Origin of the sequence: Psychrobacter sp. SHUES1 (assembly GCF_001652315.1) — a bacterium.
GTDB lineage: Bacteria > Pseudomonadota > Gammaproteobacteria > Pseudomonadales > Moraxellaceae > Psychrobacter > Psychrobacter faecalis.
On record NZ_LXWA01000033.1, the window covers coordinates 1 to 45,779 of the forward strand.

Sequence of the window (45,779 nt, forward strand, 5' to 3'; positions counted from 1 at the left end):
GCTGATTACTTTATTGCTGATAAGGGCTATGACTCAGAGGCTATCAGAGATAAAGCTCGAAGCCATAATATGATACCTGTCATCCCTAAAAGGAAGAATGCCAAACAGCCTAATCCAGAGTTTGATAGCTATTTGTACAAGCTGCGTCATCTTGTTGAAAATATGTTTGCAAGGCTTAAGCACTTTCGTAGTATCGCTACTCGCTATGAGAAGTTAGCTCGTAATTTTAAGTCAATGCTCTATCTGGCGTGTACTATCGTTCATTGTAAGATGAATTGAAGACGCGCCCTAGGGTCGGTTGCTAAGTTTGTATTCATTTGCTTGGCAGATGCCCTATTCTGAGCAACTGACGTGCTGTTAACTCCTAATGGTACCTGAGAATTTTTTGAGAGTAAGTAATTGAAGGCAAATACGGCAAGCAAGAAGACAGCGCAAAAGATAGCCATGACACTGAGAAACTTGGCATAATTAAGCGACCTACTCTTTTTAGGTTTCTTTGTAGATTTAGCCGTGTCAGCGTAAAATGGAGAGGTTGATTGGTGAGCTGTGACTGTTTCGTTAGAATGAATGATATCTAAGGATTGATGGTTCTCGCTCTGCTTATGTAGCTTATGTACCATAGTCGCATCCGCTGCAGAATTTTCTAACGCTTTTTGCTTATCTTGCTGCTGCATGTAGCGCTCATAGGGCCGACGCATACGCTTTCGACCCTCGATATTCAAGATAACATCATTACTGTTAAGGCTACTGCTAGGCAGCTTATTAGCGATATCAGGATTTCCGTCATTACTTGAGGGGTTCATAAGTCAGTACCGTATCCATATATATGATGAGCGGTATATATCCGCGTCTTTATATGATGATACGTAACCTATGACACGATGCAATGATTTTTGGAATGAGCGTAAGAATTAACAGATAAACGGTATCAAAACACAAGCTCGTTGCTCAAAATCATTATTATCACAGCTTAATCGTTGGTCTCACGATACAAGGTACTTTGTGACTCTTCTCTAAAGTCCTCGTATGTAATGGCTGGCTCAGATGCCGATTCATTTTCTGAATCATCGATAGCGGCGGCTGGTTTACGATTAACGTCTTTGTTGTCGGTATTTACCACCTGAGGCTGAGTATTTACAGGCTGTTGCTTGCTGGCATCATTCGAAGTATTTGTTGCATTTGCGGTATTATTATCGCTGTTATTACTACTGTTTGTCGTGCCAGCGTTATCAGACGCTGCCACCTTAGATTTAGGTTCAGGTTCAGGCGCTGTGGTTGACGTTGATAAGACCCCCGTAAAGATAAGGGCTAGTACCACCGCAGCAATGAATAATGAGCCCACTATCATGCCAATAATGAGCGGTTTTTTGCTACTTGCCAGCTTTTTATTTTTTGAGAGGGTAAATGCGGTTGGACTTTGTACTACCAAACCGTCGTTATCTATGTTCTCATTAGTACTTTTAGAATCATGATCTTGAATGTTTTCATCGTTTTTAGAATGGTTTTTAGAAATGTGCTTGGCATCATCTAAAGAGTCTGTACTGGAAAAGGAGGCTTTTTCTTTTACCATAGCATCATGAGGTAGGTCAGCTTCATTGCTTGCTGTACCACTTACCTCTAGACGCTCATCTTCATCAAAGAAATTCAAATGAACGCCGGTACTTTTACTGCTCGTTCGCTGTAGGCTGCTCTCTGGTTGCCAATCCTCTTGCTGGCTGGCGAACAATTCTAGCTCTGCTGCGCTCAAAGGCTCGTATGAGGACAGTTTATCAGCGTTTTTTAGCGGTGCGAGCCTGCCGTTGCCGCTAATACTACTGGCTTGTTCGCCATCTTCATTGTCATTGCTGTCCACATTTTCGACACGCGTGATAAAGCGCTCATAGATATCGTTTTTACGCGAGCGTCTACGCGGCTTAGCATTAGCGATTTTAGCCAAATTTGCCTCTAGATCAGTGCTTTTCTTGCTTTTTTTGTCGCTCATGAAGAGATACCAGAACAGTGAATGCCACAAAAATTAGATGATTGCTAAAATTAAGGTATAAATGTTTTTTTACGTTTTATCTATATAACTAATTTACATCAATTGTTTGCTAAATTGTAACACTATCGTTGCCACACAATATAGTGTGTCACTCCCTATCCTTCAAGTATAATTTTAGCTGGGTCGCTGCTATTTACATAAAATAGCTAACATATCTGATTAAATGAGCGTCATAAACAGGTGAGTATCATCATATGGATCTAAAACAGCTCAATGCCTTTATCGCTATCGCTGATCTTAAAAGCTTTAGCGCCGCTACTAGCAAGACGGGGTTGTCACAGCCGACGCTTAGCCGGTTGCTCAAGCAACTTGAAACCGATATGGGCGTAGAATTAATCGACCGCTATCATAGACCGCTCCACCTGACCGAAGCGGGCGCGTTTTTTTACGATAAAATCAGCACCATTCTGACAGAGATTGATACCGTCACCAGTATGACCCAGCGCTTATCGGCGCCAAGTGCGGCTTTAAATATTGGCTTTGTACCATCGGTGCTGTACGGGCTATTACCTGAGGTTATCGCCAAGCTAAAGCAGTCTCATCCTGATATTGAGGTCAATCTCAAGGACATCAGTTCCTATCAGCAAATTCACGCCTTAAAAAGCGGTGATATTGATATTGGCTTTGGGCGTTTTGCGCATCAAGATCCGTGGATTCAGCAAATACTATTGCGGCATGAGCGTTATCTGGTAGCACTGCCTAAAGCACATCCGCTCGCCGATAGCGATGAGCAGCGTCTGATTGACTTGGCAAATAACCGCTTGATTTTATACCATCAAACCCATCTGCCTATTTCGACGACCGCGATACCTATTAAGTCTTCTAACGATCAGCCTTCTTTTGAGCCAGTCACTGAACCTTTGCTGCATTTATTTGCCCAATATGGTATCTCGCCATTTATGACCACCACCGTCAGTGATTTACAAGTGGCGCTCGGTTTGGTTGCCGCGGGCGAAGGCATTACTTTAGTCCCTGCCAGCCTAAAAACGGTGCGTACTGAGCAAATCGTCTATCGTCGCCTATTGCATGAAAATGCTACCTCTCCTATCTACCTGCATACCCTTAAAGACTTTATCCATCCAAAAATCCCCGACTTACTTAGCGCGATTTATCAAGTCTATGAGCGCCGCGGTATCACTTATCGCAAGCAAAGTTTTACCTCGCAAGGGTAAAGAGTATTAAAGTACGTCGAAGCGCTTTAAATCGTGCGAAATGGCAGCTATCGGCAGCATATTGTGGTATAAAGAACCGGCAAAAAAATTGGCGCTAACCCTTGATATTCATAAACTATTATGCTAACCATCAAGAATAGGTATGCAAACTATTAGTAATAATAATTAAAATAATCCTTATCTTGCTCAGCAGCAGTATGCTAAAGTCGATACAAGACGAATCGTTTTATATTTATATTTTAACTGCTATATAAATTGTATAAACCGTTTCTCTCATGATCACTGGCAAACTGACACAGGTAAGTGATGTTTTGCCGTTTTAACCATTTCGAGGTATTCATGACCACACAACCACTCAACACTCCAAGCGCCACCGACGATGGCGCAACTGGGCACGCTGTTCCCCAGCAAGAAGGATTTAGCTGGCGGATTTTTGGCCCCGGTATATTAATGGCGACTGCTGCTATCGGTGGCTCGCATCTGATTTCATCGACGCAGGCGGGCGCGCTATATGGCTGGCAGCTGGCGATTATGATTATTTTAGCCAACGTCTTTAAGTATCCGTTTTTTCGCTTCGGCACCGATTATGTTTATGATACGGGCGAGAGTTTAATCGCAGGCTATGCCAAACGCTCAAGGGCCTATCTTTGGATTTACTTTATTCTCTCCATCCTATCAGCGGTGATTAGTACGGGTGCGGTGTCCCTAATTGCAGCGGTTATCTTAGGCTTTATGCTGCCCGCCTCACTGCAGCTCTCAACCATGAGCTTGTCGATGATTATCGTAGCAGTATCATGGTTCTTCTTGATTGCTGGTCACTATAAGCTGCTCGATGGCGTGACCAAGTGGATTATGATTGCCCTGACCACAGCAACGGTCGCCGCGGTGGTCATTGCCGCTGGCAAGCCAACTGTTATGGTGACAGATTTTGTCGCCGCATCTCCTTGGAATCTTGCGACCTTGGGCTTTATTGTCGCGTTGATGGGCTGGATGCCAGCGCCACTTGAGTTTGCAGCGATTACCTCGATGTGGACGTCAGCCAAAAGAAAAACCGACAATACCACTCACCGCCAAGGTTTGTTAGACTTTAACGTTGGCTATGCAGTGTCGGCTATTTTAGCGCTGTTTTTCTTAGCGTTAGGCGTGTTCGTACAGTATGGCTCGGGTCAAGAGATTGAACTGGTCGGCGGCGCTTATATCAATCAGCTGATTAACATGTATACCGCCACCATTGGTGAATGGTCACGCCTACTGGTCGCCTTCGTCGCCTTTATGTGCATGTTTGGCACCACAATTACCTGCGCTGATGGTTATGGGCGTGCCAATGCTGAATGCTGGCGTTTGATTAAAGGTCAAAGTGAGATTAATAAAAAACAAATCGCTTTTTGGACCACTTATGCGATTGGTGGCGGATTGGTGATTATCACTTTCTTTACCGGACAATTAGGGGCGATGCTCAAGTTTGCCATGATATCGGCGTTTGTCTCGGCGCCTATTTTTGGTTGGCTTAATTACTCATTGGTTAAAAACCATAAAAAACTATCAATGGGTATGAATGCCTTATCGATTGCAGGGTTGATATTCTTGACAGGTTTTGCACTTTTGTTCCTTGCCAACCTTGCAGGATTTGTTGGTTAAGCAATATTTACCATTAAGATTCTATGATAGAAGTAAAAAAAGCCCTTTTAGCCCTGCTATGAGGGCTTTTTATTGTTAAGTAATTATTTTTTTAAGAGTTGACTGACAAAAAATCCAGCTATTTGTAACTAAATGTAAATTAATTAATATGGTAAAGATGACGACTTTAGTAATATGAATAACTATTATGATAAAGGTTTAAAAAATGGATATTACTATTCTATAATTGAATATATTTAATATAAGTAATAACTATTTAAAGTAAGTTTAATATAAGCTTGCGAAACACCGCTTTGCAGTCATGGATAATTGGGTATAATCAAGCACAACAATTTTATCCTTCATCACACGATAAGATTACCCTCCACGTAAGGACGACGATATGACCTCTTCAGCTGGCGCTCGCTTTCGCAGTGCAATAAAACAAAAAAACGATAACAACCAACCATTACAAATTGTCGGCGCGATCAACGCTTATACGGCGATGATGGCGACCCAAGTCGGTCATCAAGCGCTATATCTCTCAGGTGCGGGCGTGGCCAATGCCTCATTTGGTCTGCCTGATTTGGGCATGACCAGCCTTGATAACGTCTTAGAAGACGCACGCCGTATTACCGATGCAGTGGATACGCCGCTATTGGTTGATATCGATACTGGTTTTGGCGGCGCTTTTAATATCGCTCAAACCATCAAAAAAATGGAAAAAGCCGGCGTTGCAGCCGTTCATATCGAAGACCAAGTGGCGCAAAAACGCTGTGGCCATCGTCCAAACAAAGAAATCGTGAGTATCTCTGAGATGGTTGATCGCCTAAAAGCGGCGCTTGATGCCAAAACTGACTCTGACTTTGTAGTAATGGCGCGTACTGACGCCCTATCTGTTGAAGGGCTTGATGCAGCGGTTGAGCGTGCCGTTGCTTTTCAAGAAGCGGGTGCTGACATGATTTTTGCCGAAGCACTGACCGATATCGAGATGTACCGTAAGTTTACTGACGTACTTGATATTCCAGTCCTTGCCAATATGACTGAGTTTGGTCAAACCGACCTTTATACCACTGAGCAGTTATATGGCGTTGGGGTTGATATGGTACTGTATCCCTTATCAGCGTTTCGTGCGATGAATAAAGCGGCATTAAACGTTTATCAGCATCTGCTTGATGATGGCACGCAAGAAAAAGTCGTCGATACCATGCAAACCCGTATGGAGCTTTATGACTTCTTAAACTATCATGAGTTTGAGCAAACGCTAGATAAGTTGTTTGCCAATAGTAAATAAGCATTAAGTCAACCATAAGCAAAATCATCTACCTTTGGTTTTGCTTATTCACTTTTAGTCATCTTTATTTTTTAACTCAAAAAGAGCTACCAACAAAAGGAATTTAACATGGCAGCACAGAACCAATCAACAAAAGTATTGTCAGGCGCAGGTCTACGTGGTCAGGTCGCGGGCAAGACGGCACTATCGACGGTCGGTAAATCAGGCTCAGGTCTAACCTATCGTGGTTATGATGTGTCAGAGTTGGCCGATAAATGCGTCTTTGAAGAAGTGGCTTATTTGCTACTTTATGGCAACTTGCCAACCCAAAGTGAGCTTGATGCTTATCAGACTAAATTGAAAGGTTTACGCGGCTTACCTCAAGCATTAAAAGATGTGCTTGAGCGTATTCCTGCGGACGCCCATCCGATGGATGTATTGCGTACCGGCTGCTCAATGCTTGGTAACCTTGAGATGGAAACTGACTTCTCACAACAGAACGATAAAACCGACCGCATGCTGGCGGTATTCCCATCAATCATCAATTACTGGTACCGCTTTACCCACGACAATGTGCGTATCGAAACCGAAACCGATGATGATACGATTGGCGGTCACTTCTTACATCTGCTTAAAGGTGAAAAACCAAACGAGCTTCATACCAAGGTGATGAACGTCTCACTTATTCTTTATGCTGAGCATGAGTTTAACGCCTCAACCTTTACCGCGCGTGTTTGTGCCTCTACCCTATCTGATATCCACTCTTGTATCACTGGCGCGATTGGCTCGTTACGTGGTCACTTACATGGCGGCGCCAATGAAGCTGCGATGGATATGATTGAAGGCTTTACATCAGCCGACGAAGCTGAAGAAGAGATGATGGCAATGCTGGCGCGTAAAGACAAAATCATGGGCTTTGGTCATGCCATCTATAGCGAATCAGACCCACGTAACGTCGTTATTAAAGGCTGGGCGGAAAAGCTCGCTGCTGACGTTGGTGATGAGGTGCTATACCCAGTATCAGTACGCTGTGAAGAAGTGATGTGGCGCGAGAAAAAACTCTTCTGTAACGCCGATTTCTTCCATGCCTCTGCCTATCACTTTATGGGTATTCCAACCAAACTATTTACGCCAATATTTGTCTGCTCGCGCCTAACCGGCTGGACGGCCCACGTTTTTGAACAGCGTGCCAATAACCGTATCATTCGCCCAAGTGCGGAATATACTGGTGAAGAGCTGCGCCCAGTACCAGAGATGAGTGCGCGTTAACTCGTCTTGAAATAATAATTTTTCTTAAAACAATATGTTTGTAGGGTGTGCTTCATCTTCATTTTTAGTAAAACAGCTGAAGACACGCCCTACAACTCCCTACCTTCAATGTTTAAAAAATTAACGCTTAAAAGTTTTTTTAGCAAAGTCTGATTTTATTTTGACGCTTTTACTAAAAAAACTTACCCCTTTTTAGCCTCATTGCAACCAGCCAACAGCCAAAGGTGACTTATGGACAATGCCCTCGTACAACCGATGAATGAACAATTTAAAAAGCCATTAGCCGATACCGATTTGTATTACTTTGACGCCCGTGAAGCGATTGAAAATATCGAAGCTGGCGCCTATGACAAACTACCGTTCTGCTCAAAAGTATTGTGTGAAAACTTGGTACGCCGCTGCCCACCAGAAGACTTAACCGCAGCGCTTAAGCAGCATATTGAAGGCAAGCAAGACCTCGATTTTCCGTGGTACCCTGCCCGTGTCGTTTGCCATGATATTTTAGGTCAGACTGCGTTTGTCGACTTGGCAGGTCTACGTGATGCCATCGCTGAGCAAGGCGGTGACCCATCAAAAGTAAACCCTATCGTACCGACTCAGCTTATTGTCGACCATTCACTAGCCGTTGAGCATGCAGGCTTTGAAGAAAACGCTTTTGAGAAAAACCGCGCCATCGAAGAGCGCCGTAACGATGACCGTTTTCACTTTATCAACTGGTGTCAGTATGCCTTTGATAACGTCAACGTCGTACCGCCTGGTAACGGCATCATGCATCAAATCAACCTAGAAAAAATGTCGCCAGTGGTGCAAGTGGTACAAAACAAAGCCGGTGAACAAGTGGCGTTTGCCGATACCTTGGTCGGTACCGATAGCCACACGCCGATGGTTGATGCTTTAGGTGTGATTTCAATCGGTGTTGGCGGGCTTGAAGCCGAAAGCGTCATGCTAGGTAATCCATCTTATATGCGCCTGCCAGATTATGTTGGTGTTAAGTTAACGGGCAAATTGCAAAAAGGCATTACTGGTACGGACTTAGTATTGGCAATGACCGAGTTCTTGCGTGATGCAGGCGTAGTCTCTACTTATATCGAATTCTTCGGTGAAGGGGCACGCCAATTAAGCGTTGGTGATCGTGCGTCTATCTCAAACATGACCCCAGAATATGGCGCAACCGCCGCGATGTTCTATATCGATGAGCAAACCATCGATTATTTGCGTCTAACGGGCCGTAGTGAAGAACAAATCAAACTGGTTGAGCAGTATGCTAAGCAAACCGGTCTGTGGGCTGACGGTATGGAAAATGCCATTTATCCACGCGTTCTTGAGTTTGATTTATCAAAAGTCGTTCGTAACATGGCAGGTCCTTCGCGTCCGCATGCGCGCGTTTCAACCACAGACTTGGTTGCGAAAGGCATTGCTCACGGTGAAGGTGACAAATTACCTGAACCAAAAGATGGCTTAATGCCAGATGGCGCCGTGATTATCGCCGCGATTACCAGCTGTACCAATACGTCTAACCCGCGCAATATGGTTGCTGCTGGTCTGGTTGCGCGTAATGCTAATAAAAAAGGCTTATTGCGTAAGCCTTGGGTGAAATCATCTTTAGCACCCGGCTCAAAAACGGTCAAAATGTACCTAGAAGAAGCTGGCCTGATGCCAGAGCTACAAGAGATTGGCTTTGACGTGGTTGGCTTTGCTTGTACTACCTGTAACGGTATGAGTGGCGCGCTAGATCCTGATATCCAACAAGAAATCATCGACCGTGACCTATTTACCACCGCGGTACTATCTGGCAACCGTAACTTTGATGGTCGTATCCACCCGTATGCTAAGCAAGCGTTTTTAGCGTCACCGCCATTAGTGATTGCCTACGCTATCGCCGGTAACATTCGCTTTGATATCGAAAAAGACTCATTAGGTAAAGACACGGATGGCAATGACGTGTATTTAAAAGACATCTGGTTTGATGACAATGAAGTTGATGCTATCGTCGCGGCAGCCGTGAAGCCTGAGCAATTTAATGCCGTGTATATCCCAATGTTTGATGAAGCCAAAAAAGACACCGGCAAAGCGCTAAGCCCACTTTATGACTGGCGCGAGATGACCACTTATATCCGTCGTCCGCCGTATTGGGAAGGCAAAATGGCGGCAATGAATAAGCTAAAAGGTATGCGTCCACTGGCGGTACTTGGTGACAATATCACTACTGACCATTTATCACCGTCTAACGCGATTTTGGGCGATTCGGCCGCTGGCGAGTACCTTGATACCATGGGTCTGCCTGCGGAAGACTATAACTCTTATGCCACCCATCGCGGCGACCATTTAACTGCCCAGCGTGCGACCTTTGCCAACCCTAAATTGCTCAATGAGATGGTACGTGACGAGAAAGGTGAAGTCATCCAAGGCTCATTAGCCCGAGTCGAGCCAGAAGGTCAGGTCATGCGCATGTGGGAAGCGATTGAAACCTATATGAACCGCGAGCAACCGCTGATCATCATCGCCGGTGACGGCTATGGTCAAGGCTCAAGCCGTGACTGGGCTGCCAAAGGTGTACGTCTGGCTGGCGTTGAAGTCGTGGTTGCAGAAGATTTTGAGCGTATCCATCGTCAAAACTTGGTCGGAATGGGCGCGCTCCCTTTGCAGTTTAAAGAAGGGGTCAATCGCAATACCCTAAATATCGATGGTACTGAAATATTCGATATCGAAGGTGAAGTGTCCGCTCGTGGTGAGATGACGCTCGTGATTCACCGTAAAGACGGTAGCGTCGATAAAGCACCCGTTATCTGCCGTTTAGATACCGCTGATGAGGTGAAAATGTATAATGCTGGCGGTATGCTTCAAAGATTTGCCAAAGAGTTTATCGATGGTACGTTAGATATTGCGTAATCCGCATGAATTTTGAGTAATCAAAGAGCCGATGTTGTATAAATTATACGGCATCGGTTTTTTAATCTTTAGATATGAAAAATAATGAGCCTAGTGCTTTATAACGAGCATTAAAGTATTAATTTAACGTCCCGATAAAAGTTCTCATGTGGGCCAAACATTAACAAGGTAAGGACAAGTTGACCATCATCGATTTGATAAGCCAATAATGTTAACTGCTTTAGCATTTTAAACTTATAAATTCGTACTGATGATAAGTCACCTACCTTTTGCACACCTATATCAGGATGGTCAATGATGGCACGTACAGCATCATCTAAATCAGCTTTCTGATTATTGTGCAATTTTTTAACGGCTTTTTTAAAACTATGCGATTGAATAATACTTAAAGACTGAGTCATTGTTTATCCAAAGTAAACTATCCAAATTCGTAGGGTTCAACCATACCAGCATCAACTTCTGCTTGCGCAATCAAAAGCTGACGAACAAATTCGTAAGACAGATCAGGGTTGTCTTCCATAATTTGTCCAATGGTAGCCCAATGCTCTATTTGCTTTGGCGGGGTACGATGTTGTGCTTTAGATATCGCATAGGCTTTATCAACCAGCGCCTTGTTAAGACGTATGCTTGCAGTGGACATAACTTTCTCCATATTCAAAATATTAATCCTTGTGGTATTTTACCACAAAAATAGTGTATTAACGACTCTCATCCTCATAAACAGATATAAGGAATAAGAAATGACCCAATCAACTTTAGAAAACACACCAAAATTTGCCCCACAAGTCTCAGTTCCTGCTACCTATATGCGCGGCGGTACTTCAAAAGGTACTTTCTTTAAACTATCTGATTTACCAGAGCGCTGCCAAGTGGCTGGCAAGGCGCGTGATAACTTTTTATTACGAGTTATTGGCAGCCCCGACCCTTATGGTAAGCAAATTGACGGCTTGGGTAATGGTAGCTCTAGCACTTCAAAGACGGTGATTTTGTCTAGAGCATCACGCGCAGATCACGATGTGAATTACCTGTTTGGACAAGTCAATATCGCCAAACCTATGATTGATTGGGCGGGAAATTGCGGTAATTTAACCGCAGCAGTTGGTGCTTGTGCGCTTAATATGGGCTTAGTTGATGCTGATAAAGTTACTAATAGTATTGATGACAGTAGTGAGAGTGGCATTTGCGAAGTACGCATTTGGCAAGAAAATATCAGTAAAACCATTATCGCTCATGTGCCTGTTTACTTAGATGCGCAAGGCAAGGTACAAGTGCAAGAAACCGGCGATTTTGAATTAGACGGTGTGACCTTTCCTGCTGCCGAAGTAAAGATTGAATTTATCGACCCGGTAGATTCATCAAGCGATATGTTCCCCACGGGCAACCTAATCGATGATTTTGATGTGTCTGGCTGTGGTCTAAATACCGCTAGCGTCAAGGCCACCTTTATCAGTGCCGGTATCCCAACCATCTTTATGAAAAGCGCTGATTTGGGCTTTACCGGTACTGAGCTGCAAGGCGACATCAATAGTAGTAGCGAAACCTTAGCTAAGTTAGAGGCAATCCGTGCCAAAGGTGGCGTTGCGATGGGGTTATTTAAAGACGTCAGTGAAGCACAAAGTAGTCAACATATTCCAAAGATTGCTTGGGTTGCCCCTGCACAAAGTTATAGCGCCTCAAGTGGCAAAGCCGTTGATGCCGCAGATATCGACTTAGTCGTACGCGCGATGAGTATGGGACAATTACATCATGCGATGATGGGTACGGCAGCGGTGGCGATTGCCGCAGCAGCAACGACGCAAGGTACATTGGTCAATGAAGCAGCTGGTGGTAGAGAATTAGGTGAAGTGCGCTTTGGGCATCCATCAGGAACGCTACTCGTCGGCGGTAAAACCGAACGCGTGAACGGACGCTGGCAAGCCAAAAAAGTCTCCATGAGCCGCTCTGCTCGCCGTATTATGGTTGGTGAAGTTTTTGTACCAGCGGATGCTTTTTAATAACGACAATTTTTAGGAAACGAACTTAAAAGAAAATTAAAGGTAACAAGGTTTAAGATACTGCTTAAAGTCTTTATACTGGTGGTCGCTTATTATTATGAATAATAAGCAGTTAATACATGCCAATATCAAATTAAATAGCGCCTTAACCCTATGAGTACTCCGCCACGCCGTGTTCCTTTAGACATCAAGCCGCCCACCAAAAAAAAGGAACGGGGGGCTTTGCTGTGGTCGATTTTAAAAAGGCTCGGAGAGTTTGCAAGACCCTATCGCGGGCTTTTTATTTTAACCTTAATATTGACAGTGCTTGGGTCGTTTACCGCGCAGGTGAATGCCTTTGTCTTGCAATATACCATCGATACTTTGACCAATATTGTTGGTTTACCTGACCCATGGGTAGAAGGTATAAAATTACTGACGCTCATTAGCGTGATTTTATTGGTGAAAGAAGTCCTTAACGTCATCATTACCTTTGGTCAGCGCTATTTTGGTGAGCGTATCCGTATTAACCTATCGCGTGATTTGTCACAAAAGGTAGTTGACCGTATTTTGTCTTACAAAATGGCGTTTTATACCAGCGACGAGAACGCCAGCGGTAAGCTGCAAACCCGCATTGATTTGGGGGTCAGCAGTCTCACGCAATTGGTACAAAACTTCTTTATTGACATGCTGCCGCTGTTTGCCAGTGCTATCGTGTCATTAATCATTATGTTTAACGCCAATTTTTGGGTCGGTATGGTCGGTTTGATTATTGTGCCGATTTACTTTTTTGTCAGTCAGCGCCAAGCCAACCGTCTGCAAGGGTTTCGTAAACAAATGCGCCAATATCGCGAGACCAAAAGCGGCTTGGTGATTTCGATTATTGACTCTATCACGGTGATTAAATCCTTTGTGCGCGAGCCGATTGAGTCCGGTAAGCATTGGGACATCCAAAAGGATATGACCGCCAATCAGCTACGTATTCGCAGTATTGCGTTTATGTATAACGCTGGCAAAACCTTTATCGAGCAAATCGGCGTGGTGGCAATTATTGTCCTAACCTCATATTTTGTGCTCAACGGACAGATGACCATTGGCGCCATTATGTTCCATATCCTACTGTTTCAAAACGTCGCGGCTCCCATTCGCGAATTGCACCGCATTTACGACCAAATTAATAATGCCCTCACCTATGCCGAAGGCTTTTTTGATATCTTGGACGACGACCAAGCAATTGAGAACGAAGGTAAAGTCAAATGTACCGATTTAAAAGGTCATATCGAGCTAAAAGATGTCAATTTCTCCTACCCCAATGGCAAGCAGGCGCTGCATGATGTGAGTTTTAATATTCATCCCAATCGTATCACCGCTTTGGTCGGATTAAGTGGCGCAGGTAAAAGCACGATTATTAATTTATTGGTCAAATTCTATGATCCAAGCAGCGGCACTATTTGCCTCGATGGGCGTAATTTAGAGGACTACAGCACCCATGACTTGCGTGAGCAAATCGGCTTAGTGCTACAAAAGAACCATATTTTCTCAGGGACGATCGCCGACAACATTCGTTACGGGGCGATGGATGCCACCGATGAGGAGATTATCGACGCCGCCAAACAAGCCTCTATTCATGAGCAAGTCGTTGGTATGCCTGAAGGCTATGACAGTGAAGCCAAACTACTCTCCGGCGGTCAGCAGCAGCGTATCGCGCTGGCAAGGATGTTTTTAAAAAACCCACCGATCGTATTTTTGGATGAACCAACGGCCAGCCTTGACGCTATTGCCACCCAGCAAATTAAGCACAGCTTGGATTTAATCAAAAAAGACCGTACGGTGATCATTGTCTCGCACAATATCTCACAAATTATTGACGCCGATGACTTGGTGGTGATTGAAAATGGCCGTGTGATGGAGACTGGCACGCATGAGGAGCTTTATGCCAATCACGGTAAATACTATGAGATATTCAATGCCATGTCCGATAGTTTGAATTTAGATAAAATCAGTCAAACCTTAAATAGTTAATGCGGGGCGAAATCGTTATAATGCTCAGTCTTTAAGACATTAAAAAACCCTTTAAATCGTTAAAAGCTAGCCGACTATGACCTGTGAATTTTCTATAAAAACCTTTGATGAGCTGACTACCGTTGATGTTTACCATATTTTAAAAGCGCGCTCACAAGTATTTGTGGTCGAGCAAAATTGCCCGTATCAAGATATGGACGAGGTCGATTTTGATTGTCTGCATCTGGTCGCTCATCAAAATGAAGCCTTGATTGGCTATTGCCGCATTATCCCGCCGCAATTTAATCAAAAAAGATCCTCGGTTAATCCATCAGATCCGATACCGGCGATTGGCAGGGTTTTAGTGTTAGCAGAGCATCGCGGCTATGGCGTTGCCCGTCAAATGATGCTTGAAGCCATCAAATACTGCCGCAAAAAGTATGGTAAAAAAACCATCATCATCTCCGCCCAGACTTATTTGCTAAACTTTTACGAATCACTTGGATTTATTGTTGAAGGTGAACGCTATCTTGAGGACGGTATCGAGCATGTCATCATGGTTTTACCTGTCATTAAAAAAGTGAAAGTGAAAAAACAAAGCTCAGGGATGGTGAGTAGTATTCTCAGTTTTTTGCTACTAATACTGGCGCTTTTATTTATTATCGGTTTGGTTTATCTCATGGTTTAAACCATTAAACCATTAAACCATTAAACCATTAAACCATTAAACCATTAAACAGTCTTACACGACTTCACTGTTGTTCGATATTGAGTATGTTATTTTTGATGCATCACTGATTGATAAATCATGTCGCTTATCAATCGCTCAAATATTGGACTCAAGGAAGAGGTAACGACTATGTCTACGACTCAAAACGCTACGGTAGAAAGCAATATCCGTCCAGAGTATGACGATGAAATTCAAAAAATCGCCGACTATGTGCTCAATTACTCTATCGATAACGACTCGCCCAATAGTGCCGATGCTTGGAATACTGCTCGCCACTGTCTGATGGACACCCTAGGCTGCGGACTGCTGGCACTGCGTTTTCCTGAATGTACCAAACACCTCGGACCCGATTGCGCCGATCAAATCACTCCTAACGGGGCGCGCGTCCCTGGTACGCCTCATAGACTCGACCCCATTAAAGCCGCTTTTGATATTGGCTGTATGGTGCGCTGGCTTGATTATAATGATACGTGGCTTGCGGCCGAATGGGGCCATCCTTCGGACAACTTAGGCGGAATTTTAGCAGTAGCGGACTATATCAGTCAGCAAAACGTCAGCCAAAATAAAGCACCACTCACCATGCGCGACGTTTTAGAAGCGATGATTATGGCGCATGAGATTCAAGGCGTGCTTGCTTTAGACAATTCATTTAACCGCGTGGGTCTAGACCATGTGTTCCTCGTCAAACTCGCCTCAACAGCAGTGGTTGCTAAACTCTATAAATTACCACGCGAACGCATCATGGCGGCCATCTCGCAAGCGATTGTCGATGGTCAAGCGCTGCGCACCTATCGTCATGCACCAAATGCTGGTAGCCGTAAGTCATGGGCGGCAGGTGATGCCACCAGTCGTGCGGTACGCTTGGTCGATATCACCCGCCGCGGCGAAATGGGCATTCCGGGCGCATTAACCGCGCCGCAATGGGGCTTTTATGATGTGTTGTTCAGCCATACCAATAAAGACTTGGCACTCAAACCTGCAGGCGAGCGCCGTTTTACCTTTCAGCGCGAGTTTGGTAGCTATGTGATGGAAAATATTTTATTTAAGATAAGCTTTCCTGCCGAATTTCATGCCCAGACCGCCTGTGAAGCAGCGGTTATTTTGCATCCTATGGTTGATGATAGAATCGATGATATTGAAAAAATTGTCCTGACCACGCATGATTCAGCGATTCGAATTATCTCCAAAGAAGGCGCACTTGCCAATCCTGCCGATCGCGATCATTGTTTGCAATATATGGTTGCCGTGCCTTTATTGACGGGCGACTTGATGGCAGAGAACTATGAAGATGATTATCACGAGCAGCATCATATTTTGATTGATGGGCTGCGCCGTAAGATGGTGGTCGTCGAAGATTCCAATTATTCAAAAGATTATCATGATCCAAATAAACGCTCGATTGCCAATGCCATTCAGATATTCTTTAAAGATGGCAGCAGTACCGATAAAGTCGCTGTCGAATACCCGATTGGTCATAAGCGCCGCCGCGCAGAAGGTATCCCCGTATTAGAAGCGAAGTTCCGAGCAAGCTTGGCAACGCGCTTTATTGACAGTCGCTGTGCAGATATCTTTGCCTTGTGTGATGATCAAAAGCGCTTAGAGCAAACCCCAGTCAATGAGTTTATGGATTTATTTGTCGCTAATTAATGTTAAAGCGTATAAATAGTTCAGCGCGTTTTTGTTTTTATAAATTGGGTTTTTACCAATTTTTTACCAGGCTTTTACCAAGCTATCGACTCACCTGCCCAATCGACAAAACTACCAGATTGGTCGGCAGTCATCCTATCAAGTACTTCTAGTAAACGCTCGGCGCTATAAGCTGGCGAGAACAGTTTTTCGTCAGCCACATTGCCCTGAAAAGGTGATGATAACTGGGTATCGACGGTGCCTGGCTGCATGACGACCACGCAGACATCCTTTAGCGACCGACTCCATTCAATGCTCAAATTCTTCATACCCATATTTAGTGCCGCTTTACTCATACGGTAGCTGTACCAACCGCCAAGCTGATTGTCGCTAATACTACCAACCCGAGCCGATATGGTCGCAAATATAGCTGGCTTATCCGCATTGCGCTCAGCTTTAGCCAGTAGTGGTTTGATATGCTTAGCAATCAGCAGGCTGGCTAAGGCGTTAATCTGCATATTCTGTAAAAAGAAGTCCGTCTCCAATTGTCGTAGCGCTTTTTCTGGTTGATTATGCGGCGTATGCAATAGCCCCACACAATTAATCACCCAATCGATATGAGTGGTTTGCTGCTTAATATCAGCAATGGCTTGCTCGATACTTTTCTCATTGCTGATATCCATCGGTAACCAATACAAATTATCGGCCGCAAAGTCAGGCTGACTTGTATGATAAGTGGCAAATATTTTCCCACTGCTTTTATTATTAGCACTTCTCTCTATTAGCTGTTCAACCATCGCTTTACCGATACCACCGGTGCCGCCAACGATGAAGTAGTTTTTTTGATTCATAAGGCATTCCTTATTGCTATTTTTATGATGTGCGACTACTAACTTACATTCATTTTGGCGTATTTACTTTACATTTACTATGCTAAAACGCTAAGAATAATAGAAGTTATCGCTATTCTATATAGGCTACAATAATCACTGACGGGTAAATACTCGACATCTATCAATTGAGATGTCTAACTGCCGTTAACCTTTAATCTTAACCTTTTAAATTTAACCAACGCCTTTATACGGATGTCATCGCCCTATGCTATCGCCCCAAGACCAATTGACCGAGCTGGTACGAACGCTTGAGATGCAGCAGCATGTCTTTGCCACTGACCCGCTACTTATCACAGAAAAGCTGCAAAGTGAGGATGGGAAGCCCATTCAAAAGTTACATCGCCGCGCTTCGCGTATCGATAGTAACGGTGCACTGGCACGTGTGCTTGGTAAAATTGATGGTCGCATCAAAGGCATTATGCTGGTTATGAGTGTGGTGTGGTGCATTTCGGGGTTTTTGGGGCTGTTTACCCTGCTGCAGACCAATGTGGTGAATTTCTTTTATGTGCTGGTTTGTCTGCTTGGATTCCATACCTTTATGCTGTTAGGCTGGCTAGTCATGACTTTGATTAATCAAGGTAAACAGTCGTCAAATTGGTTTGCCAGTTTTGTGAGTCCAAGTTATCTGATACGCGGTAAGGACGATGTCACCAAAGCGGCGGTTGATTTGTACGAGCGTCAATTACAACACAGCGGTATGCGTTGGTATCTGGGGCGCTTTAGCCATCAATTGTGGCTCGCTACCTTGACTGGTATGCTGCTTGCGATCATATTTTTGTTGATTGTGCGCCAGTATAGCTTTAGTTGGGAGTCGACATTACTCTCTGATCAGGCGCTGATCACTTTGACTCAAATACTCGGCTGGTTACCAAGCAAAGTTGGATTTACCGTGCCGGACAGTGCTGCTATCGTGCAGAGTCGTTTGGTAACGGATGCCATGCCATTATCGATGGCGCGGCAATGGGCAGGCTTATTGGTCGGTAGCTTGCTGATGTACGGCATTGTACCAAGGGCGATTGCTTGGACATTTTGCGCCTTGATGTTCCGCCGTAAAAAAATGCGTTTGGATATCAAGCAGCCGTATTATCAAAAGATTCTAAACTTTTGGCAGCGTCATGTGGTCGATGAAGATGATTTTAAGGCAGCGCCCGCTCCTGTCGCGCCAAAAGCGACAGTGAGTACTGGCAAGAAACTGGTTGCTCTACTTGAATACCCATCACAGCAGGATCATTGGTGGCAATCAGGACTTCGTGCCGACATGCATAGCCATAGTAATAGTAACATTAACAATGTCGAGAATTTCGGTATTGTTGACGACCGTGATGATATGGAGCGCTTAACGACTTACTTAGACAGTCATCCGGTTCAAGTATTATTAGGTATTCATAGCAAGGCTTTACCTGACCGAGGTACACTGCGTAAACTTGATCGTATTGCCGAACATGCCACAGACGGCCTTATTGTACAGCTGCTCAGTGATGCCAGCAGTGTTAACACCCACGAGCAAGAGCAAAGCCCAGAAAACCCAAGCTCAGAAAATCAGGACGTTCGTTATCAGCAATGGCAAACCGCCCTTGCCGCTCGAAAAATTGGCTTGGTTTAGCTTGCTTAGATACTCTAATACCGATACTCAATAATATTAATAATAAGATTCTATTATGAACAATGACAATAATAATCAAAGCAACCATCAAGATAATGCCAAAGCTGTCGGCCTGTTCGCCGATAAAGCCTATGAGCCCGTACGCGACTCAGAAGCTGATTTGAAAAATGAAAATGTGAATGCTGATACAGAGCTATCGCTGGATAAACCAGCGTCAGATGATCAAGCGCTATCGGTTAATACTGCCTTTAATAATAATGTCTCTAAAAAGACCATTGCCAGGGGCGAAGCACTCAAACTAGCGGTCGTTGGTCATACCAATACCGGTAAAACGTCACTACTGCGCACGTTACTACGCGATGTTTATTTTGGGGAAGTGAAAAACGAAGCGGCAACCACTCGGCATGTCGAGCAAGCAAAATTAACCGACAGCCAAACGGGCGAAGTATTGGTGGTGCTGTATGACACGCCGGGTTTAGAAGATGCTTCGGGGTTAATGGATTGGCTAGAAGACAACACTGCCAGTCGCCGTGACGGTATTGAGCGTTTGCAGCAGTTTTTGGCAGCCGATATTGCCCAAGGCGGCAATGCGCTAGCTAACAATGGTAACAATGAGGACTATAGCCAAGAAGCCAAAGTAATTCGGCAGCTGCTGGCAAGTGATATGGCTATTTATGTTGTCGATGCGCGTGAGCCGGTACTCGGTAAGTATAAAGATGAGCTGGCTATTTTATCGTGGGCTGCAATACCTGTTATGCCGGTATTTAACTTTACTGACAGTCAAGATGCCAATATCGACGCATGGCAGACGATGCTCGCAAGACGTAACTTGCACATCTCAACGCGTTTTGATTCCGTGGCTTTTGAGTTTAAGGATGAGATGCGCTTATGGCAAAATCTTGCCACCATGCTCACTCACTCTGAGATGCTCGAGCAACTCATGGCACGCCGTACAGAAAACTGGGCGCAGCTCTATGAGGAGGCCAATATCATCATTGCCGATTTTTTATTAAATGTTGCCTCCTTTGTGCGTGAAATTAGTGAAGATGATGATCCAATGCCCGTACTTGCGCAAATGCAAGAAGCGGTCAGGCAGAGTGAACGAGCAATGCAAAATAGCCTGCTTAACTTATATAAATTTTATGATAACGCCGTGGCCGCAACGCCACTTGAGTTACAAGCCTATCAGCAAGACCCGTTTGACCCTGAACTGCTCAAAAGCTATGGTATTCGCACGACATCTGGTGCAGCAGCGGGCGCATTATTAGGATTGGGCATTGATGCGGCGGCACTCGGTACAACGTTAGGTTTGGGCGCTGCCATCGGTGGTATCGCAGGCGGGCTATTATCCAATACCAGTAGCATCGCTGATAAAATCACTGGCGTAAAGCGCTTATATATCGACCCTGCCACCCTAACCTTACTCGCCACGCGAGCGATAGATTTGCTCACCGCACTGCGTCATCGTGGTCATGCGGCAACCGATGCCACCCAACTGATATATAGCGGCGCAAAAAACGATGCTGATATCTCAAATAACGACAATTTAAGTAACGACAATGAAACTAATGTCGTGACGCCGTGGCCGCCACATAAATTACCCAGTGAGCTTAAAAAAGCTCGCGGCAAACCGCAATGGTCATCACTTAGTAGCGGTAAATCTGAACAGGCTCAGCTACTACGTGCAGATATGGCGTGGTCGCTGGCAAGTAAATTACAGTTATATAAGCCTGAGCGTTAAGTGTTAACCGTCGCTTTCTTTTATTTTTCAAACATATGGCTTTCAAGCGACCTTTAAGATGGTGGGCGTAACAGCATACTTAATGCTTCAGTACCGCGTATGTCTGTTTGCTGCAAGTAGATTGGATACAGTGGATACTTGGAGAAACTGTTTTCAATATCCTGCAGCAAGCGCTGTTGCCTCTTGGCACGAAGAAGCCAAAATTCATCTGACTGCGTGGGTACTATCAGCTGATTGATAACTATCGCGGCTGGTGTGAGTTTACTTTCTTCCAATTGTTCGATAGCGCGTTTGGTTTCTGCTAATGGCAATACGTCGGCAGTCATCACCAATACTATCGCTGTCTTTGTACGGTCATGAAGCAATATTCCCGCCTGACGAAACAGTGCTTTGCGTTTTTCTAGTACGGCTACCGCTTGCTCCCAGCGGTCGGGCTTTTTTTGGGCAAACGGATTTGGCACATCTTTTTTATTGATGTCTTTTTGACTGCTCTTTTGATTGTGGCTGTCTAAATGGTTTGCGACTGAGCGTAATTTTGCCTGTCGGCGCTGCTGTGCTAGCAGCCCATCTGTCCATGCGCCCATCATCTCTGGCAATACGAGTAAGCGCAACGTATGCCCAGTGGGCGCGGTATCAAATATGATATGTTCATACCTTTTATCAGAGTTAGCATCTGCAGCTGTGATTAAATGCTGGCATATAGATTCGAGCATGGCCGCTTCTTGTGCGCCAGGTGCAGACTTTGATAGCTTTAGATGCTCACGGATTTTGGGCATCATATCTGGGTTGGCATAAGATTTAATGGTGGATTCAACTTGAGCAAAATGCGCATCGACGATGACATCGGGGTTGAGCTCAATGGCATCAAGATGCGGCGTGATGGCAGTTTTTTCATTATTGAGCCGTACATTTAACACATCACCGAGGCTATGCGCTGGGTCGGTTGAGACAATCAAGGTCTTTTTTTGCTGGCTAGCATAATAGCTGGCAAGTGCCGCAGCCGTCGTGGTTTTACCGACACCGCCCTTGCCGCCAATAAAGATAATAGGCTGGGTCGATAGTTGATCTACTAATCCGTGTAGAGGGTGTAATGCCATATTTTTATCTCAATTTTAATTCATTCATTTTTTATCATTTTTTCTTATAAATCTAACTAGCAGTTGACTTAACAACAACCAACGTGGTCAAAGGGGCATTTATCCAACCCCATGCGCGTATGCCATTCATGGAAATTTTCCAAAAATAACGGCTGCAACTCCAAGGTATAAAAGCTAGCAGGATTATCAATGCCTAAGCTCTCTGCAAACATCAGCAGCATAAAGAAGTCTTCTTCATCACGTGCCGCGCGTGCCATCGTCTGGCGATAAGGCGCATGATAAAACTCATTGAGTCCTGCCGCAAAACGTTGCCACCATGGTGTTTCGTTTTTTACTTGGTTTGACGGGCTTTCTATTTGTTTTGGTATCGGGTTATCTTCCATGATTTATTCACCTCTGCTTATTTCTTATTACCTATCATGCCTCTCTCTATTCTCTATGATGCCTACCTCATACAAAAAACGCCAGCAATTGCTACTAGCGTTTTTTTGATAAAAGTAAAAATGATAAGGTTTAATCTCAATTACGAATCCGTTTTACCTTTATGCAATGTCCATTCTTTACGCAGCACAGATAGACTCTCGAACGTTACTAGAATCGTTGCGATCAAAATAATAATGTCCATAATAATCAGCAGCCAATTGCCCTCGGTAAAAAAGGTTTTTAGCTGAATCAATAAGGCAAAAATGGTCATAACTAGCAAAAATGACAAAGGTGCTAAGGTGTACCAAACCGCTCTGCCTTTACGTAATAAAATAACCGTGACAATCATAAGGGTTAATGCTGCCATGAGCTGATTGGTGGTACCAAATAGTGGCCAAATAATCATGCCACCTGCACCATCAATACCACCGGCGCCAAATGCTAATAATAGACAGCTACCGACGGCAAGGAAAGTAGCCACGACACTTTTACTTAGCACTGGAATGTTATAAAACTCCCCAAACTCTTGGAATATATAACGTTGTAAGCGGACACCCGTATCCATCGTGGTGCCAGCGAATAATGCTGCCATAACAGTGAGCATTGTTTGAGAAAGCACCATATCGATACCAACACCTGCATTTAAGATGGTCGCACCACCATCAATAAAAGCACCGATAGAGCCGTCGCCAAATTTTTGATAAACCGCTTGCCAATCACCGAGTGTCGCAAAACCTGCGGTGGCCGCAAGAATGGCGCCCAGTGCGAGCATACCTTCACCCATAGCACCAAAATAACCAACAAAACGTACATCGCCTTCTTTATCAATCTGTTTAGAAGTCGTTCCGGTCGCCACCAAACCATGGAATCCTGAGATAGCGCCGCAAGCAATAGTGACGAATAACAATGGCATTAATGACGGCGTGCCGATGGGTAAATCATGATTAATCGCTGGCGCGACAATGTTTGGTGTCGCAATAAATACGGCTGCATACAATAAAATCAAACCAACAAATAATTGTAACCCATTAATATAATCGCGCGGTTGCAGCAGCATCCATACTGGTAATAATGAGGCAATCGCCGCATAGGCGAATAAGATAATAATCCATACGGCGTTATCCGGTAGCCCCATAAAAGTCTCTGGTAACACGACTGGGAACATAGGGCCAAGATAAATAAGTCCATATAGAGCGACAACGCCAATAATGGATACCCAAACCAGATTCATCTTATAGCGATAGATACATTGACCGATGATGAAGGCCACGACCAATGCGCCCCAGACAGGTAACACAGAAGATGGGGTCTTAATCATCATATTGGCAATAGCGACGCCAAATACTGCGTTTACCATTAATAATAATAAGAAAATAACTACCATCATTAAGCTACGTACACGTGTGCCCATGACGGTACCAGCAATCGAGCCAATAGACTGACCCTTATTGCGCATACTGGCCCAAATGGCTGACATATCATGGACGCCTGCCATAAAAATGGTCCCTAAAACCACCCAAATAATGGCCGGCACCCAGCCCCAAATAACCGCAATTGCAGGACCGATAATCGGCGCCGCCCCTGCAACCGAGGTAAAATGATGCCCCCACAATACATATTTATTGGTGGGGATATAATCTACCCCATCTTTCATCGTATGGGCTGGCGTGGGACGACTGTCATCCAAGGCCAAAATCTTAGTGGCGATAAATTTTGAGTAAAACAGATAACCGCAAAGCATTGCGGCCACACCAACCAACAGTACAATAGCACTATTCATCTTATCTCTCCCTAGACAAGTATTAGATAGCCTTACAAGTTCAAGCTTTTTAAATCAAAATCTTAAAAATATGCTAGATTAGTGAGCAGTGAAAGACTCGGCTCACTGTTCTTCAAGAAACAGTTGCTAAGAAAACAGCTATCAATGAGATAACAGCATATCTTCTTGTGATTACTGGCTAATAAAGCATAGTATTTTAAGGTCAAAACGCTTGACCAATTAGCCATGAAGTATGGTGAGTCTTTACTTCTTGTGTGACTTAGCATTCTATGCCTTAAATAGTAACTCATTTGGCAGTAATTGTAACGTTGGTGAAACATTAAAAACGATAAATACAGGAGTTAGAATGGCCCATTATTTTGGATTTATACCGTCAGATGAATTAAAAGCGCTGATTATTGAGGCAGAGCAAATCGTTGAATCAAACGTAGAAACAGATTACTACCCCTATCGTGATGCCTTAACCCACCAAACGGCGCGTGACCTCACCGATAAATTATTGGTTGGACTGGTAGATATTATTCCAAATCCTGAGCGCCAAGCCGCCATGCGTAAAGTGGTCGGTACGGTCGAAAAAGCAACTGACACGCTGCTTAATATTTTATTGGGTAAAGAGAATAACGAAGAAGTGTTGCCGAGTTTTCATTTTTTACGTGATAAAGCGACCTTTATCGATAACGAAGGTGAAAAGCGTATCGGTTTTAAATTGTCAGATGCTGACGCCAAAATCATTGATGCTGGTTTTGCAGCGGTTACTCCTGAACACGTAGATATGAAAACGTTTAAAACGGCACTTGAAACGATGAATGAAGAAACGTTAACGCATTTCATTAGTCGCTATGCGGAAACGTTGAAGCTTGGCATGATTAAGCGCAAATCTGTGCCAGTTGCCAAAGCAGCTATCGATAAAGGAATGACCATGGCACTAAATAAATTACTGCCTGATCTACCTGATGCATCATTGAATCGTTTGGCCAATTATTATCGCCCATTTATCGTAAAAAAACCTGAATAGCGGTTGTATTAGCAACTATTATGTTTTTATTAAAACGGTAGTGTTGGGCAAATTTGCTAAAATTTGCTAAAATAGGCGGCACTTTTATCAAAGGCGCAACTCATGACCCAAATTAACAACCAAGAAATTGAAAAAACCCTGCGCAACTCAGAGTGCCTGATCAGCAGTATCGAAGTAGCCGCTGCTTATGAGCGCTTGGCCGCCCAGCTCAATCTACATTATGCCGGTTTAAACCCAATCGTGATGGTCGTTATGAACGGCGGACTTATCCCAGCCGGTCAGCTATTGACTCATCTAACCTTTTACCATCGCATGCATTATATCCATGCATCACGCTATCGTGATAATGCGGGTACCAATGAGCTTGATTGGAAATTTAAGCCTGACGTAAGTATCGAAGGCGAACACGTTTTATTAATCGATGATATTTTTGACGAAGGTATTACTTTAAAAGCCATTGTTGAAGAATTAGGTAAAGAAAAACCCTTATCGATTGAATGTTGCGTATTACTCAATAAAGAGCATGATCGCAAAGTTGCAGACTTTGATGTTGATTTTGTTGGTATCAACGTTGCAGATCGTTATGTCTATGGCTGTGGCATGGATTTCCATGGTTACTTGCGTCATCTGCCTGGTATCTACGCTATTAAAGAAGACAAAATCTAGTCATTCTTTGGTTGAGTGTTTTGAATGTATCGCATAATAAAAAAGCATCCGACTGGATGCTTTTTTATTGCTTATTGCTTTGATTGTAGTCAGTGGCAATTAAAATTGCAATGCCAAACCCGTATGGCGCTCAGTGGGTGTTTGGACGGCCTTTTCCAAAGCGGATTTCGTACTATATATGGTTACCTGTTTTTTGGCACGAGTCACAGCGGTATAAATAAGTTCTTTACTCAGCAATCTTGCATGACTATTATCAAAAGTAATGGCCACATGATCAAACTCAGATCCTTGCGATTTGTGAATAGTCATCGCATAGGCTGTGGCGATCACCTCTTCATTGAGAAGATTGACGGCTATCCCCTGCTTCTTGTTTTCAAAAAATACTTCGAGTCGACTACGCTCATTACCAGTTTGCAAACAAAACCCAATATCGCCATTAAATAATCCTAGCTCATAATTGTTTTGAAGGACCATAACGGGACGACCATGAAACCATGTGTTTTGACCCAGTGGTAGCTTAAGCTCAGCAAGGTGCCATTGAGTAAAGTATTTATTAATATAATGGTCGCCCCACTCGCCATTATGGCCAGCAGTTAACACCCTGAACTGATTAAAGGTTTCCATTAATGAAGCAATGGTATCTTTAACTGATTCTGGCACGGATTTTTCTATCGGATTTATCAGCAGCGTTTTTATTTTGTTTATGTAAGTTTGGTAGTTTGATGTGAGGTTTGAGATATTTTTATTTTTGCTTAGGCTATTTTCTATTTCATTATGTAGAGAAGCTTCTGTTTGTAAGGGGTTAATGTTATTCACATATTGAAAACTCAGTACCTTATCATGCTTTAACAGCTGCCAAATAGTATGAGTATCTGTCTTTGCCTTATTAATTTGATAAGCAAGCTTACCAATACCCGAATCTGATGTAAATCGACGACTCTCTGTTAGCTCTGCATGGATAGGCTCTAACCGCGGAATGCGGCACAAGTCAGCCAGTACCGCCCCTGCATCTACAGCTGCCAATTGGTTTGCATCTCCTAGTAGTATCAGCCTTGCGCCAGGCTTTACCGCACTCACAAGATAGTTCGCCAGCTCCACCCCTAGCATCGACGCTTCATCGACGATAATAATATCCTCGCCCAGTGGATTATTAGCATCATAACGCGGTCTGCCAGTACGTCCGATACCTAGCAAGCGATGAATAGTTTTGGCTTCTTGTAATTGTAGTTCGACATTCGCGGTGTCTAACGCGGCTTGCAAAGACTCTTGCATACGCTGTGCCGCTTTACCAGTTGGGGCTGCTAATGCCAAGCTGGCACTGTCAGTGCTAAATCTAATGCTTTTAGACGCATCTGCCCCACTCTCTGTTGCCTGTTGCAGTGCAATCACTAGCTGAGCAACGGTGTAGGTCTTCCCCGTACCTGGTCCACCAGTAATAATGCTAAAGGCGTTGTTATTGGCGACATTAATTGCCTTTATCTGATTTTCGTGTAGGTTTTCGGGTATTGCTATCTCTAGCGGTGTTACCTGATGGTCTAAAATAGTGTTGATGCGCGCGGCTAAGTTAAATTCTGCTTGCCAAGCTCTGTGTAACCAAAAAGTGATTGCTGCGTTTTGTTTATCAGCCTTTTTGTTATTTACAAGCTGATAAACGATAGGTTGATTATTTTTGCTTAGGCTATTTATATTTTCATTCTGGTTTGTATTAGCATTAACGTCAGCGAACAAAGTGTGCTCATCGATTAACTTAGAAAAAAACGTTAAGTTACTATTTTTCAATAATTGGTAGAGTGCCGCTACTGTATCAAGCCTTTTAACCAAGATCTCTTTTTCATGATTACTGAGTGCCAGCTGCGCCCATAGCTGGTCTTGCTTAGCAAACAAGTTCTCTAGCAGTACGAATATTGATACCTCAGCCGTAATATCCACCTCTGACTGAACCTCTATTTGAGTGTCATTCAAGGCAATAAGCGGCATTGCTAGCATCTCTAACAGCTGCTGTTGCCAAGCATATAGTGTCACCACTTCGTCATTGATATGACCGCTGAGCGGTACTTCGTGCTCAGCTTCCTGAATGGTGAGTACAGTATGCCCCTCTTCTAAATGCGCGGCTAACATAGTAAATAAGGCTGCAAATAAACCGCTGTCTGGTGTTCTGTCTATTTTTTCACTACCAGTATTAAGCTTGGCATCGGTCACGTTATACGCTAAATGCGTTTGCTGACGGCGCAGCAAAATATAGTCACTGATGTTGCTGGCCCAGCTTTCTTGTAAGCTAATAGCAGCGCTGCTCTTATTATTATTCATAAATTATTACTCATGGTCTGTTTTTCTCTATACTTATAGGATTAATCGCTACAGTAATTTGTTGCATCAAATTCGTAATTGCATTCATTTTGTGTACCCTGCTAACTGGGCATGCCAAACAATGCATCTAAGGCCTTAATAAAATCAATAGGAATATCCCACGTCACAAGTCCATAGCGGGCCCTGTTTGTTGGTTTGTCATGCATTGTCTCACTGGCTATTGAGTCGCCGCCACTCAGTACATTCGCCTCTTTTGCTTTAGTCACCAACTGAGAGGTTGGATCATATACGCCTCGTAAAAAGACATACTCCACCGCGCCCAAATACTTAGCTTCATTGCCTACATAATCAGCAATTCGCATCGACAAAAACCGATGCAATGCCACTTGATAAATGGCTGCTTGCAACCAATACCCTGCTTTGGACATCGCTTGCTTGAGCGTAGCTTCGTTATAATCGCTTAGGCTATTTCCTAAAAAGTTACTTTTATAATCGACGACATAATACTTGCCAGCATGCTCATACACCAAATCGATTTCACCACGTAAATAACGATATAAATGCGCTTTGTTTTGCGGGACAAGATTAACATGTTTGTCGGTTTCATTAGGCAGGTACTGCTGAAAGAGTCTATTAATATCTTGTGCTTTAAAACGCTCTGACAGTCCCATATTGAACTCTAATTCAGCGAACCTCTGACTTGCATCGATAGAGCGTAACGGCTGATCAGACGCTAATAGCGGCGTATGTAGCACCTCTTCAATCCAGCCAATGAGAGCTGCATGCTTGCTAGCATCTATCGAGTCCGAATCCAATGAATCAGTATTTAATGAAGCACTATCGCCTTGCTCTTGCTTCTTCGCTTGTAATCGACGGCTTTGGGTTTCAGCACTGCTATACACCAACGGCAGCTGATAGCTACTAATAGCTCTATCGATAACCTGAGACCACTGGGATTTATTATTAAAATCAATTTTTTCAAATATCTCATGCAAAAATGTACCCGCATTGGCACCTTTCACAAAGGTAAAACGAATATCATCCTCTAACTTGGGACTTGCCTGATAGACTTGCGCGGCAGCGTCATGACTATCTGATGCATGACCACCCAGTGACGGTGAAACTGACGTTTCGGTGATATTGATATCAATATCAACATCAATATCTATCGCATCATCAATACGCTCATCCATCACAGCCATTGTCTGCGTTGACTCATCTAGCTGACGGGCTAAGGCGGTAAAACTGGTCTTAGCCCAACCGTAAAAGTAATTGATTTTCATAACTTCTGAAAAATCATCATACTCAATAGGTTCGGTTTTGGGCGTAATAAAATCGGGCGATCCACTTTCTGTTAATTTGCCTGCTTTAGTAGCAGCACAGTTATCGTTATAGAACTCATTGACCTTATGCCCTCTAATCATACCTATGGTGCCTTTGAATCTATCTGGCAATTCAAACTTTGGCTCTGGTGACTCAAACCAATAGAACACCGGCTTTAATTCAAACCCTGTTTTGTTGTGGGGATCTCGCAGTACCACATAAAGCTGTTCACTGGCGCGCGTAAAGGCCACATAACCAAGCCGGCGCAGCTCCTCGAAGCCCTCCTGCGTTTCAATATCGGTATAGTAACCCTTTGTGGTCGCAGAGCCTTGTACAGGAGAGAATCGGCGCTGATTGCCTGTCGATTGCTGCGCCAACGCTGACTGACTTTGTTGAGTAGCATCTTGTTGGGTAGGGTTTTGTTGCGAGTTGTAGAGATACAACCCATAGTCTTCTTTATTACCTGACTTCCTACTGGCATCACCCATACCCAGCACATAGACAATAGGAAACTCCAACCCTTTTGATTTATGAATGGTCATTAGCTGCACGCCAGATTCTGTCGGTAACGGATACTGCTTGGCCCAATCGCTGCTAGGCGCGCTATCTATGTTTTGTCTAAACCAGGCCAGCAGCTCGTACTCACCCATGCCGATACCATACTGCGCTAATATATCCATTACATGACGCAAATCCATAATATGACGATCGCCTTCTGGATGCGCGGCTAATGCTTGCCAAACGCCTTGCGGCTGCACAGGGCTTTGATCTAACAAGTAATGCATGGCCGATAATACGCCAAAGTGCTGCCAACGCTGGGCACCTTCTTTTAAATAGCTAATAAAGTCTTGATAGCTTTTCTTATTGTCGATGGCTTTTATATTAGCGCTATTTAAATCTACAGCTCCTGCCTCATGGTCAATCATCATGGCTTTAATATCTTTGATACTCAGGCCATACAAATGACTGGTCAGCACCCGATTAATCATGTCATGACGATACGGATATAGCATAGCACTCAGCAGCGCTGCCACATCCTCTGCCATGACGGTTTCGAAGATACTCACATCACTGGTGGTCAAGGTTGGCACACCAAGCTTGACAAGCTCATCTTCTACTTGTTTTAAATCTTTTTTGGCACGTGCCAGCACACCGATATCGCTCGGCTGAATCGGCTTGCCTTTTAATGTCTGACCACTGCTGAGTAAGGTCGCAATATGACGCGCTGCGATCTCGAACTCATCATACTCAAGCTCCTTGTCCTTATCATAAGGCAAGTGCAACACACTCACTGGCTGAGCAGAAAGTACGTCATTTACCAAGTCGCTATTTAGTATGTTTGAATCATTAAACCAAGACAGCTGATTTTCTTGCTTTTCAGCTTTAATGTGCTGGTAATAAATACCACTACCTAACTGTGCCAGCCTATTCTCTTGAGTCACTGGCGCAGGCATACCGAACCAACAGTTTAGGGCATTAATCACACTGGCGTTTGAACGACGATTAACATCGAGCGTCCAAAGGCTACTTTTGTCAAACTGGGCTTTCATATAATTGTAGTTGGCGACATCACCGCCGCGAAACCCATAAATGGCCTGCTTAGGATCGCCTACCAACAACAAAAAATCATGGTTGGTTTTATTAGTAGCCTGTTTGTCATTGGCCAACGGTTTACGTTTATTTGTTGGCAAATAGATGCTTTCAATCATAGTGGCTTGCTCGCCATTGATATCCTGCGACTCATCAATCAATGCCACTGGATAGTGATGACGAATATAACGTGCCAGCTTCTCTCCTTGCCGACCCGTTAATGCTTGGTTTAAACGTACCATCTGCAAGCTAAAGGTAGTTTCACCGCGCTCTTCTAATATAACCGGTAGCCTGTCACGTACCGTCAACACGATATGGCGATTGAGATTGGCTAAAATAGTAATAACGTATTCATCGAGCTTTTTGCTTTCTTCAATATACCGTTTAAAGTCACGAACCACCTGCAACTCATTAAATATCAAATTAACTCTTTCACCATCTTTTGGCTTGTAGAACTGTTTGCCTATATCATCAGTTTTCTGAAACGCTTCAATTAACTTTCCAGTATAAGTTTTTTTGTCTGATATGAACTTATAAGCGGCGGGACCAGACTCTTCTAACACTTGAACGATTTTCGGCCAGGACTCTCTGTTATTCTGCAACTGTCCTTTGGGAACTTCATAGTATTCGCCATCAGGCTTAAAGAAAGCATCAAGCTCATCGCTGCGCTCAATGATACTGCGGATAAGCCGCTCGTAGCCCTCCAAAGAAAAATCACTGCTCACAACCTCGTCAATTGGCGCAGAAATAAAATTCAGCGACCGAGTTACATAGCTTTTATGATCGCCCACCGCCGTCAGCTTACCTTGCTGATCCATCAATGCATACAATTTAGGTTGCTCGTGATACAGCCTACTTTGAAACTGACGCAACTCATCATGAATAATACTGTCCGTCACTTGCTCAATGCTGCTGTCTTCAATAATAGCCATGCCTTGCTGATGACCGGTCTCGCTACTGTACTCCTTCAACCATTTTTGCGCCAAGCTATCAAGGGTTCCGACAAACAGCTTGTCCAAGGTGGTTAATACAAGCGCCGTGCGTCGAATGGCTTCTGTCATTGGATAGCTGTATACATGATCAAGCAAGTAGCCGACCAGATGCAGATTGATAGGGTCTTGCATGATGCCATCTAAGCGCACATATTTAGCCTGAGCGACTAACCAGTCCTCACGATCTTTTTTTGCTTGTGCACGCTTTTCAGCAGCAGCTTTTTTGTCATGAGCTTTGTTATAAACAACGTCTTGATTTAGTTCATCTGCATCTATTTCAGCGTTTGAATCCGTATTTGAGCTATTGACTGCTTGCTTATCACTATCAGGTGTCACCTGTAATATATGTGGATACAAACTCTCTTTATTAGCGCGGTCAGCACTCAGGCTATTCACCCATTGCAGCAGCTGATAGAAATCCACCAAACGATCATGAATGCGCTGACGCATCTCAGCAGCCGCAGCGCGAGTAAAGGTCGTCGCAATGATTTGCTCTGGCGCACGCCGTGCCTCAATCAACAGACGCAGTACAATGCCAGTTAGTGTCCACGTTTTACCAGTACCAGCTGACGCTTCGATAAGATGCCGCCCCGTCAATGCAACATCAACCGCTGGTATCACATCCACCTTATTCTTAGGCTTAATCATATCGTGATTCGCAACCTCACTGTCAGTCATAGCCTGATATTTATCAAATGAATGAGGCTGGGTAGAAATGTCCATCATGTGAGTGGTGGCGGTAAATTCTGTCATAGGGGCGTACACTTTTTATTATCAATTAAACCAAAGGGCAAAAAACGAACCGTTTTAAACAGTTTTAAGTAACCAGCTAGCCTGCTAACTATCTAGACCAACTAGCGCTGTGAACATCGGCTCATACAGTGGCTGTGCTAACGTCGTTAATGCTGCTGATAAGGCTTTAAACGCGTCTTGATCACGCAGTACATATTGCCAAATGGCATGCTGCGAGCAGGTATCATATACCGTGTCTACGTGATAGTTAGGTCTTAGCCAATCTAAGAAGTCTGCGCGTTTTGGCCAATAGCTGCCAATCTCATCTTCACTCTCTGCCGCTTTTGCGCACTTATCAAGATAACTGAGCGCATATTCTGGCAATAAGGTAATCGGCACTTGACCGACTAGCTTGCCAAATATCGCCCACTTTATCAGCTCGGTCACGGCATCTTCATACACAATAGGGCTTAACTTAAATGTGATTACATCTTTATATTTACCAACTTGTGAGTTGGGCTTATTAAAACGCCAAATACTCACACCATCATTTAGAGCCACTTGCTCAGCAGTGGTACGTCTGGCAACTTGCCAATACAGATGCGACAACCAAAACTTGATTAAATGCTTGGGGCTAGCAGAATTGGGCAGTATGTTTAACCACTGCTTGGGTGAGTTTTCCGCATAGGACACGCCAGCCTGCAGATTAGAGGGATGGTGATTGGCATCTATCGATACTGATGTAGGAACTGATATTGGTACTGAACCTTTTATTTTAACTATTTTAGGCAATAGCTTCGGTAGTGGCGCATTATCAGCATGGTTCAACACAGTCGCTAACTCTAGCTGAACGGGATGCTCGGTGGTTGGGGTCAGTAGCTGCAAACCACCTATCTCGCTTGCCTCTAATATCTGGGCATCATCCAAGCCATTAGCAACTAGCTGTTCTTTAAATTCCTGACATTGCTGCTGCAGTTTTTGTTTTTGATTGGGCAAGGTCGTTTGGCGCGCCACACCTGCTGGCATGATTTTTTGATACATCAAGATTGGACTGTCTTGCGTGGCGGTGCTGTCGGTACTATTATTTGCTGCATCGCTCGCCAGCTCGTTAATCAGATACTCTTTTATCTGATAAGTCGTTAGATTGTCTAGGAATAGTGGCTCTTGATGTGCCATCGCTTCCTCACCCTGCACCACATGCACCTTTTGAGTACGCAAAAATGCCTTGGCAGGATGGCGCACTTGATAGGTCAATACCCCTTCAACGTCTATCTCTCCAATATTAAATACAGTTTCGGAAAGTGCCTTTTTAGTAAGGTCATTAACCTCACCAGAATCATTGAATACAGCTGTTGCGTCTAGTGACAACATCTCAGCTATTACATCTAAGGTTTGATTGTCTACTTGTCCTAACTGACCTAGAGATTGACCAAGCAGCTGAGCAATTGATTCGTACTGTGCTTTGGTAGGCAAGCTAACCAGTTCTGCATGCTCACTAAATGCTCTGCCCTTTAAGGTATTAAACACTGCTTGCCAAAGCGGCGCCGGAGGAAACTGACGTTTTTGCGTAAGCTTGGTTCTGCGCATGGCTGTATTCAAAAGAACATCTAACTCATCTGCATTATCAATAAGTCTGTTGTCTTGAATATCATTTTCAGTGTGCATAGCTGTGCTTTCATTCAAATTGAGCTTAGGAGTGTCAGACGCTTGCTCACAAACATCTGCGTCTTCAATGTCTGTTTCAAACAAACTCTCATGAAACGGCAGTGCCGGATGCTCAGTCAGCAGCCACTGTTTAATCAATTTAGGTAAATAACGCTTAAGGCTCTCGGTGGTAGAATCAACATTCTCAGGTAATGTGTCTAACGCTTCAAGCGAGTTGACCTGCCACTGCACCTCACCTTGCAAAAATTGTAATAGCTCACTAACTGGGTTGGCTGGCAGGTGCTCGTGGGTATCCAACAGACTTTGACCGTTATAAAATATCCAGCAAGCACTGCGCGCACACAGCAAGGCATCTAAAAATGCACCATTATCATCATCTTCACTGACTCTATCACCGCGGCGGGCATTGGTGGCTTTCATCAAATCATAGCGATTATCAAGATCACGCCCAGGAAATTCAGACAGATCCATATTGAGCATCACCACCAAATCAAAAGGCACATTTCTGAGCGCCCCAAATCGACCAAAGGTAATCACCCCAGTCGGCTCGGCACTGACCTGCTGACTCTCAAGCTCTGCTTCAATACTGTCCAGCATAAAATTCAGCTTTAATGGCAACTGCTCAACGCCTGCCAGCCTTTGCTCTACTTCTTTTTTGTTAGCATTACTGACACTATCGCTACTGGCGTACTGTCTATAGTGACGATTGGCCCTCAGGCTTGATTTAAAGCCATTCATAGCGTTATAGATGGCGCGCATCGTACGCGTTTGATCGACATCACTAAAGTAGCGATGAATGACTTGTTTCTCAATCTGATCAAGCCAATCTTCCGCTTTTAGTTTTTGTGTATGATCATCACGGCGCGCAGTCAAACCGGCATAAATACGACAAAGCGCTTCAATAATTATCGCATCATTTAGGCTCACTTGCGGCAGCGGCAAACTCATTTCCGGCAAGGCAGTGCTTGGCCACTCTTCCTGTGCCAAAGGATATAAGCAATCGCTTAAACTGGCCTCTGGCATCACGAGACCCAAGGTTAATCTATCTAACGCTTGAGCAAAGGTAAATCGGTAGTCATAGTCGTTGCTATCTAGGGTTTGTTTAAGATGCCATTCATCAAAGCCGCGAATAAAGCCTGCCTCTACCAGTAAATCACAGCCACGGCTCATCTGATCATGGGTTAAGCCAAAACTTTCATGCAGCGGTGGCAGCATTAGCCAATCAAGCACCTCGGCGGCTTCAAAGCGGGCACTATGACTGCCTAACAGCTTATAAAAACCAATGATGGCTTCCCATAGCTGACGAATATCTGCATCGACCACACCAGTTACCTTTGCAGGCAAGGTCAAACCGTCTTGACCTTTACCACTGACGAAAATAGAGCTGATCAGCGCATGGTGACGCTCAACATCGGGCAGCAACACGACAATATCGGATATATGGCGTTTTTTCTTACCAGGTTTTAATGGCTCATTCAACCAGCGCCCAATCATAATACGCAGTACTTCAAGTTGACGCTGCAAACTATGGCATGAATGAATACTTAGGCTATTATCTTGTGCAGACATTGCCCAAAAACGCTCCTTCTCAAAGCGTTTATTCTCTAATGCTTCATCGTCATACCACGGCGTCTCTTGCTCATCTTGATCAGAGCCGGTCTCTAGTTGTTTACTGACTGCTTGCGATACTTTGGCCGCGGTCGCTTGCTGGGTAGACTGCTCATCGAGCATCAACACATCATTTTGTAAACGTCTCAATAAGCTTACGCTCTTTTGCAGCTGTTGCGCACTATCATCAAAATCAATACTGAACTCGTCGCTCAAGCCATCATTGCTATCATCGCCCTCATTAAAGATGTCCTGCCACTCAACGAGTGCGTCTTGGTATTGCTCATTACCCGATAAATTTGCGAGCATCGCAAAAGTATCACGCGACTGTTTGCCCAAACGTGATAGCAAACTGTGCCCATAATCACGCAGAAACACGCTTTCAGGGTTAATGATCTGTTGACGCTGTAGCCATGATTTATCAACAATATCCGCCCAAAACAGCTTGGATGGGTTGTAGTGCAGCAGTGTGATATCCATGTATTGTGACAAGCGCTGTAAAAAGTCGAGCTCGGTTTGTGGCAATTGCTGAATGGTAAAAATGCGCAGAACTTTGGGCAGTTGAGCACGCTCATTCGCCTTGTTGCTTTTTAGTGCTGACCAAAAAGTATCCTCAAGTGCCACCCGGTGCTGATGCACATCGGCAAACAAATGCGACCATAAGAAACGCTGCGCGACCTCTAACTCTACATAGTGCGCCACCAACCATTCAGGGGTGCCACGTGCATACTTATCGAAGCGCAAGGATAGTGCATCCTTATCCGCTATCAGCGCATCCACATTAAGCGGCTTATTATGTGACCACAGATCCAACCAGTCCTCACGATGGGTTAAATAGCGGTTAAACACCCTCGCCAAATCACTTGCCAGCTGCCAAATACGCGCATCTTGCTGTGCCTTATCCTGCTGAACTTCTTCTTGCGGCTCATCAATCAAAGACGCCAGCAGTGGATGAACGGGATGTTTTTCATCAGCGACAATCGCCTCTTGATAGTAAGTCAAATAACCAAACAATCGCCACTGCATTACCGTTGGTGACAGCACTGCCACCTCAGGCACATTCAACGTTGACGCTACAGGGTTTTGTTCTAATAAATAGGCATTGTGGCGGCTCAACACATCCTGTATCAATATCCACTGATACTGACCCCAAAACGTCGTCGTTACTAAGGTACTGATACCCGCTTGGCTTGCAATAGACTTGTCTAGCCAATCACCAAGTACCATTGATGGCACAATGACAACAAACTCTTCAAAAATGGGTTGATTTTTGGACTTATAGGCCTCCAACAACTGCTCAACTAAAAGCTCGGTGCGGTGCGACTGAATAATGGTAAACATAAATGAGGTAATCTATTTGAATGAATAAAGCTGGAATAGTAAAAATTGAGTATTAAAAACAACACGACAAGCGTGTAAATTTTACGGCAAAGCTGATGATAGCGTATGGTTTCATACTTTTTATGAAGAAGAAACGTGGTAGGCAACACTCATCAATCTATGTTTGCTGCTCGTTAGTCTGTTGCATTTCTGCTAGCATAATATCGATTAAAAACAGTAGATATTATAGTACCAATTCATGCATAACACCCTGTGTTTGGCAGTAAAACTGTCGCTAATAATAAACGATGAGTATTAATAACACGGTTGGTAGTGAGAAAAGCTAATAACGTGCGCAATCTGCTGATCAGTGTGCCACTGTTCGCGGTGGTTTACCAGCACGTCACCTATAAAGCAAGAGCGCTTGCGACAACGGATGTCGCTCTACCCTTTACCTAAACTTTTTTGTTAAAGAGATAACAGAATACTATGCCCATGCGCCCCATTGATGCCATTTTCGTTCATCCTAAACGCCGGTTGTATGTTGTATACTACCGCGGTGAGCTGTGGGAATTGCCCCGCATGAAAATTGATGATAGGTCATGGCAAAACAGGCAGCCTTATACTGAAGATAGCAGTGGTCTTTATCTTAGCATCCATCAAGCCATTAGCGACCCGATATTGACCCAAAAACTTCGTACTTTAAACTTGCCAGCAGCGGTGCGTGGCAGCACGTTACCACGCTTTGAAGCATGGTGGGAAGCCCAGGGTTTTAAATGGCTTAAAGACAAACTTACCACCGGTGAATCGCCATTGGCCGCGCATCAGGCTTTGCAAGCATTGTCTACTAATATGGCAGCTACTCAAGCGACTGATAAACAAAACGCGCCTGTTTCAAGCTTCCAAGTAGTATCTAATGATGCTAGCAGTAATAACGAAAATAATCCTACCCAACAAAAACTAATGAGCCAAGTACGGCAGCACCTGTAGCAAAAGACGCGGACATCTTTGCTCATATGCTGGCAGATTTAGTAGACGAAGTATTAAACCATCAAGAATAAATCTGTTACCATTTATCATCTACTCTATCAATTAACCACATTAACCAAAAAAAAGAGCGGTAACTTATGAGAGATTACAAGCTGCTATTAGCGGGGCTTATTTTACTGCTGCTGATTATTTTTATCGCCATCTTTACTTGGTTATGGACCAGTAACCGCAAAAATATGGACCCTTTGCCGATTATGGCAAATAACAATGATACATCGTCTGCGGATAATGACGAAAATACCATTGCGAAAAGCACCTTGCAAATCCAAGCAGAAGATGGGCTGCAAGCACCTTTAGATGCGGTGATTGCAAGCTTTCAAGCACGCTACCCAAATATGCAAATATTAACAAATTATGTGTCTTCGGCTGCCCTTTTAACGTTATCCGATAATGATTTTGCCGACAGTCATCGCACCGACGATGAGCGCGCGTCTTTTCTCATAGATACCGATTTAATCATTGCGAATGGCAAGCTGTCAAAAGAGCGCCTAGCGCCTTTGCAAGAACAATTAAAAACCGCTCAAGACAAGCACAACCAGAACAAATTAAATGATAGTAGCACCCAAGTTAAAAAAGCAGAAGATGGCGTAGATGAAGCTGATGCAGAAGTGGCGGCTCACGCCAAAAGCGATAATACCAATACCCGTAGCCTGAGTTCTTTTGGCTATGCCCTACAAGGCGAGCAAGCGGTAGATGGCGTGGTATTAACGCAAAACCCTGCGGCGATTAATTTTAGAAATTTTTTGCTCTCAAGTACCGGACAAGATATCTTAAGCCAGCATAATTATACCAATATCGACGGTTATAAGAATGATATGGACAATTTATTTCAACCAAGTTCACGCGCCAAACAAGCAACCGGCGAGCTCTCGGTAGATGTATCCGACGCGCTTAGCAATGGTAAATAAGTCTAAGGCCCGCTGCCTGATGATTACGCATTGCTTTTGTCAGACCTTTTTTTTACAATAGCACTCCACCACGCGCCTATAGCTCAACAGGATAGAGCAGTTGCCTCCTAAGCGATCGATCGGGGTTCGAGTCCCTGTGGGCGCACCAATCTATTATATTAATCACTGTATTTAGACATAACCTCGCATTACCTCAACTCCTTTAGCTCGAATCCTTTATTTTAAAGAATTAAGAGCTCATAAGCCTAAGCGCACGAACGCTATTGAACAATAACGTTTTCCACCTCTGATATCATTATTCATGACAAGAATTATCAGCAAGCGCGTTTAAGATGTCACATGACACCGCTGGTGCACTACTGGTACATTTTTGCCGTAAAAACGTGAGATGTTGTTTTAACTGCATCAACTCTTTTATACGATTTTCCACCGCCTCAATATGCTCGTCCAACAACGCATCCACATCGTCACAATCTCTGCCAGGTTCATTCCAATACTGCAATAGCACCCTTACTTCATCTAACGCCATATCAAGCGCGCGGCAGTGCAAAATAAATTGTAGGCGTTCAATGTGTTCTTCATTATATAAACGATAATTTCCTGCACTGCGAGAAGGCTCTGGCAACAAACCTTCCTTTTCATAGTAACGAATGGTTTCTACTGTGGCGCCTGTACGTTTAGCGAGCTCTCCGATTTTAATCAACATGATTGCCTCTTTAAAATTAAACATTAAAGTAACTATAAGGTTAAATATAGAGGAAATCAAATTTATCCAGTTGCATGTAAATGCCCTTGATTCTGAAGCCACTACAGGGTTCATAATAAGTTTATTGAAATAACGCTTATAACAACACAAGTTATTAGGACAACGCATTAGGAAAAATAGTTATGCAATATCATATTGAAGGTATGGACTGTGCCAGCTGCGTCGGTAAAATCGAAACGGCGCTTGCCCGTATGCCTGACGTCTCTGACATACAGCTTAACTTCACCACCGAAAAGTTAACGCTAACACTAGCGCTTAATGGGTCTATGCAGTTTAGTGATGTCGAGAAAACCATCAAACGTCTTGGTTTTGGTATATCTGCTATGACAAATCAATCAACGGCATCAAATAGCAGCAGTCAATCAGTTATAGCGCAGCAGCGCTGGTGGCAAAGCCGTAAAGGCAAGCAAGTGGTTGGTGTTGGTATTTTGATAGGTGTTGCCTATGCGCTGTCGTTACTTTTTCCCGATTATGGTATGTGGGTATTTGCTGTTGCAGTCATTGTGGGTGTTTTCCCCTTTGCTCGCAAAGCTTTAGCCTTGGCGATGACTGGCACACCTTTTTCGATTGAGATACTGATGACGGTTGCGGCAATCGGTGCGCTTATCATTGGTGAACCTGAAGAGGCAGCAGCAGTGGTTTTCTTATTCTCAGTCGGTGAGCTATTAGAAAGCGTGGCTGCTGATCGCGCGCGTGCTGGCATTAGAGCGTTGGCATCACTGGTTCCAAAAACTGCCATTTTATTAGATGAGCAAGGTGGACAGCGTGATGTTCCTGCAGACTCGTTAAAAATAGATGACTTAGTACTGGTACGCCCTGGCAATAAGGTATCTGCTGATGGTGTTATTACCCAAGGCGTATCCAGCCTTGATGATTCGCCAGTCACCGGAGAGTCTATCCCTGTTGCCAAAACGATAGGTGACAAAGTGTTCGCAGGGTCGATCAATATGGATGGCGCGCTGCAAATACGCGTAGAAAAAACAGCTGCTGACAATACCATTGCGCGTATTATTGAGCTGGTAGAGCAAGCTAAGCCTCCAAAGCACCCACTGCGCGTTTTATCGAAAAATTCAGTCGCTACTATACCCCAGCAGTGATGGCGATCGCCGCCTTAGTTATTATCATCCCGCCATTAGCGATGGGAGGCGAATGGGTAACTTGGCTATATCGCGGTCTAGCACTATTACTCATTGCTTGCCCTTGCGCACTCGTACTCTCAACACCAGCCGCTATCGCATCGGGTTTGGCTGTTGGCGCGCGTCGCGGTTTGCTTATCAAAGGCGGTAGCGCTCTTGAAATCATTGGTCGTGTTAATACCGTTGCTTTTGACAAGACTGGTACGTTAACTGAAGGCAAACCCCGCGTTACCGACGTTATCGCTTTTACCGAACAACATATGGATACTCAAGGTGGAAATACGATATTAGCGTTGTTTGCCAGTGTCGAGTCCGCCTCTAGTCATCCGCTTGCAAAAGCCATCATTGATCATGCTAAAGCCACTAACATTGCCATACCAGTCGCTCCCAAAGCTTATGCTACTGCTGGTAAAGCTGTTCATGCAACGGTAGCTGGGCGCTCCTTAGCCATCGGTTCTCCTGTTTATGCTGCTAATGAAATTTCGATAACCCCTAAACAACATGCTCTAATTGAAGCGCTACAAAATGAAGGGAAAACGGTTTCGGTACTTTTCGATGAGCAAAGCCGTGAGGTGCTAGGCTTGGTAGCGTTACGAGATGAGTTGCGAGACGACACCAAAGAAGGTGTGGCACAACTTAAAGCGATGGGCGTGCGCTCTGTTATGCTGACAGGCGACAACCGTCTAACCGCGCAGGCGCTTGCCAATCATTTAGATGTCGAATGGCAAGCCGAGCTATTGCCCGAAGATAAACTGCGTCTGCTAAACGAGATGAAGAATAATCATAAAATAGCGATGATAGGCGATGGTATCAATGACGCGCCAGCGCTAGCGACTGCCGATGTTGGTATTGCGATGGGCGGTGGTACGGATGTCGCTATTGAAACGGCTGACATCGCCTTGTTGAAAAGTCGCGTGACCGATGTCGCTCATTTGATTGCCCTGTCGCGCGCAACGCTCTCTAACATTCATCAAAACGTGATTTTTGCGCTGGGCCTAAAAGCCGTGTTTCTAACCACTACTGTGTTGGGTATCACTGGTTTATGGATTGCTGTGTTGGCTGACACTGGTGCAACGGTGCTGGTCACGATTAATGCTTTGCGATTATTACACTTTAAAGGTGCTCCGTTACTTGATGAAAGGAAATAATTAACAGGTTTTTAAACAATTACTCGCACCTTTTCTCAATGCAGCCATCATTAGTATTTAGAGGCACTACTATGTGCTAATACTTAAAATACGAAATTTAAAGCAAAAAATCACTTTTTTAATGATAATAATAATCATTAGTGTTATAATTATTTTCGTATTTAGCATCCACATCTTTTAACTCAAAACCCTCAACTACTTCTATCTGAAAGGAAATACGATGCCGTATCTTTCACGTTCCGAATCTGCCCAAAAAAAACAATTAAGAATGGCAGTCAAGATTGGCTTATTAATGAGTATTAGCCATGCTGCATACGCTGAAGAAACGGCAAATAGTATTGAAAATGACCAAAATAAAAAAGAGAATATTGCTACGGTTAGTTCGACACCAGCGACGACCTTAGATACCATCACGATTTACGCTGACAGCTACCGTAGTACGGGTACTAAAACTGCATTAGACCCTAGTGATGCCCCAATGAGCTATAGCAGAATCAATCAAGAACTATTACAAAAACGTCAAGCAGATAGCGTTAATGCGGCGTTACGTTATGAGCCTGGGGTGAGTACTGAGAGCCGCGGTACGGTATCTATTTTTGATGAATACAACATTCGTGGTTTTAAGACTTATTCCAATTTTTATGATGGATTGCGCCTCCCCTACGACGGCGCTTGGAACCTGATGCCGCAAGTAGACATTTATGCGACTGAAGCGGTAGAAGTGTTAAAAGGCCCAGCATCTTCACTTTACGGCTACGCGGCACCAGGTGGCATGGTCAATCAGGTCGCCAAAACACCAAAAAGCACCCAAGAGTCTGAAGTACAGTTGCGCTTTGGCAATCAAAACCTCAAAGAAGTGGCAGTCGATATGACCGGCCCTATCTCAGATACGCTCAATTATCGCTTGGTGGCATTAAAACGTAAAAAATAGGGACAGATGCAGACCACAGAAGAAGAGCGCACTTTAATTAATCCGTCACTTGAATGGCGACCGACAGAAGATGTCTCCGTTCTTGCCAATCTTTTTTACCAAGACGATCCAGAGATGGTGCCTTCTACTCCGCTTCCTGCAGTTGGGACAGTCTACAATGCCAGCTATGGCAAGCTAGATAGTGATGCCTACGCAGGTGACGAGTGGAATCATTTTAGCAAAGAAGTTCTGATGCCAAGTGTGACTGTCAACTGGGCTATCAATGACAAATTAACCTTTAAGCATATCCTACGCTATACCGATGCCGAAGCGCAGCAGCGCAATATGTACAATCAAGAAGGGTTTATCACGGGTAGCGATAAGATTTTAAATCGTGTGGCCTATACCACTGATGAAAAGATGAACAACTGGACCACCGACAATCAGCTGGCTTATCAGTTAGATACTGCCAATACATCGCATAATTTATTATTCGGTGTGGAATATCAAGAAACGGACAGTAGCGCCACTTATTACGATGCTGGCGCAGATGGCACCCCCAACCTTGATTTGTCCAATCCCGATTTTTCGCAAATCGATGCTGGCACACTACCATTAGATATTTATCGACAGAAACAAGACATCGAACAAAGCCAGCTGGGATTTTATTTACAAGATGAGATGCAGTGGCAAGATTTGACGGTAGTGGCAGGATTACGCCACGATAAGTTCGACAGTACTACCGAGCAAACCGACGCCTCTAAAGGTGCGGTTTATAGTAACAAAACGATTGATAACAGCGCATCAAAAACCAGTGGTCGCCTTGCTGCCATTTATGACTTTGATAATGGCTTCTCTCCTTATGCCAGCTATTCACAGTCGTTTCAGCCTGTTGTCGGTAGCAACTTTGTTACTAATAAGGCATTTGAGCCCACCACCGCTGACCAGTTAGAAGCTGGTATCAAATATCTGTCCCCAGATCGCGCCACACAAGGAACGTTGGCGGTGTTTGATATTACGCAAAAGAACGTCGTGGTGGCTGATGAAATCAGTTATAGAAGTCAAACTCAAACGGGTGAAATCACCTCTAAAGGGTTCGAGGTTTCAGGCAGCCACATGCTAAGTGATTGGGTAGATATTGCTGCAAGCTACAGCTATACCGATGCTGAGATTACCGAAGATGAATTCAACCCTGACGTGGTCGGCAATACGCCAGCACAAACCGCTAAACACAAAGCAACACTGTGGGCAGACTATTACGCCACAGATAAGCTTACTCTCAATGCAGGGGTTCGATATGAAGACGGCATGCAACTTGATAAGCAAAATTCAGACGAGCTGCCAAGTGTGACCTTGGTAGATATTGGTGGCAGCTATCAAATCCATCCGATGCTCACCGTTGGCGCTAGTATCAATAATTTGTTTGATAAAACCTATGTCGGTACTTGCTACGATAGTAATAACTGCTGGATGGGACCCGAGCGCCAGATGTCCGTCAGTCTGAAGGCCAACTTTTAAACAATATATAGCTTATCATTACTAGAGAATGTCAATTTTATATACTGGCGTTATCCAAACTGATGACTTAAAACATGAAACACTTAAATTAAGAAAGGTATCAAAATGGCAAAACCCGCTCCAAGAATACTGAATGTTATTTGCACCAAATACATCACGCCACATATGTGCCGCGTCACGCTTGGCGGTGCTGGCTTGATTGACTTTCCAACAGATCAAGAAAGCGCTTATATCAAACTCATATTTCCTCAAGGCCATGGGACTCGACCACTAATGCGCACCTATACTATAAGTGGTCAACGTGAGGATGAAATAGATGTGGATTTTGCTTTGCATGACGCTGAAGGGCCTGCTTCAATGTGGGCACGTAACGCCCAAGTGGGTGAGCAAATATTGGTCGGCGGCCCAGGGCCAAAGAAGCTGATTAATAATGAGGCAGATTGGTTTTTATTGGTTGGTGATATGACAGCGCTACCAGCCATTAGCGTTAATCTTGCCCAGCTACCTGCTGATGCCTGCGGCTATGCAGTCCTTGAGGTCACCAGTGAAGCGGATAAGCAACTACTCAAAAAACCAGACAACGTTGACATTCACTGGGTGATCAACTCACATCCAAATACCGAAAGCAGCCCATTACTTGAAAGGGTTAAAACGCTTACGTGGCTAGCAGGCCAGCCTGCGGTGTGGGCAGCATGTGAATTTCATAGTATGCGCGCCCTGCGCCATCACTTTAAAACATATTTTTCAATACCAAAAACGCATTTATACATATCCAGCTATTGGAAAGTCGATAGCACAGAAGACCAGCATAAAGTTGAGAAGCAGAAAGATGCAAAAAATCTAGGGGCTGTATAGAATTGAGGAACCATTGAAAAAAAATAAGCAACGCCTTACTCTACTGTTTACCACAACAAAGAAATAAGGCGTCACTTATGACTCGCACCAAGCTCAACGATGAACTTTGGCACAAGCTATTTATTATATTGCGACAAATTAA

31 protein-coding genes, 1 tRNA gene and 1 pseudogene are annotated in these 45,779 nt (G+C 44.1%); 21 read left to right on the forward strand and 12 right to left on the reverse strand.

The genetic code is table 11. The annotated features are described in order from the left end of the window. The coding region (locus A7325_RS03565) for a transposase (RefSeq protein WP_156508466.1) at positions 1–279 on the forward strand (279 nt) is incomplete at its 5' end. On the opposite strand, the gene A7325_RS03570 is transcribed toward A7325_RS03565, so the two are convergent. Then, positions 261–803: a hypothetical protein gene (locus tag A7325_RS03570; protein WP_068404716.1), complete on the reverse strand. Its 543-nt coding sequence runs from the start codon at positions 801–803 to the stop codon at positions 261–263. The two genes, A7325_RS03565 and A7325_RS03570, sit on opposite strands and share 19 nt — an antisense overlap. A gap of 167 nt (positions 804–970) precedes the next feature. Continuing rightward, positions 971–1,981 carry a hypothetical protein gene (locus A7325_RS03575; RefSeq protein ID WP_068404718.1) on the reverse strand — a complete coding sequence of 337 codons (1,011 nt, stop codon included), beginning with the start codon at positions 1,979–1,981 and terminating at the stop codon, positions 971–973. A 254-nt stretch (positions 1,982–2,235) separates the two neighbouring features. On the opposite strand from A7325_RS03575, the gene A7325_RS03580 reads away from it, so the two are divergent. The 5 genes from A7325_RS03580 (at position 2,236) to acnD (ending at position 10,261) form a co-directional block, all read left to right on the forward strand. After that, positions 2,236–3,213 carry a LysR substrate-binding domain-containing protein gene (locus A7325_RS03580; RefSeq protein ID WP_068404719.1) on the forward strand — a complete coding sequence of 326 codons (978 nt, stop codon included), beginning with the start codon at positions 2,236–2,238 and terminating at the stop codon, positions 3,211–3,213. Between the two features lie 339 nt (positions 3,214–3,552). Further along, positions 3,553–4,851: an NRAMP family divalent metal transporter gene (locus A7325_RS03585; RefSeq protein WP_068404721.1), complete on the forward strand. Its 1,299-nt coding sequence runs from the start codon at positions 3,553–3,555 to the stop codon at positions 4,849–4,851. Between the two features lie 382 nt (positions 4,852–5,233). After that, complete coding sequence (prpB, locus tag A7325_RS03590; RefSeq protein ID WP_068404723.1) at positions 5,234–6,124, forward strand: methylisocitrate lyase; 891 nt, start codon at positions 5,234–5,236, stop codon at positions 6,122–6,124. Positions 6,125–6,232: 108 nt separating this feature from the next. After that, positions 6,233–7,372, forward strand: a complete 1,140-nt coding sequence (prpC, locus tag A7325_RS03595) for a 2-methylcitrate synthase (protein WP_068404725.1) — start codon at positions 6,233–6,235, stop codon at positions 7,370–7,372. Positions 7,373–7,603: 231 nt separating this feature from the next. Then, the gene (acnD, locus tag A7325_RS03600; RefSeq protein WP_227514929.1) at positions 7,604–10,261 is read left to right on the forward strand and encodes a Fe/S-dependent 2-methylisocitrate dehydratase AcnD; all 2,658 of its coding nucleotides are present in this window, start codon (positions 7,604–7,606) and stop codon (positions 10,259–10,261) included. Between the two features lie 110 nt (positions 10,262–10,371). Here the strand turns inward: acnD and A7325_RS03605 are convergent, their stop codons facing one another. Together A7325_RS03605 and A7325_RS03610 are read right to left on the reverse strand one after the other, a co-directional pair. Then, positions 10,372–10,662, reverse strand: a complete 291-nt coding sequence (locus A7325_RS03605; RefSeq protein ID WP_068404727.1) for a type II toxin-antitoxin system RelE/ParE family toxin — start codon at positions 10,660–10,662, stop codon at positions 10,372–10,374. A gap of 17 nt (positions 10,663–10,679) precedes the next feature. Beyond that, positions 10,680–10,901 (reverse strand): TA system antitoxin ParD family protein, encoded by a 222-nt coding sequence (locus A7325_RS03610; RefSeq protein WP_068404729.1) that lies wholly within the window; start codon positions 10,899–10,901, stop codon positions 10,680–10,682. Positions 10,902–11,001: 100 nt separating this feature from the next. On the opposite strand from A7325_RS03610, the gene prpF reads away from it, so the two are divergent. The 4 genes from prpF (at position 11,002) to A7325_RS03630 (ending at position 16,612) form a co-directional block, all read left to right on the forward strand. Then, positions 11,002–12,255, forward strand: coding sequence for a 2-methylaconitate cis-trans isomerase PrpF (gene prpF, locus A7325_RS03615; protein WP_068404731.1), 1,254 nt, complete (start codon positions 11,002–11,004; stop codon positions 12,253–12,255). 153 nt (positions 12,256–12,408) lie between these two features. Next, the gene (locus tag A7325_RS03620) at positions 12,409–14,256 is read left to right on the forward strand and encodes an ABC transporter ATP-binding protein (RefSeq protein WP_068404733.1); all 1,848 of its coding nucleotides are present in this window, start codon (positions 12,409–12,411) and stop codon (positions 14,254–14,256) included. Positions 14,257–14,332: 76 nt separating this feature from the next. Further along, on the forward strand, positions 14,333–14,923 hold the full coding sequence (locus A7325_RS03625; protein WP_068404734.1) for a GNAT family N-acetyltransferase: 591 nt from the start codon (positions 14,333–14,335) through the stop codon (positions 14,921–14,923). Between the two features lie 171 nt (positions 14,924–15,094). Further along, positions 15,095–16,612 carry a bifunctional 2-methylcitrate dehydratase/aconitate hydratase gene (locus A7325_RS03630; protein ID WP_068404736.1) on the forward strand — a complete coding sequence of 506 codons (1,518 nt, stop codon included), beginning with the start codon at positions 15,095–15,097 and terminating at the stop codon, positions 16,610–16,612. A gap of 74 nt (positions 16,613–16,686) precedes the next feature. Here A7325_RS03630 and A7325_RS03635 read toward each other — a convergent pair whose 3' ends face one another. Beyond that, entirely contained in the window at positions 16,687–17,442 is a 756-nt protein-coding gene (locus A7325_RS03635; protein WP_068404738.1) for an SDR family oxidoreductase, read from the reverse strand. Positions 17,443–17,689: 247 nt separating this feature from the next. On the opposite strand from A7325_RS03635, the gene A7325_RS03640 reads away from it, so the two are divergent. Further along, entirely contained in the window at positions 17,690–19,087 is a 1,398-nt protein-coding gene (locus A7325_RS03640; RefSeq protein WP_068404740.1) for a DUF2868 domain-containing protein, read from the forward strand. A 55-nt stretch (positions 19,088–19,142) separates the two neighbouring features. Further along, positions 19,143–20,828 (forward strand): DUF3482 domain-containing protein, encoded by a 1,686-nt coding sequence (locus A7325_RS03645; protein ID WP_068404742.1) that lies wholly within the window; start codon positions 19,143–19,145, stop codon positions 20,826–20,828. 53 nt (positions 20,829–20,881) lie between these two features. On the opposite strand, the gene A7325_RS03650 is transcribed toward A7325_RS03645, so the two are convergent. The 3 genes from A7325_RS03650 to A7325_RS03660 form a co-directional block, all read right to left on the reverse strand. Then, positions 20,882–21,925 (reverse strand): ArsA family ATPase, encoded by a 1,044-nt coding sequence (locus tag A7325_RS03650; protein ID WP_068404744.1) that lies wholly within the window; start codon positions 21,923–21,925, stop codon positions 20,882–20,884. A 68-nt stretch (positions 21,926–21,993) separates the two neighbouring features. Further along, the gene (locus tag A7325_RS03655; protein WP_068404746.1) at positions 21,994–22,308 is read right to left on the reverse strand and encodes a cory-CC-star protein; all 315 of its coding nucleotides are present in this window, start codon (positions 22,306–22,308) and stop codon (positions 21,994–21,996) included. A gap of 140 nt (positions 22,309–22,448) precedes the next feature. Further along, complete coding sequence (locus A7325_RS03660; protein WP_068404748.1) at positions 22,449–24,128, reverse strand: carbon starvation protein A; 1,680 nt, start codon at positions 24,126–24,128, stop codon at positions 22,449–22,451. 346 nt (positions 24,129–24,474) lie between these two features. Here A7325_RS03660 and A7325_RS03665 point away from each other — a divergent pair, with 346 nt between their 5' ends. Further along, positions 24,475–25,143: a hypothetical protein gene (locus A7325_RS03665; RefSeq protein ID WP_068404750.1), complete on the forward strand. Its 669-nt coding sequence runs from the start codon at positions 24,475–24,477 to the stop codon at positions 25,141–25,143. A 102-nt stretch (positions 25,144–25,245) separates the two neighbouring features. Further along, positions 25,246–25,809, forward strand: a complete 564-nt coding sequence (locus A7325_RS03670; RefSeq protein ID WP_068404752.1) for a hypoxanthine-guanine phosphoribosyltransferase — start codon at positions 25,246–25,248, stop codon at positions 25,807–25,809. A 99-nt stretch (positions 25,810–25,908) separates the two neighbouring features. Here A7325_RS03670 and recD read toward each other — a convergent pair whose 3' ends face one another. The 3 genes from recD to A7325_RS03685 all read right to left on the reverse strand — a co-directional run bounded on the left by recD (position 25,909) and on the right by A7325_RS03685 (position 37,367). After that, complete coding sequence (gene recD, locus A7325_RS03675; protein ID WP_068404754.1) at positions 25,909–28,116, reverse strand: exodeoxyribonuclease V subunit alpha; 2,208 nt, start codon at positions 28,114–28,116, stop codon at positions 25,909–25,911. A gap of 101 nt (positions 28,117–28,217) precedes the next feature. Next, the gene (locus tag A7325_RS03680; RefSeq protein WP_413771790.1) at positions 28,218–32,699 is read right to left on the reverse strand and encodes a UvrD-helicase domain-containing protein; all 4,482 of its coding nucleotides are present in this window, start codon (positions 32,697–32,699) and stop codon (positions 28,218–28,220) included. A gap of 159 nt (positions 32,700–32,858) precedes the next feature. Further along, positions 32,859–37,367 carry an exodeoxyribonuclease V subunit gamma gene (locus tag A7325_RS03685; protein WP_068404759.1) on the reverse strand — a complete coding sequence of 1,503 codons (4,509 nt, stop codon included), beginning with the start codon at positions 37,365–37,367 and terminating at the stop codon, positions 32,859–32,861. Between the two features lie 468 nt (positions 37,368–37,835). On the opposite strand from A7325_RS03685, the gene A7325_RS03690 reads away from it, so the two are divergent. The 3 genes from A7325_RS03690 to A7325_RS03700 all read left to right on the forward strand — a co-directional run bounded on the left by A7325_RS03690 (position 37,836) and on the right by A7325_RS03700 (position 39,452). Then, positions 37,836–38,336 carry a hypothetical protein gene (locus A7325_RS03690; protein WP_227514930.1) on the forward strand — a complete coding sequence of 167 codons (501 nt, stop codon included), beginning with the start codon at positions 37,836–37,838 and terminating at the stop codon, positions 38,334–38,336. A gap of 137 nt (positions 38,337–38,473) precedes the next feature. Then, complete coding sequence (locus A7325_RS03695; protein WP_068404761.1) at positions 38,474–39,304, forward strand: hypothetical protein; 831 nt, start codon at positions 38,474–38,476, stop codon at positions 39,302–39,304. 72 nt (positions 39,305–39,376) lie between these two features. After that, positions 39,377–39,452 (forward strand) — tRNA-Arg (locus A7325_RS03700). A gap of 147 nt (positions 39,453–39,599) precedes the next feature. Here the strand turns inward: A7325_RS03700 and cadR are convergent. After that, complete coding sequence (cadR, locus tag A7325_RS03705; RefSeq protein ID WP_068404763.1) at positions 39,600–40,010, reverse strand: Cd(II)/Pb(II)-responsive transcriptional regulator; 411 nt, start codon at positions 40,008–40,010, stop codon at positions 39,600–39,602. Between the two features lie 203 nt (positions 40,011–40,213). On the opposite strand from cadR, the pseudogene A7325_RS03710 reads away from it, so the two are divergent. The 4 genes and pseudogenes from A7325_RS03710 (at position 40,214) to A7325_RS03720 (ending at position 45,637) form a co-directional block, all read left to right on the forward strand. Next, positions 40,214–42,354: pseudogene (locus A7325_RS03710) on the forward strand (heavy metal translocating P-type ATPase). 220 nt (positions 42,355–42,574) lie between these two features. Continuing rightward, positions 42,575–43,285, forward strand: a complete 711-nt coding sequence (locus A7325_RS13930; RefSeq protein WP_227514931.1) for a TonB-dependent siderophore receptor — start codon at positions 42,575–42,577, stop codon at positions 43,283–43,285. 6 nt (positions 43,286–43,291) lie between these two features. After that, entirely contained in the window at positions 43,292–44,782 is a 1,491-nt protein-coding gene (locus A7325_RS03715) for a TonB-dependent siderophore receptor (protein ID WP_227514932.1), read from the forward strand. Positions 44,783–44,887: 105 nt separating this feature from the next. Next, positions 44,888–45,637 (forward strand): siderophore-interacting protein, encoded by a 750-nt coding sequence (locus A7325_RS03720; protein WP_068404765.1) that lies wholly within the window; start codon positions 44,888–44,890, stop codon positions 45,635–45,637. Positions 45,638–45,779 lie beyond the last annotated feature (142 nt).

Excerpts from the sequence above, each read along its gene's own strand:
- A7325_RS03570 (WP_068404716.1), bottom strand. The coding sequence starts at position 803 with ATGAACCCCTCAAGTAATGACGGAAATCCTGATATCGCTAATAAGCTG.
- A7325_RS03575 (WP_068404718.1), bottom strand. The coding sequence starts at position 1,981 with ATGAGCGACAAAAAAAGCAAGAAAAGCACTGATCTAGAGGCAAATTTG.
- A7325_RS03580 (WP_068404719.1), top strand. The coding sequence starts at position 2,236 with ATGGATCTAAAACAGCTCAATGCCTTTATCGCTATCGCTGATCTTAAA.
- A7325_RS03585 (WP_068404721.1), top strand. The coding sequence starts at position 3,553 with ATGACCACACAACCACTCAACACTCCAAGCGCCACCGACGATGGCGCA.
- prpB (WP_068404723.1), top strand. The coding sequence starts at position 5,234 with ATGACCTCTTCAGCTGGCGCTCGCTTTCGCAGTGCAATAAAACAAAAA.
- prpC (WP_068404725.1), top strand. The coding sequence starts at position 6,233 with ATGGCAGCACAGAACCAATCAACAAAAGTATTGTCAGGCGCAGGTCTA.
- acnD (WP_227514929.1), top strand. The coding sequence starts at position 7,604 with ATGGACAATGCCCTCGTACAACCGATGAATGAACAATTTAAAAAGCCA.
- A7325_RS03605 (WP_068404727.1), bottom strand. The coding sequence starts at position 10,662 with ATGACTCAGTCTTTAAGTATTATTCAATCGCATAGTTTTAAAAAAGCC.
- A7325_RS03610 (WP_068404729.1), bottom strand. The coding sequence starts at position 10,901 with ATGTCCACTGCAAGCATACGTCTTAACAAGGCGCTGGTTGATAAAGCC.
- prpF (WP_068404731.1), top strand. The coding sequence starts at position 11,002 with ATGACCCAATCAACTTTAGAAAACACACCAAAATTTGCCCCACAAGTC.
- A7325_RS03620 (WP_068404733.1), top strand. The coding sequence starts at position 12,409 with ATGAGTACTCCGCCACGCCGTGTTCCTTTAGACATCAAGCCGCCCACC.
- A7325_RS03625 (WP_068404734.1), top strand. The coding sequence starts at position 14,333 with ATGACCTGTGAATTTTCTATAAAAACCTTTGATGAGCTGACTACCGTT.
- A7325_RS03630 (WP_068404736.1), top strand. The coding sequence starts at position 15,095 with ATGTCTACGACTCAAAACGCTACGGTAGAAAGCAATATCCGTCCAGAG.
- A7325_RS03635 (WP_068404738.1), bottom strand. The coding sequence starts at position 17,442 with ATGAATCAAAAAAACTACTTCATCGTTGGCGGCACCGGTGGTATCGGT.
- A7325_RS03640 (WP_068404740.1), top strand. The coding sequence starts at position 17,690 with ATGCTATCGCCCCAAGACCAATTGACCGAGCTGGTACGAACGCTTGAG.
- A7325_RS03645 (WP_068404742.1), top strand. The coding sequence starts at position 19,143 with ATGAACAATGACAATAATAATCAAAGCAACCATCAAGATAATGCCAAA.
- A7325_RS03650 (WP_068404744.1), bottom strand. The coding sequence starts at position 21,925 with ATGGCATTACACCCTCTACACGGATTAGTAGATCAACTATCGACCCAG.
- A7325_RS03655 (WP_068404746.1), bottom strand. The coding sequence starts at position 22,308 with ATGGAAGATAACCCGATACCAAAACAAATAGAAAGCCCGTCAAACCAA.
- A7325_RS03660 (WP_068404748.1), bottom strand. The coding sequence starts at position 24,128 with ATGAATAGTGCTATTGTACTGTTGGTTGGTGTGGCCGCAATGCTTTGC.
- A7325_RS03665 (WP_068404750.1), top strand. The coding sequence starts at position 24,475 with ATGGCCCATTATTTTGGATTTATACCGTCAGATGAATTAAAAGCGCTG.
- A7325_RS03670 (WP_068404752.1), top strand. The coding sequence starts at position 25,246 with ATGACCCAAATTAACAACCAAGAAATTGAAAAAACCCTGCGCAACTCA.
- recD (WP_068404754.1), bottom strand. The coding sequence starts at position 28,116 with ATGAATAATAATAAGAGCAGCGCTGCTATTAGCTTACAAGAAAGCTGG.
- A7325_RS03680 (WP_413771790.1), bottom strand. The coding sequence starts at position 32,699 with ATGACTGACAGTGAGGTTGCGAATCACGATATGATTAAGCCTAAGAAT.
- A7325_RS03685 (WP_068404759.1), bottom strand. The coding sequence starts at position 37,367 with ATGTTTACCATTATTCAGTCGCACCGCACCGAGCTTTTAGTTGAGCAG.
- A7325_RS03690 (WP_227514930.1), top strand. The coding sequence starts at position 37,836 with ATGCCCATGCGCCCCATTGATGCCATTTTCGTTCATCCTAAACGCCGG.
- A7325_RS03695 (WP_068404761.1), top strand. The coding sequence starts at position 38,474 with ATGAGAGATTACAAGCTGCTATTAGCGGGGCTTATTTTACTGCTGCTG.
- cadR (WP_068404763.1), bottom strand. The coding sequence starts at position 40,010 with ATGTTGATTAAAATCGGAGAGCTCGCTAAACGTACAGGCGCCACAGTA.
- A7325_RS13930 (WP_227514931.1), top strand. The coding sequence starts at position 42,575 with ATGCCGTATCTTTCACGTTCCGAATCTGCCCAAAAAAAACAATTAAGA.
- A7325_RS03715 (WP_227514932.1), top strand. The coding sequence starts at position 43,292 with ATGCAGACCACAGAAGAAGAGCGCACTTTAATTAATCCGTCACTTGAA.
- A7325_RS03720 (WP_068404765.1), top strand. The coding sequence starts at position 44,888 with ATGGCAAAACCCGCTCCAAGAATACTGAATGTTATTTGCACCAAATAC.